48 protein-coding genes, 1 tRNA gene and 2 pseudogenes are annotated in these 57,671 nt (G+C 56.1%); 31 read left to right on the top strand and 20 right to left on the bottom strand.

The window, feature by feature from the left end; translation table 11 throughout:
- Window positions 1-81: 81 nt before the first annotated feature.
- A complete protein-coding gene (locus D8U18_RS13300; protein WP_056852191.1) occupies window positions 82-531 on the bottom strand; it encodes a hypothetical protein in 450 nt (149 codons plus the stop codon).
- 262 nt (window positions 532-793) lie between these two features.
- Between D8U18_RS13300 and D8U18_RS13295 the strand changes: the two genes are divergently transcribed.
- The 6 genes from D8U18_RS13295 (at window position 794) to vapC (ending at window position 4,614) form a co-directional block, all read left to right on the top strand.
- Window positions 794-1,846, top strand: a complete 1,053-nt coding sequence (locus D8U18_RS13295; RefSeq protein WP_131107783.1) for a PDDEXK nuclease domain-containing protein — start codon at window positions 794-796, stop codon at window positions 1,844-1,846.
- Window positions 1,847-1,917: 71 nt separating this feature from the next.
- On the top strand, window positions 1,918-2,901 hold the full coding sequence (locus D8U18_RS13290) for an alpha/beta fold hydrolase (protein WP_131107782.1): 984 nt from the start codon (window positions 1,918-1,920) through the stop codon (window positions 2,899-2,901).
- 19 nt (window positions 2,902-2,920) lie between these two features.
- On the top strand, window positions 2,921-3,337 hold the full coding sequence (locus tag D8U18_RS13285) for a hypothetical protein (protein ID WP_056852188.1): 417 nt from the start codon (window positions 2,921-2,923) through the stop codon (window positions 3,335-3,337).
- A gap of 6 nt (window positions 3,338-3,343) precedes the next feature.
- Window positions 3,344-3,796 carry a hypothetical protein gene (locus tag D8U18_RS13280; RefSeq protein WP_130904476.1) on the top strand — a complete coding sequence of 151 codons (453 nt, stop codon included), beginning with the start codon at window positions 3,344-3,346 and terminating at the stop codon, window positions 3,794-3,796.
- Window positions 3,797-3,976: 180 nt separating this feature from the next.
- Window positions 3,977-4,207: a type II toxin-antitoxin system VapB family antitoxin gene (gene vapB, locus D8U18_RS13275; RefSeq protein WP_130904477.1), complete on the top strand. Its 231-nt coding sequence runs from the start codon at window positions 3,977-3,979 to the stop codon at window positions 4,205-4,207.
- Window positions 4,207-4,614 carry a tRNA(fMet)-specific endonuclease VapC gene (gene vapC / locus D8U18_RS13270; protein WP_056852186.1) on the top strand — a complete coding sequence of 136 codons (408 nt, stop codon included), beginning with the start codon at window positions 4,207-4,209 and terminating at the stop codon, window positions 4,612-4,614. Before vapB ends, vapC begins: the two co-directional genes overlap by 1 nt.
- Window positions 4,615-4,690: 76 nt before the next feature.
- Here vapC and gabP read toward each other — a convergent pair whose 3' ends face one another.
- Window positions 4,691-6,082: a GABA permease gene (gene gabP, locus D8U18_RS13265; protein ID WP_056852185.1), complete on the bottom strand. Its 1,392-nt coding sequence runs from the start codon at window positions 6,080-6,082 to the stop codon at window positions 4,691-4,693.
- Between the two features lie 551 nt (window positions 6,083-6,633).
- On the opposite strand from gabP, the gene D8U18_RS13260 reads away from it, so the two are divergent.
- From D8U18_RS13260 to D8U18_RS13210, 10 genes and pseudogenes are all read left to right on the top strand, one after another.
- On the top strand, window positions 6,634-7,407 hold the full coding sequence (locus D8U18_RS13260) for an ABC transporter ATP-binding protein (RefSeq protein WP_007972784.1): 774 nt from the start codon (window positions 6,634-6,636) through the stop codon (window positions 7,405-7,407).
- Window positions 7,408-7,420: 13 nt separating this feature from the next.
- Window positions 7,421-8,170 carry an ABC transporter substrate-binding protein gene (locus D8U18_RS13255; RefSeq protein WP_056852184.1) on the top strand — a complete coding sequence of 250 codons (750 nt, stop codon included), beginning with the start codon at window positions 7,421-7,423 and terminating at the stop codon, window positions 8,168-8,170.
- A 78-nt stretch (window positions 8,171-8,248) separates the two neighbouring features.
- Window positions 8,249-8,944, top strand: a complete 696-nt coding sequence (locus tag D8U18_RS13250; protein WP_056852183.1) for an ABC transporter permease — start codon at window positions 8,249-8,251, stop codon at window positions 8,942-8,944.
- Window positions 8,941-9,630 carry an ABC transporter permease gene (locus tag D8U18_RS13245; RefSeq protein ID WP_056852182.1) on the top strand — a complete coding sequence of 230 codons (690 nt, stop codon included), beginning with the start codon at window positions 8,941-8,943 and terminating at the stop codon, window positions 9,628-9,630. Before D8U18_RS13250 ends, D8U18_RS13245 begins: the two co-directional genes overlap by 4 nt.
- Window positions 9,611-10,840 (top strand): methyltransferase, encoded by a 1,230-nt coding sequence (locus D8U18_RS13240; protein ID WP_131107781.1) that lies wholly within the window; start codon window positions 9,611-9,613, stop codon window positions 10,838-10,840. Before D8U18_RS13245 ends, D8U18_RS13240 begins: the two co-directional genes overlap by 20 nt.
- A gap of 475 nt (window positions 10,841-11,315) precedes the next feature.
- Window positions 11,316-11,391, top strand: a tRNA-Thr gene (locus tag D8U18_RS13235).
- A gap of 164 nt (window positions 11,392-11,555) precedes the next feature.
- Window positions 11,556-12,889: pseudogene (locus D8U18_RS13230) on the top strand (integrase arm-type DNA-binding domain-containing protein).
- An 891-nt stretch (window positions 12,890-13,780) separates the two neighbouring features.
- Complete coding sequence (locus D8U18_RS13220; protein WP_131107780.1) at window positions 13,781-14,761, top strand: integrase domain-containing protein; 981 nt, start codon at window positions 13,781-13,783, stop codon at window positions 14,759-14,761.
- Window positions 14,758-15,048, top strand: a complete 291-nt coding sequence (locus tag D8U18_RS13215; protein WP_131107779.1) for a hypothetical protein — start codon at window positions 14,758-14,760, stop codon at window positions 15,046-15,048. The genes D8U18_RS13220 and D8U18_RS13215 overlap by 4 nt, the downstream gene beginning before the upstream one ends.
- Before the next feature lie 230 nt (window positions 15,049-15,278).
- Entirely contained in the window at window positions 15,279-22,865 is a 7,587-nt protein-coding gene (locus D8U18_RS13210; protein ID WP_177435019.1) for a CHC2 zinc finger domain-containing protein, read from the top strand.
- 324 nt (window positions 22,866-23,189) lie between these two features.
- Here D8U18_RS13210 and D8U18_RS13205 read toward each other — a convergent pair whose 3' ends face one another.
- The 4 genes from D8U18_RS13205 to D8U18_RS13190 form a co-directional block, all read right to left on the bottom strand.
- Window positions 23,190-23,900, bottom strand: a complete 711-nt coding sequence (locus D8U18_RS13205) for an SDR family oxidoreductase (RefSeq protein ID WP_130904481.1) — start codon at window positions 23,898-23,900, stop codon at window positions 23,190-23,192.
- A 42-nt stretch (window positions 23,901-23,942) separates the two neighbouring features.
- Entirely contained in the window at window positions 23,943-24,599 is a 657-nt protein-coding gene (locus D8U18_RS13200) for a DsbA family oxidoreductase (RefSeq protein ID WP_131107777.1), read from the bottom strand.
- Entirely contained in the window at window positions 24,596-24,814 is a 219-nt protein-coding gene (locus D8U18_RS13195; protein WP_056852134.1) for a 4-oxalocrotonate tautomerase family protein, read from the bottom strand. Before D8U18_RS13195 ends, D8U18_RS13200 begins: the two co-directional genes overlap by 4 nt.
- 128 nt (window positions 24,815-24,942) lie before the next feature.
- Window positions 24,943-25,140 carry a hypothetical protein gene (locus D8U18_RS13190; protein ID WP_131107776.1) on the bottom strand — a complete coding sequence of 66 codons (198 nt, stop codon included), beginning with the start codon at window positions 25,138-25,140 and terminating at the stop codon, window positions 24,943-24,945.
- 46 nt (window positions 25,141-25,186) lie between these two features.
- Between D8U18_RS13190 and D8U18_RS13185 the strand changes: the two genes are divergently transcribed.
- From D8U18_RS13185 to D8U18_RS13175, 3 genes are read left to right on the top strand one after another with little or no spacing between them, the layout of a single operon-like run.
- Window positions 25,187-26,527, top strand: coding sequence for a CHASE2 domain-containing protein (locus D8U18_RS13185; protein WP_131107775.1), 1,341 nt, complete (start codon window positions 25,187-25,189; stop codon window positions 26,525-26,527).
- A gap of 39 nt (window positions 26,528-26,566) precedes the next feature.
- A complete protein-coding gene (locus D8U18_RS13180; RefSeq protein ID WP_131107774.1) occupies window positions 26,567-26,932 on the top strand; it encodes a hypothetical protein in 366 nt (121 codons plus the stop codon).
- A gap of 15 nt (window positions 26,933-26,947) precedes the next feature.
- The gene (locus D8U18_RS13175) at window positions 26,948-28,525 is read left to right on the top strand and encodes a M48 family metallopeptidase (protein WP_131107773.1); all 1,578 of its coding nucleotides are present in this window, start codon (window positions 26,948-26,950) and stop codon (window positions 28,523-28,525) included.
- Between the two features lie 183 nt (window positions 28,526-28,708).
- Here D8U18_RS13175 and D8U18_RS13170 read toward each other — a convergent pair whose 3' ends face one another.
- The 5 genes from D8U18_RS13170 to D8U18_RS13150 all read right to left on the bottom strand — a co-directional run bounded on the left by D8U18_RS13170 (window position 28,709) and on the right by D8U18_RS13150 (window position 36,081).
- Entirely contained in the window at window positions 28,709-29,995 is a 1,287-nt protein-coding gene (locus tag D8U18_RS13170) for an OprD family porin (protein WP_131107772.1), read from the bottom strand.
- Between the two features lie 459 nt (window positions 29,996-30,454).
- A complete protein-coding gene (locus D8U18_RS13165) occupies window positions 30,455-30,667 on the bottom strand; it encodes a hypothetical protein (RefSeq protein ID WP_056852132.1) in 213 nt (70 codons plus the stop codon).
- Between the two features lie 245 nt (window positions 30,668-30,912).
- A complete protein-coding gene (aguA, locus tag D8U18_RS13160) occupies window positions 30,913-32,019 on the bottom strand; it encodes an agmatine deiminase (RefSeq protein ID WP_131107771.1) in 1,107 nt (368 codons plus the stop codon).
- A gap of 5 nt (window positions 32,020-32,024) precedes the next feature.
- Window positions 32,025-32,903, bottom strand: coding sequence for an N-carbamoylputrescine amidase (gene aguB / locus D8U18_RS13155; protein ID WP_056852130.1), 879 nt, complete (start codon window positions 32,901-32,903; stop codon window positions 32,025-32,027).
- Window positions 32,904-33,168: 265 nt separating this feature from the next.
- On the bottom strand, window positions 33,169-36,081 hold the full coding sequence (locus D8U18_RS13150; RefSeq protein ID WP_131107770.1) for an aminotransferase: 2,913 nt from the start codon (window positions 36,079-36,081) through the stop codon (window positions 33,169-33,171).
- Between the two features lie 130 nt (window positions 36,082-36,211).
- Between D8U18_RS13150 and rfbC the strand changes: the two genes are divergently transcribed.
- Genes rfbC through D8U18_RS13130 form a run of 4 tightly spaced genes read left to right on the top strand, consistent with a single transcriptional unit; the run spans window position 36,212 to window position 40,487 of the window.
- Complete coding sequence (rfbC, locus tag D8U18_RS13145; protein WP_130904487.1) at window positions 36,212-36,757, top strand: dTDP-4-dehydrorhamnose 3,5-epimerase; 546 nt, start codon at window positions 36,212-36,214, stop codon at window positions 36,755-36,757.
- A gap of 36 nt (window positions 36,758-36,793) precedes the next feature.
- Window positions 36,794-38,602, top strand: a complete 1,809-nt coding sequence (locus D8U18_RS13140; protein WP_131107769.1) for an ATP-binding protein — start codon at window positions 36,794-36,796, stop codon at window positions 38,600-38,602.
- Complete coding sequence (locus tag D8U18_RS13135) at window positions 38,599-39,993, top strand: sigma-54 dependent transcriptional regulator (RefSeq protein WP_056852127.1); 1,395 nt, start codon at window positions 38,599-38,601, stop codon at window positions 39,991-39,993. Before D8U18_RS13140 ends, D8U18_RS13135 begins: the two co-directional genes overlap by 4 nt.
- A gap of 38 nt (window positions 39,994-40,031) precedes the next feature.
- On the top strand, window positions 40,032-40,487 hold the full coding sequence (locus D8U18_RS13130; protein WP_056852126.1) for a thioesterase domain-containing protein: 456 nt from the start codon (window positions 40,032-40,034) through the stop codon (window positions 40,485-40,487).
- 7 nt (window positions 40,488-40,494) lie between these two features.
- Here the strand turns inward: D8U18_RS13130 and D8U18_RS13125 are convergent, their stop codons facing one another.
- The 4 genes from D8U18_RS13125 to nudE all read right to left on the bottom strand — a co-directional run bounded on the left by D8U18_RS13125 (window position 40,495) and on the right by nudE (window position 43,007).
- Complete coding sequence (locus D8U18_RS13125) at window positions 40,495-40,911, bottom strand: hypothetical protein (RefSeq protein WP_056852125.1); 417 nt, start codon at window positions 40,909-40,911, stop codon at window positions 40,495-40,497.
- Between the two features lie 80 nt (window positions 40,912-40,991).
- Entirely contained in the window at window positions 40,992-41,414 is a 423-nt protein-coding gene (locus D8U18_RS13120; RefSeq protein WP_056852124.1) for a hypothetical protein, read from the bottom strand.
- 196 nt (window positions 41,415-41,610) lie between these two features.
- Window positions 41,611-42,444, bottom strand: coding sequence for a 3'(2'),5'-bisphosphate nucleotidase CysQ (cysQ, locus tag D8U18_RS13115; protein ID WP_131107768.1), 834 nt, complete (start codon window positions 42,442-42,444; stop codon window positions 41,611-41,613).
- Window positions 42,441-43,007 (bottom strand): ADP compounds hydrolase NudE, encoded by a 567-nt coding sequence (gene nudE / locus D8U18_RS13110; protein WP_034148495.1) that lies wholly within the window; start codon window positions 43,005-43,007, stop codon window positions 42,441-42,443. Before nudE ends, cysQ begins: the two co-directional genes overlap by 4 nt.
- A gap of 89 nt (window positions 43,008-43,096) precedes the next feature.
- Between nudE and yrfG the strand changes: the two genes are divergently transcribed.
- Window positions 43,097-43,759, top strand: coding sequence for a GMP/IMP nucleotidase (gene yrfG / locus D8U18_RS13105; RefSeq protein ID WP_056852122.1), 663 nt, complete (start codon window positions 43,097-43,099; stop codon window positions 43,757-43,759).
- Between the two features lie 146 nt (window positions 43,760-43,905).
- Here the strand turns inward: yrfG and lysM are convergent, their stop codons facing one another.
- The gene (lysM, locus tag D8U18_RS13100; protein WP_056852121.1) at window positions 43,906-44,355 is read right to left on the bottom strand and encodes a peptidoglycan-binding protein LysM; all 450 of its coding nucleotides are present in this window, start codon (window positions 44,353-44,355) and stop codon (window positions 43,906-43,908) included.
- Between the two features lie 130 nt (window positions 44,356-44,485).
- Here lysM and D8U18_RS13095 point away from each other — a divergent pair, with 130 nt between their 5' ends.
- The 4 genes from D8U18_RS13095 to D8U18_RS13080 all read left to right on the top strand — a co-directional run bounded on the left by D8U18_RS13095 (window position 44,486) and on the right by D8U18_RS13080 (window position 49,501).
- Entirely contained in the window at window positions 44,486-45,373 is an 888-nt protein-coding gene (locus tag D8U18_RS13095) for a LysR family transcriptional regulator (protein WP_056852120.1), read from the top strand.
- A gap of 92 nt (window positions 45,374-45,465) precedes the next feature.
- A complete protein-coding gene (fdhD, locus tag D8U18_RS13090) occupies window positions 45,466-46,305 on the top strand; it encodes a formate dehydrogenase accessory sulfurtransferase FdhD (RefSeq protein ID WP_130904491.1) in 840 nt (279 codons plus the stop codon).
- Entirely contained in the window at window positions 46,302-48,650 is a 2,349-nt protein-coding gene (locus tag D8U18_RS13085; RefSeq protein ID WP_130907188.1) for an FdhF/YdeP family oxidoreductase, read from the top strand. Before fdhD ends, D8U18_RS13085 begins: the two co-directional genes overlap by 4 nt.
- A 359-nt stretch (window positions 48,651-49,009) precedes the next feature.
- Window positions 49,010-49,501: a glycine zipper domain-containing protein gene (locus D8U18_RS13080; RefSeq protein ID WP_056852117.1), complete on the top strand. Its 492-nt coding sequence runs from the start codon at window positions 49,010-49,012 to the stop codon at window positions 49,499-49,501.
- A 62-nt stretch (window positions 49,502-49,563) separates the two neighbouring features.
- On the opposite strand, the gene D8U18_RS13075 is transcribed toward D8U18_RS13080, so the two are convergent.
- The 3 genes from D8U18_RS13075 to D8U18_RS13065 form a co-directional block, all read right to left on the bottom strand.
- Complete coding sequence (locus tag D8U18_RS13075) at window positions 49,564-49,983, bottom strand: thioesterase family protein (protein WP_056852116.1); 420 nt, start codon at window positions 49,981-49,983, stop codon at window positions 49,564-49,566.
- A gap of 144 nt (window positions 49,984-50,127) precedes the next feature.
- Window positions 50,128-51,354: a 3-hydroxyacyl-CoA dehydrogenase gene (locus tag D8U18_RS13070; RefSeq protein WP_056852115.1), complete on the bottom strand. Its 1,227-nt coding sequence runs from the start codon at window positions 51,352-51,354 to the stop codon at window positions 50,128-50,130.
- 134 nt (window positions 51,355-51,488) lie between these two features.
- The gene (locus D8U18_RS13065) at window positions 51,489-53,417 is read right to left on the bottom strand and encodes a RecQ family ATP-dependent DNA helicase (RefSeq protein WP_131107767.1); all 1,929 of its coding nucleotides are present in this window, start codon (window positions 53,415-53,417) and stop codon (window positions 51,489-51,491) included.
- Between the two features lie 361 nt (window positions 53,418-53,778).
- On the opposite strand from D8U18_RS13065, the gene D8U18_RS13060 reads away from it, so the two are divergent.
- The 3 genes and pseudogenes from D8U18_RS13060 to D8U18_RS29030 all read left to right on the top strand — a co-directional run.
- A complete protein-coding gene (locus D8U18_RS13060) occupies window positions 53,779-54,060 on the top strand; it encodes a hypothetical protein (protein WP_056852113.1) in 282 nt (93 codons plus the stop codon).
- Between the two features lie 102 nt (window positions 54,061-54,162).
- Window positions 54,163-55,290 carry a hypothetical protein gene (locus D8U18_RS13055; protein ID WP_131107766.1) on the top strand — a complete coding sequence of 376 codons (1,128 nt, stop codon included), beginning with the start codon at window positions 54,163-54,165 and terminating at the stop codon, window positions 55,288-55,290.
- A gap of 220 nt (window positions 55,291-55,510) precedes the next feature.
- A pseudogene (locus D8U18_RS29030) lies at window positions 55,511-55,825 on the top strand (Fic family protein); the annotation flags it as partial.
- A 96-nt stretch (window positions 55,826-55,921) separates the two neighbouring features.
- On the opposite strand, the gene D8U18_RS13045 reads toward D8U18_RS29030, so the two are convergent.
- Window positions 55,922-57,463 carry a phosphoenolpyruvate carboxykinase gene (locus D8U18_RS13045; protein ID WP_131107764.1) on the bottom strand — a complete coding sequence of 514 codons (1,542 nt, stop codon included), beginning with the start codon at window positions 57,461-57,463 and terminating at the stop codon, window positions 55,922-55,924.
- Window positions 57,464-57,671: the final 208 nt, after the last annotated feature.

Raw genomic sequence — 57,671 nt, 5'->3', positions numbered from 1 at the left:
ATGAGGCTCAATCCCGGAGCATCGAAAGGCAAGGCGCCCCTCCCCTCCCGCGCCTATCAATTTTTTGTTCGCAATACCGCACTAGCTCTCGCCATTCCAATGGAAGACCAGGTTACGAGCGGCACCGCTGCCGACATCCGCAACATCACGTCGCACCTCGCCGTTGCGTGTGGCGATGACGTTGTACTTCCCGGCTGGCAATTGCACATACACCAGTGGTCCGGCGTCGTGCAGTGTCAGTACGGTTTGCCCCTGGGCCTTCTCTATGACCACATCCACATCGGGAATGTATTTGTTCTCCGCCCCGATCGCGAAGGTCATGTGCAGGTTATAGCCAGTCGTTTGCTGGATAGCCTTTGCCTCATCCTCGCCAATCCCACCGGACAGATAGGTGATGCCATTTTGTTCCTGCCGCTGAACCTGAACGCCGGAGCTGTCGACGGGCTCAAGACTTGCGGCGGGCGCCATTGCAGGAAACAGCAGCATGCCGATGGCGGCGAGGGGCAACATGAATGAATGGAGGATTTTCATGATGACGACTCCCGGGCTCTGAAAAGCCCAATCGTTACCTGAATTTTGATTTCCCGCGCATTGGTGATGTTTTAGATCGATTGGTACTTGTGCTGACTACGAAACGTACTACGTGATTTGCTCAGCAGGCTTGCTCTTCCGTCAGATCGATCCTGCTTGCGGCCCCGGCGATTCCTTCCGATATCTCAGCCGTGCCCTGCATCTTCGACCCAAGCTCTCTTGCCATCCTCTTTTGCCTGATCAATCAGCCGCAGAAGACCTCATGAACGACCTCAGAACCGAAGACACAAAAGACCCGCAACTCGCTTCGCTTGTCGGCAATCTTGGCGAACTGATACGCCAGGCGCGCCAGAAGGTGCTGCGGGCCGTCGACACCATTCAAGTGCAAACCTGTTGGCAGATTGGTCGGCATATTGTCGAATTCGAGCAGGAGGGTGCTCGGCGGGCAGGTTATGGCAAGCGCTTGCTTGCTACATTGGCTCACGCTCTTACCACCGATTATGGAAAAGGTTTTGACGAGCGCAACCTGCGATATATGCGGGATTTTTATCAAACATTCCCAATTTGGAACGCAGTGCGTTCCGAATTGAGCTGGACTCATTACCGGCGACTATTGAGAGTCGACAGCGAAAGCGCCCGACTGTGGTACATGAACGAGTCCGCCACTCAAAACTGGTCAAGTCGAGCATTGGAACGCCAGATAAACACACTTTACTACGAGCGCCTGCTTGCAAGCCGCGATCGCGCCCCCGTGTTGCTGGAGGCAGCCACCCATATTCAGCAAATGAAGGCCAGCCCTCGGGAGTTCATTCGTGACCCGGTGGTGCTGGAGTTTCTTGGCCTGCCCCATGCCGGCAAGCTTCAGGAAAGCGAAATCGAACAGGCACTGATAGAACAACTGCAAGGTTTCCTGTTGGAGCTGGGCAAAGGTTTCGCCTTCATCGCCCGCCAGCAACGCATCAGCACTGACAGCAAGGACTTCTTCATCGACCTGGTGTTCTACAACTACCTGCTCAAATGCTTTGTCATATTCGATATCAAGCGGGGCGAGCTCACACACCAGGATGTCGGCCAGATGGACATGTATGTACGCATGTACGACGACCTCAAACGTGGAGCAGAAGATGGTCCCACCGTCGGCATCATCTTATGTGCGCAGAAAGATGAATCGGTGGTTCGTTATTCGGTTCTGGAAGGTCACGAACAACTTTTTGCCAGCAAGTACCAGTTGATATTGCCGAGCGAGGAAGAACTGCGTGCAGAGCTTGATCGAGAGCGCGCTCGACTTGACGAGCGACTCCATCAGACACCGTGATGGCCCTTATGGATTGTTGATCCGCAGCTTGAAGACTATCGTTGGCATCTCCCCGCAAAGGTCCAGCGCCCATGAATTTGCAGGACATGCCCCCTATGGCCCCCGCTCAAATCGAGCTGCCATTGGTAACTGACGCCGTTGCCGAGCCCTTCGAGCAACCCGCAGAAGACGGATTCATCATCGGCGGTTTCACCTGGCGGCACGCTGCCCCCGATAGCTCTCGCCCGGTGGTCATCATCAATGCGGCCACCTCGGTACGCTGCCGGCACTACTCGCGCTTCGCCGACTACCTGTTCGCCAATGGCCTGGATGTGATCACCTATGATTACCGCGGTATAGGTGAATCACGCCCGCCGTCACTAAAAGGGTTTCAGGCTTCATGGACTGACTGGGGTGCACTGGATTTCGAGGCGATGCTACGGCGCGCAAAGCGCGAGTTTCCGAATCAGCCCATCGATGTGGTGGGCCACAGCTTTGGAGGCTGTGCAGCAGGACTGGGGGCCTCCGGAAATGCGATCCGGCGCCTGGTGACGGTCGGTGCGCAGTTCGCCTACTGGCGCGACTATGCACCGGCCCATCGCTGGCGGATGTTTGGTAAATGGCATGTGCTGATGCCACTGCTGACGATGATCTTCGGCTACTTTCCCGGCAAACGCCTTGGCTGGCTGGAAGACACGCCTGCCGGTGTCGTCCGTGACTGGAGCTTCTCCACTGCGCGTTACGAAAAACGCTTCAGCGGCAGCGTCATCCACGCAACCGCCGGTCGCCTGCCCTTTGCTGGCGTGACCGCGCAAACCCTCGCCATCAGCATCTGCGACGATCCCTACGGCACGATCCCGGCCATCGAGCGCCTGCTCGGTTACTTCACCGGCAGCACAAACACCCACTTGCGCATCGCCCCGCAAGACATCGGCGAAACAGAAGTTGGACATTTCGCCTTTTTTCGCAGCGCATACCAAGCCACACTATGGCCCATCGCATTGTCGTGGCTGCAAAACGGCGAGCTGCCCCCCGACACACCCGGGCGGACGGTGCCACGCAGCAATCCTACTTAACGCATACGGAACAACCTCCATGGCCTCCGCCAACAAGCAGCAAAAACGCGCCTCCCGCGCCAAGGCCAAGGCCAAGCAGAACCGCACCCAACGCGCTGCCGCGCCGGTCGAACTCGACCCGAACGATGACCGTATCGACTTCGAGTCGGTCGACCTGACTGAACTGTTCAAGAAAATGATCGACGCCGAGAAAGTCAGCCAGCAAGCCATGTGTGTAGCTTTCCTCGAAGACCCGTTGCTGGAACTGGTCTACGAACAGGAAGGCGAAGAAGGCGCGATGGACTTCATCCTGGCGGCGCTGATCGAGTATCGCCAATGGTCCACCGAAACCGACGAAGCCGGCGCCTTGGCGTGGATCGAATCGCCGGCCTTCCAGGCCGACTACGTGGCAGCCTCCGATGCTATCGCCGCGCAAACCCAACAGAAACCGAACTGAGCTCCCATGGCCTCCCTGAACAAGCAACAGAAACGCGCCAAGCGCGCAAAAGCCAAAGCCAAGCAAATCCGCATGGTCGGCAGAAAACCCGCGAACCTGGACGATGATCTCGGCCACCTCGCCGAGCCGATCCCGGAATACACCTTGGCGATGTTCAGCAAGATGCGCGATGCGGAAGCCATCAGCCGCAGTGAAATGCTCTCGGTTTTGCTGACCAACCTGGCCTTCATCATCATCGACCATCCAGAACTGCTGGACATGGAAAACGCCGAAGACGAAGGCATGGCCGCGACTCACCTGGCCGCCGACATGCTGATCGATTACCGCATGTGGGCCGACGGCATGGACCGCGAAACCGCCCAGGCCTGGCTGAGCGAGCCGCAATTCATCACCGACTTCGGCGATGCCTTGGACATCTACAGCCGGTCGCTGGAAGCATCGGAAGAAAAAGCCGAATAACTACCGGGTTTCGGCAAAAAAAACGGCCGCTTGTCTCCACTGACAGCGGCCGTTTTTTGTGAAGCGGCCAGTCAGAATGATCAGAGACCTCACTCACCACCCGCTTTGTATATCCCGTTGACATATCCACAAAAAAATCTACTCTTTGGAGTACACCCCACAATGGCGGAGGAGGCAAAAATGGAACAGACCACCCTTTTCATGAGCAATCGCAGCCAGGCCGTTCGCCTTCCCAAAGCCGTAGCCATGCCAAGCGACGTAAAACGCGTCAACGTAATCGCCATCGGCCGATCCCGCCTCATTACCCCCGCCGAAGAAACATGGGATAGCTGGTTCGACGGGGATAGCGTGAGTGCTGACTTCATGCCTGATCGCGACCAACCCACCGATCAGGAGCGCGAGTCGTTCTGATGATCAAATACATGCTCGACACCAACATCTGCATATTCACCATCAAGAACAAACCGCAAATCGTCAGAGAGGCCTTCAACCGCCATGACGGGCAGCTATGCATCAGTGCTGTCACCCTCATGGAGTTGATCTACGGCGCCGAAAAGTCAGCAGCACCAGAAAAAAACCTTACCGTCATCGAGGGTTTGGCAGCCCGCCTTGAGGTCCTGCCTTTCGACAATGAAGCGGCCGCGCATACCGGAATGATTCGATCCGAGCTGGCGAAGGCTGGAACACCCATCGGCCCATACGACCAAATGATCGCCGGCCACGCGCGCTCACGTGGGTTCATCGTAGTCACGAACAACCTGCGGGAATTTGAACGGGTTCCTGGGTTACGCGTAGAGGACTGGGTGCATCCCCGTTGAATTTAATGAAGACATAAAAAAAACGGCCGCTTGTCATCACTGACAGCGGCCGTTTTTTTGCGTCATGCGCTACGAATCAGCTGAGTACCACCGCACCCGCCTTCTGCAGCTTGCGACGGCGAGCCACCAGCAAACCGGAAGCCACTACCAGAACACTGAGCAGGCCTGTTGCGAGGATTTCCACACGGTGGGCGTCCTGGAAAAGCATGATGGTCAGAGCCGCAACGATGAAGACGATCACCGCGTAGGTCAGGCCCGGGAACAGCCACATGCTGAAGACGATTTTTTCACCGCGAGCCATGCGCTGCTTGCGCATACGCAGTTGCGAGATCGCGATCACCAGGTACACCAGCAGTGCAATGGCACCGGAGCTGGCCAGCAGGAATTCGAACACCGCAGCCGGTGCCACGTAGTTGGCGAACGTGGCCAGGAATGCCGCGCCCGTGGACAACATCACCGCCCAGTAAGGCGTGCCGCTTTTGTTGGTGCGGGTGGAAACGGCTGGTGCATCGCCGCGCTTGCCCAGGGAAAACAACATGCGCGAAGAGGTGTAGAGCGCCGAGTTCAGGCAACTGGTCACAGCAACCAGTACCACGATGTCGACGATCATCTTGGCGTTCGGGATGCCCATGCGCTCAAGCACGGTCTGGTAGGAGCCCAGGCTTGCCAGTACAGGGTCGTTCCATGGCACCAGGGCCACAACGATGAAAATCGATACCAGATAGAACAAGCCGATCCGCCAGATCACCGAATTGGTGGCCTTGGAGATTTGCTTGCCAGGGTTTTTCGACTCCGCGGCCGCGATGGTCACGATTTCGGTGCCCATGAAGGAGAACATGGTGGTCAGGATCGCGCCCAACACCGCACCCATGCCGTTTGGCAGGAAGCCCTGGGTATCGAACAGGTGCGAAACGCCGCTGACCTGGCTGTTCGGCAAGAAGCCGAAGATTGCCGCTACGCCGAGAATGATGAAGCCGATGATCGCCAGGACTTTGATCAGGGCGAACCAGAACTCGAACTCACCATAGTTCTTCACACTGAACAGGTTGGTCACGGTCAGCAGCATCGTGATCACAAGAGCGAAGGCCCAGATGTCCACACCCGGGAACCAGGCATGCAAAATGGTTGCAGCGGCGTTGGCCTCCAGCGGGATCACCAGAACCCAGAACCACCAGTACAACCAGCCGATGGTGAAACCGGCCCAGTGACCGATCGCCCGATCGGCATATGTCGAGAAGGAGCCGGTGTCCGGCGAGGCAACAGCCATTTCACCGAGCATGCGCATCACCAACACTACCAGCATGCCAGCGGCGGCATAGGCCAACAGCACGGCAGGGCCTGCAGCAGCGATAGCGTGGCCCGAGCCCACGAACAGGCCGGCGCCGATAACCCCGGCGATCGACAGCATGGTCACGTGACGCGGTTTAAGCCCCTGTTCGAGGCCGTTAGAGCTTTGGGTACTGCTCATTGAAACTACCTTTGTAAGGAAAAGCGAATGCGTGCAGCTCCCGAAGATTCTCTCTTGTAAAAAGAAACAAACGGGGCGTTCCGGAATCTGCACGCAATAATTGCGCCAAAATATTTCAAAACCTTCTAATCCGGCGATCTCATCCTGACCGGACAGTCTTCGCAAGTCATTGAGATTAATGGCAATTTGCCAGAACGTTACCCTGCGACCCACTTTCAGGAACGCATCAAGGCAACAGAAACACACTTCAAAAACGCTCAGCGCACAATAAAAGTGCGTTTGGCCGGTTAGCGCTTCCCACCCCCTGCCAAAGCTGGCAACATCGCGCCCTTTTTGTGAAAGCCGCTGGGTTTTTGAATTGAAACTCAGGTTCAAACGGCTGTTCGGTTGTTGATGGGGCGACAGTCTGCTGTGCCGATGCGACAACCTGCCACATGCCACCCGTTTACTGCCCCAGCGCTGTTGGCTGCCTTGGAAACGCTATGCTAGCTTGGCCGCCTCGCCAGGAAGGCCACCAACAGCAGGAGCGAAACACATAATGAGGAACGCACATGGCTGAGGCCACGCCCGCGCTTGAAATCCGCAACTTGCACAAACGCTACGGCTCGCTTGAGGTGCTTAAAGGTATCTCGCTGACCGCTCGCGACGGCGATGTGATCTCGATCCTCGGCTCCTCCGGCTCCGGCAAGTCCACGTTCCTGCGCTGCATCAACCTGCTGGAAAACCCGCATCAGGGCCAGATCCTGGTGGCCGGCGAAGAGCTCAAGCTCAAAGCCGCGAAAAACGGCGAACTGGTGGCCGCCGACGGCAAGCAGATCAATCGTCTGCGCAGCGAGATTGGTTTTGTGTTTCAGAACTTTAATCTGTGGCCGCACATGAGCGTGCTCGACAACATCATCGAAGCCCCGCGCCGCGTGCTCGGCCAGAGCAAGGCCGAAGCCATCGAAGTGGCCGAAGCCCTGCTGGCCAAGGTCGGCATCGCCGACAAGCGCCATGCCTACCCGGCGCAATTGTCCGGTGGCCAGCAACAACGCGCGGCCATCGCCCGCACCCTGGCCATGCAACCCAAAGTCATCCTGTTCGACGAGCCGACCTCCGCGCTTGACCCGGAAATGGTCCAGGAAGTACTTAATGTCATCCGCGCACTGGCCGAAGAAGGCCGCACCATGCTGCTCGTGACCCACGAAATGGGCTTCGCCCGTCAGGTCTCCAGCGAAGTGGTGTTCCTCCACCAGGGCCTGGTAGAAGAGCAAGGATCGCCACAGCAGGTGTTTGAAAACCCGCTTTCGGCGCGCTGCAAACAATTCATGTCCAGCAACCGCTAACGGAGCTACCCACATGCAGAACTTCAAAAAGGTCTTCCTGGCTGCCGCCGTCACCCTCGCGTTCAGCGCCGGTGCCATGGCCGAAACCCTGAAGATGGGCATCGAAGCGGCTTACCCGCCGTTCAACAATAAAGATGCCAGTGGCAATGTCGTCGGCTTCGACAAAGAGATCGGCGACGCCCTGTGCGCCAAGATGAAAGTCGAGTGCACCGTTGTCACCTCCGACTGGGACGGCATCATTCCGGCCCTGAACGCCAAGAAGTTCGACTTCCTGATCTCCTCGATGTCGATCACCGACGAGCGCAAGCAAGCGGTGGACTTCACCGACCCGTACTACTCCAACAAACTGCAATTCATCGCGCCGAAAAACGTCGATTTCAAAACCGACAAGGCTGCGCTGAAGGGCAAAATCATCGGCGCACAACGCGCAACCCTCGCCGGCACCTTCCTCGAAGACAATTATGGTGACGACATCACCATCAAGCTCTACGACACTCAGGAAAACGCCTACCTCGACCTGACTTCCGGTCGTCTGGACGGCATCCTCGCCGACAAATACGTCAACTACGAGTGGCTGAAAAGCGACGCCGGCAAATCCTATGAATTCAAGGGTGACCCGGTAGAAGAAAGCGACAAGATCGGTATTGCCGTACGTAAAGGCGACCCGATCCGCGAGAAGCTCAACGTCGCGCTGAAAGAAATCGTTGCTGACGGTACCTACAAGAAGATCAACGACAAGTACTTCCCGTTCAGCATCTATTGATACTGACCTGCCGGACCGACGCCGCCTTCTGACGGCGCCGGTTCTTGGCATTGCCTGCCGCGATTTGAAAAGAAATCCATGATTATCGACCTCTACGGATTCGGCCCGGCGCTCGCCGCTGGCGCGCTGATGACTGTGAAACTGGCACTCTCGGCCCTGTGCCTTGGGCTGGTGCTCGGTCTGCTCGGTGCCTTGGCCAAGACTTCCCCGTACAAGCCTCTGCAATGGCTTGGCGGCACTTACTCGACCCTGGTTCGCGGCATCCCGGAATTGCTCTGGGTGTTGCTGATCTACTTCGGCACGGTCAATTTGATGCGTGCCCTGGGTGAGTTCTTCGGCAACCCCGACCTTGAACTCAACGCCTTCGCCGCCGGCGTGATTGCGCTGGGCCTGTGCTTCGGTGCCTACGCCACCGAGGTATTTCGCGGCGCGATCCTCGCCATCCCCAAAGGCCATCGTGAAGCCGGCGTGGCATTGGGCCTGTCGAAGTGGCGCATTTTCACCAAGTTGATCATGCCGCAGATGTGGCGCATCGCCCTGCCCGGCCTGGGCAACCTGTTCATGATCCTGATGAAAGACACCGCGCTGGTTTCGGTGATCGGCCTGGAAGAAATCATGCGTCACGCGCAAATCGGCGTGACCGTCTCCAAACAACCGTTCACCTTCTATATGGTCGCCGCGTTCATGTACCTGGGCCTGACCGTTCTGGCCATGACCGGCATGTACTTCCTGGAAAAACGCGCCGCTCGCGGCTTCGCGAGGAGCACCCAATGAACTGGGAAGTGATCATCAAGTGGCTGCCGAAACTGGCTCAAGGCGCTACCCTGACCCTGGAACTGGTGGCCATCGCAGTGATCGCCGGCCTGCTGCTGGCGATTCCGCTGGGCATCGCCCGCTCTTCACGTTTGTGGTGGGTGCGGGCGTTTCCCTACGGTTACATCTTCTTTTTCCGGGGTACGCCGCTACTGGTTCAATTGTTCCTGGTCTACTACGGTCTGGCGCAGTTCGATGTGATCCGAAACAGCTCGATGTGGCCGTACCTGCGCGATCCGTTCTGGTGCGCCACCGCGACCATGACCCTGCACACCGCTGCCTACATTGCCGAGATCCTGCGGGGCGCCATTCAGGCGATTCCACCGGGCGAGATTGAAGCCGCGCGAGCGCTGGGCATGTCCAAGACCAAGGCGCTGATCTACATCATCCTGCCGCGCGCGGCGCGTATCGGCCTGCCGGCCTACAGCAACGAAGTGATTCTGATGCTCAAGGCCAGCGCCCTGGCCAGCACCGTGACCTTGCTCGAACTGACCGGCATGGCGCGAACCATCATCGCCCGGACCTACCTGCCGGTGGAGATCTTCTTCGCCGCCGGCATGTTCTACTTGTTGATGGCTTATGTGCTGGTACGCGGCTTCAAGCTGCTGGAGCGCTGGTTGCGCGTCGATGCCTGCCAGGGACGTTGACTCACAAGTATTGACGGGCGAGGCCTTGCTCGCCCGTTTTATGCGCCTGGATGCGTTTCTGATAGAACATCAGGCCCTGTGGAAGCCTCGACCGTTCACACATCTTCAGCTGCCGTGGGAAACGTCCCACCCGGAACTGGCAGCCTGGCTACGCGGGCGGTCATTGGAAGATGCGGAACACGCTCACAACCAACCAGCCCTTCTGAACGCGCCGGAACCCTTTGCATCATTGGCGGCGATGTCTGCTGCACTCAGTGCCGTGGGTGAACTGCCCGCCCATACTCTCGCCACAGCGGGTCATCGATTGAATGTCGACGTACCGGGACGCAAGTGGCAACAAATCGAAGCCTTCGCCAGCCGCCTGCAATTCGCCGATGCTCCCGGGCATTGGCTGGATTGGTGCTCGGGCAAAGGGCATCTTGGACGCCGATTGTTGCAAGCAGGCCAACAGCTGACCTGCCTGGAACATGACCCCGCGCTGATTGCCAGCGGCCAGGCCCTCAGTCAACGGCATCAATTGCATGCGTTGCATGTTGAACAAGACGTGCTCGACACCACCGCGGCCTCGTTACTGGGCTCTGAGCACACACCCGTTGCCCTGCACGCTTGCGGTGATCTGCATGTGCGTTTGATTCGGCTGGCCAGTGCCTCTGGCTGCAGGCAGCTCGCAATCGCTCCTTGCTGTTACAACCGGACAAGCCTGGTTGATTACGCCCCCATGTCCTCTGCCGCCCAACGCTGCGGCCTGCAACTGTCGCTCGATGATCTCGCGCTGCCCATGAGCGAAACCGTCACCGCTGGCGCTCGCGTTCGTCGTCAACGCGACCTGTCCATGGCCCGACGCCTGGGGTTCGATCTGCTGCAACGGGAACTGCGGGGCATCGACGAGTATCTGCCAACCCCCTCCCTGCCCACCGCCTGGCTGGACAAATCCTTCGCCGATTACTGCCATCATTTGGCCGAACTCAAAGAGTTATCCACAATCGTCCCGCAAGACTGGTCGGCACGTGAAGCCGCTGGCTGGCAACGACTGGCGCACGTGCGCAATCTGGAGCTACTGCGCGGGCTGTTCCGACGCCCATTGGAAATGTGGCTGGTTCTGGATCGAGCGCTGTTCCTTGTTGAACAGGGATACTCGGTTCGCCTCGGAACCTTCTGCGAAAGCCCGCTCACACCACGAAATTTAATGTTACTCGCAGAACACCCTTAAAGCACGACAGCCTGTGGATAACTCTGTTGATGAAATTATCGTGGATCCAATATTTACAACTGTTTCAGGGGTGAAACCAATCTGTTCAGTTTTCGTACAGCCCAATAAAAAACCCGAAAAACAGGCATTTGCGAACAGATGAGAACGAATCCACAAATCCTCATCAAATCCCGTGCATCTGAAAATCCGTTGTGCATAAGCATTCAATCAAAAGGACATAACTGCCAGAATTGGGTCGGCATGGGCAGAATATGCAGAAGCTGACTAGCCTTCGAGAAATGCGAATCAGCCGGCATGGACAGGGGAATTTGAGCGGCACCAGCGGCTGTCTACCAACTCCGCCAGATAGGGCGTTTCTCAAGGCCCGATGACGACTCGGGCGTGTCAGAAATCAGCAACAGAGGTTTGCGCAAAAATAGTCAGAATTCAGGGGTTTACAGAACCTGCCCAATCGCTATAATCGTCGCCCTGACACGCCGGTATAGCTCAGATGGTAGAGCAACTGACTTGTAATCAGTAGGTCCCGGGTTCGATTCCTGGTGCCGGCACCATATCCAGCTCCATCGCGTTCCACCGAATGCCTTGGAAGCCCCTAAAACCCGCCCTTTGGCGGGTTTTTTCGTTCCAGGACCCTCCGTCGGGATCCAGCAAAATACCCCATCCCCGGGGGTATTTTTAGGGTACAGCGTCTTGCCTGCATGGAGAACGTACCCTTATGCCACGCCTAGCCGTTCCTCTCAGCGACCTCAAATGCCGTACGGCGAAACCTCGCGAACGCGCCTACAAGCTATTCGACGGTGGCGGCATGTACCTCTTCGTGAAACCCAACGGCGTGAAAACGTGGCGATTGCGCTACTTCAAACCCAGCGGCAAGGAAGGCACGCTGATCATCGGCAACTACCCCATCATCTCGCTGGCCGTCGCGAGGACCAAGCGCGATGAAGCCAAGGCCCTGTTGATCGACAACATCGACCCGATGGAAGAGAAGAAGAAAGCGAAGCTAGCGGCTCAACGAGCTTCCCTGCTTTTTGAAACCGTCGCCCTGGAGTGGCACGCCGAAATGTCGCGGCGCTGGACGGAGGGACACGCCAAGACCGTCATGAGCCGGTTGCGCACCCACGTCTTCCCCCTGATCGGCCAACGCCCCATCGCTGAGCTTGATACCCATGATCTGCTTGAGATCACTCTGCGTATCAAAGAGCGCGGCACCATGGACGTTGCTCTGCGCGTGCAGAATTATCTCTCCACCATCATGCGGGGCGCGAAGCGGGCAAGGCAGATCAGCCAGAATCCTGCGCTCGATCTGGCAGGGTCGATTCATGCCCCGCGTACAGTGCACCGCACCGCCCTGCCCTCTCACTCAACCGCCTCCCCGAACTGCTCAGCCGGATCGACAACTACAACGGCCGTGAGGTAACCAAGCTGGCTGTACTGCTGACGCTGCACGTGTTCGTGCGCTCCAGCGAACTGCGCTTTGCGCGCTGGGATGAGTTCGACCTGCAAAGGGCGATGTGGGAAATCCCCGACACCCGCAAGCCAATCGACGGCGTGCGCAATTCCACTCGTGGCACCAAGATGAGCGGAGACATACAGATGGTGCCGCTCTCTCCGCAAGTCATCGCGATCCTAGAACGATTACGCGGCTTGAGTAGATTCTCCGAGCTGGTGCTGCCCGGTGACCACAAGTACTGGAAGCCAATGTCAGAGAACACGGTTAACCAGGTGCTGCGCAACGTTGGCTACGACACATCCAAGGAAGTATGCGGGCATGGATTCAGGACCATGGCCTGTAGCGCCTTGCTGGAGTCAGGGCTGTGGACAGACGCGACTATTGAGCGGCAAATGAGCCACAAGGAACGCAATCGCGTGCGTGCCGCCTATATCCACAAGGCCGAATTTCTGGAGCAGCGTCGGCTGATCATAGCGTGGTGGAGCAATTACATCGATGCCAACAGATCGGGGCATGTCACTCCACATGAGTTCGCCCATCCAGCTGGCGACAACATCACTCCCTTGCCAAGTGGGCGTGGCGCATTCAATCGTCGGTGAACCCTCCAGATCACCGTTGGCCGCTCTTTAATTCGGGTCCATCCAAACAGGGCTGCAAAGCCGCCCTGTTTGGATGGACCTCGCTTTGCAAAGCTAAAAGCCAACTCGGTTCCTTTAGATGCCACTGATTTCCACCGGTGGATAATTTCATACACAGCCCCAGAGGCCACGAGTAATGGGGCGTTGACCAAAATTATCCACAGGCGTAGAACTGATCTTGCAAGCGCTGTCGATGACAGCAGCCCAGGTGACCCGAGCCTTCAAGGTCACGCCGCTCCCGCGGTGGTTCTCCCCAAGGGCGATTCGCATCCGGCAGCTCGCCCGGTCACTACCCATGTGATGGATGCTCTTACACATATAGCGCTCGTGCGCCGATACCCCGTACCTCGCTGCCCTGCAGCAATCTATCCGCTTGGCCGACTACTGCGCCAACCTGTGCCCGTGTCTTTCTGTGGAAAGAGACGGGCACTTCTAACACTGCCGCAGCCCTGATCGCACAGGGCTTTGCGGCATTCCCCCTCGTGACAATCGGCGTGACAAACGCCGATGTCACCAGCAACAGCGCTGTAGATGATGGTGCCGCAGACCAAGGAATGGACTGCACCTGACTGACAGTCAGGCATGCCCCGGTCATCGCATTGCTGCTTGCACCTGGCTCAGGATCTCGCGGCACTGGTCTCGTCAGCCAATGCAGCCTCCACCCGCCCACCGGTAACGGTGCTCAGGAGGCCAGATCATGAGATGCCCTTGCTCCCGGACGTAAGGAGCCGCCAGTCCCGCGTTAGAGGACATCCCCACAGGTCGCAGGGGCCTTGATCCCTGATAACACTCAGCATTCTTGGCGGGATGACGTGGGGCGAGGATTGGAGATCGGATGATGAGGTGACTGACATGGCCTTGGTGGGTAGACGCGATGGCCGCAATTTCGGTTACGGCAGGCAACTGAGTTATGCAGGGCCGCAGGCGTTGAAAGACATGTTCGGCGGAGGCCATTACGGCACGGTCAAAGCTCACAGTGATCGGTGGCAGGCATTTGTGAAGTGGTGCCGCTCCGACCAGGGGCCCGGCATCAATGATGCGCGGCAGATTGATCGGAAGCTGTTGGCCGACTATGCGGCGTATCTGCGCGACATTGTTAAGCGCGGTGATCTCGCCGTCAGCACCGCGCAGAACCGGCTATCCAGCGTTAACAGGACTATGGCTGCGCTTCGCGGTGATCAGTATGTGAAGGTACTCAGTCCGAGCAAAGCGTTAGCAATGCAGCGCTGCAACGTTCGCAAAACAGCGCCCCAGGGGCAAGACAGCGGGCAGTTGAGACAGATCGTCGATGCCTTGTGCAAACATGGGCAGTTACGTGTAGCCGCGATTGCTCAGTTGGCGCGGTCCACGGGCATCAGATTTCGTGAGGCGGTCTTGGCGGACTTGCCAAGATTGTGTCGTGAGGCGGATAGCCTTGGGAAGATCAACATACAGGATGGCACCAAGGGTGGCCGGGCTGGTGCTTCGGCACCTCGTTGGATTGCGGTGGATGAGCATATTCGAGCCGCCTTGGCGTTTGCGGTGCAGGTATCGCCGGTGGGCAGCCGCAACATGGTTGCGACCAGTGAAAGCTACAAGGAGTTTGTTCAGAGAATCGTCGGGCCCGCTAGAGACGTTCTGCATGCCCACAATCTCAAAGGATTTCATGAGCTGAGAGCGGCGTTTGCGTGTGAGCGTTACCAGCAGATCACCCAGCATCGGGCACCTGTTAACGGTGGGCAGTGCTGTGCCATAGATCGTCGTCTTGATCGTGAAGCTCGCATGCAGATCAGTCGAGAGCTGGGGCATGGCCGAGTTGATGTGGTCGCTTCCTATATTGGGGGGCGGGTATGACCAAGACGTTTGATATGGAGGTGTTCTTGTTTGGCGTTCTGACAGGCTCGCATTCGACCCGAGAGCGGCATTTGCGGCAGGCGAAGGATATCCAAAAGGCAATTACTGAGCGCTGGGCACGAGGTAATCCATGGACCTGGCAAAAAAAACATCTCAATTGGATTTTGAAACACCATTTGAGCAAGCGCGCTGAATCCACCCGTTATTACTATTTTTTAACCATATGCCTGATAGCTGACCGTTTAGGAAAGGACTGGAACTTCGAACACAAGATAGCGAATACGTAACACGAATAGGGACTCTTCGTTAATACTATAGCCAAACTTAACAATGTAAAGCGCCTAGCAATCACAACATCAGCGAAATTTATTAACTTTTAATCCATCCTCGATAGATCAGATGTATCGAGGACGGTCACCTTTTTTAAACGGAAACGCTACACGACAGGGCACGTTAGTGACAGCGTCGCTAAAAAATGATAGGGTTTTGCCATCACATGCATAGATGCGAAACTAACATGAACAACAAAACTTCAGGGAATGACTTCCATCAACTCATCCAACTGTTAGCAGATAATATAGAGATTGATGAGCTCGCGGAACGCTTGGGACTGCCAGTAAAGAAAGTAGGTGATAAAGCGATATCCCTGTGTATTGAGCACAATGAAAAAAACCCTTCCATGCAGTTGTACAAAATAAGCTCATACGACAGATCTCATTATCACTGTTTTTCTTGCCACGCTCATGGTGACATCTTCAAGTTTGTACAAAAAGTCCGAAATATAGACTTCACAACGGCCGTTAGATGGCTGGCGGAGACCTACGGCTATACCATTCCCAAACAACCTTCCAGAACGCAACACAAAACAAGCACATCACTTCCCAAGCAAAAAGAACAAGAAAAAGTCCATATTGACTCAGAAACATTAGAAGCCGCGTTAAAAATATACAGAAACAACTCAAGTAAAGAACTTGAACCTTGGCTAAAATCCAGGAAATTCACATTAGCAACAAGCATAGCCGCGGAAATATCTCTAGCATCACCAAGAACTTTATCTCGAGAGATAGAGAGTCACAAGGGTAATTATGGTGTATTCCGAGCAATGCTCGAACAGTTCGAGTCAAGCGGACTAATAAGAAGAGAGAATTCAGACCTCACTAATGTGCAGGGCCAAAACCTAAACCTAGGCGATTCATATAGAGATTTCTTCTACGATCAGCGTGTAATATTCCCTATGCGGGACGAAAACAAAAAGCTTGTTGGGTTCGCTGGACGCAAGACAAAAGAAGGCTCGAAATCACCAAAATACCTCTACTCCCCTAAATTACCCAAGTCCTCTATCCTATATAGATATCACGAGGCCTTTTCCAAAATAAAATCACTTATTGAGGAAACCAAACAACCTAACCTCTATGTCTGTGAGGGATTGCTGGACTGCCTCAGACTAGAAAAGCTAGGGTACGCAGCGGTAGCAATATTAGGTTCAAGTCTCTCCGAACATCAAGCCCAACTTTTAATAAATCTAGCCAATACCCTTCCTGAGATATCCCCTCTCCGTTTAAAAATCTTTTTAGACCGTGATCAAGCTGGTTTAAAAGGTTCAGCACTATCTATTGAAAAAATATTAAGTAAGGATACCAATCTCCGAATTGAAGTTTCATTTATATGGACTCTTGATGATGACATACCTACCGATTCAGCGGGTGCAAAAGACCCTGATGAGTTGCTGAGTAATTTTGAGTCATTAAAAGAAGCCGATGCTTTTCTCGAACACTCTACACACCCCGCCGCACTCGCACTCGTATCAGAAAGACTAAAAATTTCACCTTCCACCATCCTAGATGATGCTGCTTGGACCTCCGTACCAGATGGAGCAAAATTTCGAGTAGGGCAGTACCTATCAAGTATATCCCAGGGCTTTCCTAAAAGGCTTCTCGTTACGAGCAGTTCGGAATCTGTTGATAATTTCTCTTGGACAAAGGAACTGGCAAATTACAGCGAACCTAAAAAGCTAAGGAAGAAAAGTAACTACAGCATATCATCAGGCCAAGACCAAGCCTTAAAATTGAACCTAGCAAGGGAGCTAGCTCAGTCCGGGGCTAACAAAGGGGAAGTCCTATCAGACATCGCTGCTTGGCGCAGACTTTCATTAGCGGCCACAGCATTTAACGAAGGGTTTTCATCGCGTTTAAAGCAGAATCAATTTCAACCAATAGAGCCATTTGACGCAGTACATGTTTCACGTGGATTCGGCAAAAATGAGCCAAGGCTTAAGTCAATGCCGTGCCCAGAAGACTTGGTAATTCAACAATATATAATCAATGAGCTTTTATCCGAACAACTAGACGAAAGCTCAGAGCTAGGATTTAGTAGATTTATTCCGGCGGTACGTTTCTATCGAGATTCAGATAGAAAAAAAACTACTGGAGAACCTAATGGATCATCCTTTGACGAAACACTTAGTTTCGCCTATCAAATTGACATGGATGTTCTAGAGGGTAGGCATCCACCATCTTCGGGTGGAATTTTTCGACCATTCTTTGACTGCTGGAAAGAATTCATTGCGTCACTCCTTTCACAAGGTGAAGGGATGAGTCAAGTACACATGATCCGACTTGATTTGAAGCGCTATTATGACAATATAAAGCGCTCTGTCATGAAGGGGATGCTTCAAGACTGTATAAATTCCGCCTTTGAGAAGTTAGATAACTCAGAAAACTTTGCTCCACTCTTTCAGCCGGCCGGCTTTACGGATGAGCGTAATCGAGCTGTAGTCGATTTTCTAGTAGACCAAAGCTTCGGGTTTCACTATTACCATCCAGATACAGGCGAGCCAAAGAAATCCGATCGTGAGCGCGGGATTCCCCAGGGTCCGGTCTTATCGGCATGGTTAGGCAACAGCTTACTTTTTAAGCTGGACTCTAAGATAAGGAGCAAGCTTGTAGAGTACAACCGTGACGGTCAAACCCGTGCAGGCTATGCACGTTATGTTGATGACGTAGTAATTATCAGCGACAGCCTTGATGTGTTGAATGTACTCAGGGCTATTGTTGAAGACGTAACAAGTTCACTCGGCCTTGAAATGGTTCCAAAAGAAAGCTTCGCACCAATGAGTGCCCAAGATTTCTTAGATGAGCTAACTTCTGGCCGCGCCTTGGCAGTCTCAGGGCCACGTGAAGAAACGGAAATATTCGAAGTTGAAGATTTTGAATTTGGCTGGGGCGCCTGGCAAGACAAGCAAATAACTCGTCAAAACGCACTCGAGCTTCTGAGAGACCCACGTTTATATCAAGCTTCACCTGAAATAATAAAAAACCAAATATTTACAGCCCTCAGAGCCAGTGACCTTAGGCCTTCAGAGCTTGCAAAAGCGGCACGCTGGATCTGGTACATTTCAGCTGTAATTTGTCAGGGTACAAGCGATGCAGACATTATCGGGACCTATTGGGGAATTTGGAATAGTGTTTGTCAAAATTTACCATTTGAGTTAAATAAAGATCTACCTTGGGATGATCCGTCATTTTATGCGCTAGAAGGGCTCCAAAATTTATTGGAGAGAGCAAACAAAATCGATTACGGCTCCGACCCAATCGAATCTAATGCTCGGCAACAAGGTATTATTGGTTTAGCCCGAGCGGCTTCTGACTCGAATTTCTTTAAGTCATTCTATCTGCCAAAATCTAGTCCATGCCCTGATGGCTGGGGATCAGGCACACAAAAGCTCAAGCGTATGTTTGTGCAGAGAGTCATTTGTATTCAATGGATGGCTAGTCAACTATCAAGTCAGATCGTAAAAGCTTCCGAAACTGATTCACTTGCACTGGAGATAATAGAGAAACAGAGCGCCCGATTTAGAATATCGCTTAAGAGGGCTATAGTAACAGACATAGAGGCCAACGGTAGAAACACAACAGGCCTAACCGTATCTGGCGACGCCTTGGGCGAATGGAATTTGCTGCATGATGCTTTCTTATGGTTACACAATGCTATCGTTTGCTTAACCGTAAACTCAGACTCGAATACAAATGATCCTCTTGCGGGCTTTGCACAAGAGTTGAATAGTATTTTACAAAAATCCCGTGAGCCATCTAGTGTGTTCGCCCTAGATGATGACAATTATCTTCCAATTCTTAAATGCCTACTCCCCTCTGGAAATAGTTATGAATGCGAAATTCATGATCAAGACCCATCCGGAGAGGCTATTCTGCTGGCTTTGCAAACATTCGCTGCAATTACTCCTAGGGAGGCATTGCCGCACTTATTAGTTAACCGTAATCACTTATTACAAAATGGCGAAGCAAAAATACCATTTCCTCCGCTTCCAGGAATTCCGGCAAGCGGACTACTTCTCTATTCTAGTCGGTCATACGACTCTAACTGGGTAAAAATATCAAAAATATGGTGGGTCACACTTCCTTCATCAACTGAAAACTCAGAAGATTCTAGAAATCCTACCTTTAAAATTTCAACCGCGGATTCTCCTTCCCAAGAGTTCGTGCCAGATTGGAAAACTGTAGTAGCAGTTGGAAAGCTGGAGATTTTTGAAGCTGAGCTACCAGAGGATCATAAATTTTGGAGCCCCGCCCTTCCGCCACGCATAGAGATAGATGCCTCAAAATTAAAATGGATAGCCAATGCATTCGAAGCGATTGCCAGAATAAATAAAGTCTCTCCCCAAAGTCATAAGGAATATGTTCCTGCTTGGCCATACTTATTAACAAGTAACAGACCTGATCAAAATGACGAAAATACTTTAATCATTTCTTTGCTTACACCAAGTTACCCGACAGTAGCTCTCGATGGGCTCGCATTTGTTCGAGACGGTTCACGGGGATTGAGAACTATCGAGGTCCCTGAACAATACGGTCAATTTTGGCGTACTGGCGTATTTTTATCTGAACTCTCTGGGTTTCGTCGTGACATTGATACATTTGCTGAGCTCGGTCCGAAAGATGCGGACACCACAAGCAGGCAAGAACTACTTGAGCCGGCAACTCACTTACTCCGAAACGTATTGCGAAAACTACGAGGAGCCTATTTCAAAAATCAAGTACTGAGTGCGCTTAATGACGGAGATCACCTTCCTGCAACTGTGACAAGATCTCTGGAGCTTCTGCGTGGTTTTCCTTTTGGGGGGGAACTACGAGAAGAAATTTCATATGTTATATCCAGCGAAGCTGAAACTGCAGCAATGCATATTCGCTTGTCCGGAAAAACATATCCGTTTACACAAGGGCTATTCTCTCAGTATATAGAAAAAATCGCATTGAAGGTTCTGCACACAATACCTACGCCGTGGGGTGCGGAATTGGCGGACAGTGCTGACGCCAAATTATTGAAAACCGATAGAATCATTCCCACGGCTTACTTCGAACTCTCTCAGCGTTTCTCTAAACTAAAGAACACACAAGCCTCAGTCCCCCTGCAAGCATGCAGTTTATCTGCTCTTATTGTGGGTTGTAAAGTTGCTGCGATTTCTTCTTGGGCCCGAGAACTCGCATTTGCAATTCATGCGTTAGGAGAAGAAGACTGGCCTTTCCCCGCTGAAGGAGAGCTTACAGAGACATGGGAAATTGCAGAGAAAGGTTTTTTGATTGACCAAGAAGAGGACTCTATTCTTGCTCTAAATGCATATTTTATCAAGCAGACTAAAGCCAACGCTCCGGAGACAGCGTTTACAAAAATATCACCTTTGGGTTGGCTAGCATTAGCATTATGTAGAATAGGTTTATCTGGTGAACATAAGAAGCTACCGCTAGCGGGCGAGTGGGACACCATAACGAAAAACAAACTTAAGCGACTGGTGCTTCTCCTCAGCAAGACACCTACAGAAAGTGAGAAAGACCAGCCAACCCTTGATGGAAATTGGCCCTTTGAGTTTAACCATGATGAGATTTTTTCCTCATGGCACGAACCATGGGTAGTTGACTCCATTAATTGCCTCTACACTGTAGAGGCTAACTTGAAACTTAAAACTAGAGATGCTACAGGCCCGTGGAAGCTTAACTCATCCGAGAACAGCTTCAAGTCAATATCGGGGGAGGAATGGTCTATTTCACGCTGGCAGATCGCGCTATCCGGTGGCGTACGGCCTGAGCGTGTACAGCAAGGTTCTAAATTCTTCAGCACTTGGCAGGAAACCTATAATTGCGATGGCAATCTTATATTGGTCAGCGCTCGCAATGAAAAACTTAGTCGGCTTTTAAGTTTAAACAGTCATCTGGCCAGCCCTCTTAGCGAAGTCGACGAAGAAGTTCAACTTTCAAGTAATGAAACCTCCTCTACTCTCGATGTGAACTCTAGTCTCTACGACATCGAATCAAACTCCATCGATGAGAAAACAAATACTCAAGAACGACTTGATCCTATATCCGTTGAAGACACACCAGAATCGACCGAGCCCATCGATAAGACTGCTTCAATTGATACAAAAGACCTACATAACTCGACTCGAAAAGACTGGCGCTCTCTTCAAGAGAGAGTATGGGACCCGCGTCAACAGCGTTCACCCGGTCATGTTCGAATCGCAATAATGCAGTGGGACGTAAACGATACTTATCGCCATCCTATAGTAGACTCCAACGACTGGAGCAATGAACTTCCGCCCAAAAATACGGGATCATCTGCGAGTCGTAATGAGCTTCGCCGGAGAAAGTTCATATCTGAAGCATTATCCGCCTGTAAGAGCTTTCGCGTAGACTTACTGGTTATTCCGGAATACTCAGTTCGCCCCGATACAATCAAATGGCTTCGAGAGCAAATAAAAAGAAAGCCAGATATGCCTGCTGTACTAGCAGGTACATATAAACTGTATGGCAACACAATGGATACAGGGTTTGCGGAGGTACACGACGGTATTTTAGGACTTGCAGACCACTTGAAAACGTTCTCCACCTCACCACCGTCCAAGCCTATGACGTACATGTCGGGGGAGCACAGTTCAATCTTGACTCTGATTGCTCCGTTAAAGCTGAGCGACGGAGAGCGTATAGCTTGCACATTTTCACGCAGAAAAAAATACTCATCACTTGCTGCATCTGAAGTTTTTTCACCATTACTAGAGCCTTTATCACCTCTATTTTCACCAGATTTTCTGCTTTCAGAACTTAGGAGCCGTGACACCGATGGCGCCCGAACAGCTTTTGACAACGTGATTAAACCAGAAGAAATTCTGGACTACTCCCAACAATTAAGACACCTTCTACACAGCACTGAATTTATCTGCTCTGAACTTTTTCTACCAATGAGCCCAGTCAACTATAGGGCGTTAGCTGCCGAATTAAGAAAACAAGCAATCAAGTTTGGCCGCACTATATCCAGCGAAAAAGCCGAAGCCATTCTGATTGAAGATTTAGTATCTATGTCGAAATACCTCGGCCTATCTGGAGACGGCAATAGTAGGAGATCTATAATCTTGGTACCCGCTATGACGTCCAGATCAGCAGACTATTGGATATTTGGGCAGGCCACTTTGCTATCCGGTGGTGCGACAACAGTTTTTTGCAATGCCGTTTGCAAGAAGCAAGCAGTCGGTGGAAGTTGCTTCATCGGTAGAGAAAGCTGGACGAATTCGAAAAAGTCAATTTTTCACGACCTGATAACTCCGTACGCTGGGTGGTCTAAAGGCATTTACTACAATAATCCTAATGATGCCTTGGGACAGACAGAACAAGCCATCGTTATAGCTGACGTCGACCCGTCTTTCATGCAAGAAGGAAAGCCCAGGCCTCAAGCTTTAGCAGTACCACTCCAGTTAGTAGCATACCTTCCAATAGCTGAGCTTACTGAAAAGAACAGGGATAATTTCTACTTAGACCTAAAAAAATCTATTGCATTGATAAATGCCGCGGAAATGTCGGGCAGAAATATATCGCCTGAAGCACCCGGCATAAATGAGACTCGACAGATATTCTCCAATATTTTTGAAGGCGAGGATCTTAGGCCGCTTAAAGAGCGGTATGAACATTGGCGAGATCACTGGAGGGCAAACCCAACCGCTGGCATCCCTCCTGTGATAACAGACTGGTTAACAGTCGATCTGTTTGATGAGATTGGCTCAATGCCAAATATTTTCATTCCACCGTATCCGTCCAGAGAGGATTAATACAACTAGTATTTTAGTAAATTCGGAAGTCGGTTGAGGTCTTCGTAGTATGGAGACCTCATCACACGCTTTACAGTGTGATTAATTTCAATGGAGAAATCGGTCATCGTCTTCAAAGCCCTGATTCGATTCCATATAACGCCATAAACAGCTGATTTATTTATAGCGACCCTTTGAGGTACGCCACAAAATCCACCAAATTCCAGCCCCGCGAATCCCCTGCCCTCACAGCAAGAAACCGTTCGTCTGGTGCCGCACCATACAAAACAAAGCCCTCGTAGCAATACGAGGGCTTTGTTGTTTCTGGCGCTTACCAGTCAGAGCTTAGTGACCCGCGCTCTGTCCGCCATCGACGTGGAGGATTTCGCCAGTGACGAACTTGGCGTTGTCCAGGTACACGACGGCTTGGGAAATGTCATCGATTTCACCCATGTGCCCGACCGGGTGCAGTGCGCCCAGGGCGGCGTGGGTTTCTTCGCCGTGCATTGGGGTCTTGATGATGCCAGGGCTGACCGCGTTTACCCGGATACCGCGTTTTGCGTACTCGATGGCCAGGGATTTGGTCGCGGCGTTCAAGCCACCTTTGGTCAACGATGCCAGTACCGATGGCACGCCGTCGATGGCGTGGTCCACCAGGCTGGTGGTGATGTTGACGATGTGGCCGCTACCCTGTTTCTCCATCTCGTTGATGGCCAGCTGGGTGATGTAGAAGAAACCGTTGAGGTTCACCGACAGCACGTTGGCGTAGTCCTCGGCGGTGTACGCGGTGAATGGCTTGGCGACGAAGATGCCCGCGTTGTTGACCAGGGTGTCGACGCGGCCGAAACGGGCGACTGCTTCACTGATTACGCGCTGGGCGGTTTGCGGTTCGCCGATGTCGCCGGCCACGGTGAGAATGTCAGGATCGGTCGAAGGTTTGATCGAACGCGAGGTGGCGACGACTTGATAACCGAGTTCACGGAAAGCCTTGACCATGCCATCGCCCAGACCTTGGGATGCGCCAGTGATTACGACAACTTTTTTCGAATTGCTCATGATAAATACCTCTAACTAAAGTGGGGTTTGAAATTTGATGAATCAGGCTTCGGCAGATGCCTTGGCCATTTGTCTCAACATCTGTTCGTAGTACTCGACCGATTGCGAACCGGACACCAGGTGCCGACCGTTCAACACCATGGCAGGAACCGAATTGATGCCGTGCTGTTGGTAAAACGTCTCCAGTTCACGCACCTGGGCAGCAAATTCGCCGGATGCCAACACTTGGCGTGCGCGCTCCTCGTCCAACCCGGCTTCACCTGCCAGGCGCACCAGCGTCGACTGGTCACTCGGGTTCGCGCCTTCGCTGAAGTAGGCACGCAACAGGATCTTCTTCAGTGCCACCTGGCGTCCTTCTTCCAGCGCCCAGAGCAGCAGGCGGTGAGCGTCGAAGGTGTTGTAGAAGTGCGTACGTTTTTCCAGGTCGAACTTGAAGCCGATGGCATTGCCGCGCTCGATCTGCATCGCTTTGCCATTGGCGACGTCCTGAGCGGTACGTCCGTACTTGCGCATCAAGTGCTCGACGGCTTTTTCGCCTTCGGGTGGCATGTTCGGGTTGAGCTCGAAAGGCTTATAAGTCAGCTCGACCGACACCTCACCCGCTACGTTCTCGATCGCCTGCTCCAGCGCCGTCGCACCCAGAGCGCACCATGGGCACACCACATCGGAGACGAAATCGATGGTGACCGACGGCGTCATGACTGCCCCTCTTCCGCCAGCTGCTTGCGGTACTGAGTGGTGGTGATCCCGGCGTAGCCCCAGTTATCGGTATCGACTTCCTCGATCACGATATGGGTCAGGTCAGGGCGTTTGTTGAGCACGCGCTCCAGTGTTTCAGTGATCTCGGCAATCACCTGAGCTTTCTGCTCAGTGGTAACGCCATCGCGGGTGATGCGTACGCTTACGAAAGGCATGAGGGAAACTCCAGTGACCTTCCCGTCGGGATGATGGGAGAGGCGTTGGAGCTCAATGTATGGCGTTAGCTGGAGGGGATAAAGATGGGGATGGGAACATCATTAGTTACGCAGTGTAATAATCTTACTCAATTTGAAAAATAGTAAAGAGAACCTTCGCTTCGAGTTGTTTTTTGAGCAGAAGAGCGCTTGCTCATGTCGCCGCGGGCGATAGGTTCCCAAAATCGATTTTCAACGACAAAAGCAAGCGAAAAATCCTGACCCGGTAGGCGCTTTATAAAATCTCGAGCTGCCACGCAAAAAGATGGCACCTTGACATCAAGCATTACATTCCCTTAAATCGTTGACTCATTTGACTATATCGAGCCAGGAATGCCGGCCAGATCACCGCTGTTCTCTCGCTGGGAGTATGTGCTCGGCGCTCTCTTCGTGGTCCTTGCTGTGCTCGATCCTTTCGGGCTATCGAGCTCGAGCAATAACGCCTCTGCACAGTGGTTGAATCGGGTATTCGCCAATAGTTACCCAAACACCGGGCAACAGCAGATCGCCGTCATCCTGATCGACGATGCGTACCTGATGCGCAACACCACACACTGGCCGATGCCTTACGACGAGCAAAGCAAGTTGTTCAAACGCTTGCTGGCCTACAAGCCTAAAGCGGTATTCGTCGACTTCATGTACAGCCTCGATCATTCCCAAGGCGACCCTGCTCTGGGTAGTCAGCTACTGGCCAATGTTTTCGAACGCTACCGCCATCAGGGAATTCCATTGTTGTTGGCTAATACCGGTCAGGTGCGTGGCGAGGAGGGCCAGGCCAATACTCTGGCCAATCTGGTTGAAGTCAGCAGCCCTGCACTGGTGGCGTGGAACGGGTTTGGTGACAAGTACCCACTGGCGGTCCAGAAACCACTGGGACCGATGGAAACGCCGGCCCTTTTGATGTATCGCCAATATTGCCAATCGCACACCTGCGCTGATTTGCCGAGCGATACGCAAGCGGCACTCCAGAGCCCGCCCATCGCCATTCAGTGGGGGATCCACCTGGCACCGGAACAGACGCGCATCGCAGATATTGCGCATTGCTCCGCGCCCGAAGGCTTTTTGAATGATGTCGGGAAAGAGCTTGTTCAGGCGATTTTCTGGAAGCTTTCCGGCGCCGAAAAATCCCGCTGCCTCTACAGCTTCACACTATCGGCCAGCGACCTTGAAGTGAGTACGCCCGAAGATCGAGCGCTATTGACCAAATTGCTGCGTGATCGTCTGGTGTTGGTCGGCGCGAATATTACCTCTACGGGCGATCTGGTTCATTCGCCCGTGCACGGTCAGATACCCGGCGTTTACCTACACGCCATGGCGCTGGATAACCTCGTGACATTGGGTATGGACTATGACCGCGAACCAGCCAGCCTGCTGGACTTCGACGTCAATTGGCTGGACTTGGTGGAGATTGGTTTGGTGGCGCTGATTGCGTTGTTCAAAGCACAACATGATCGCCAGAATCCAACGTCAGGCATCATCGGGCTGGACGTTGAAAGAGGCGTTTTTTTCAAGTCGTCCTGGGCAACCTTTTTGCTGATGACAGCCTTGCTAGGGCTATTGAGCCTGGGGCTTCACCATTACCACTACACCCCCGTCAACGTGCTCGCCGTTCTGATGCTGTCATTGGCGATATTCAACGAAAAAATCCAGGCTTATTTCGCCCGCAAGCACTAATCACCCAATCGTATTCTGCCCAAAAAAAAGGAATCAAGGATGACCCGCCCAGCCGCTCTATTACTCACCGCATTGTTCAGCCAGGCCGTCTGGTCTGCAACGCCGACCGTCGAGGCGTTTCTCGCCGACCCTATAGCTCTACTCGATGAACAAGGCAAACTCGAACGTGAGGTGCCACTCAAGGACGCCCCAAAAACTGCACTGGCGGTACTGCAATATAACGAGGCCCTGGAGCTGGTTCAGGTCGAGTTGGCGGGCAGGAAAGTTTGGCTCGATACCATGGACCTGCGCCTTAACCCCAGCAAACTGGTGAAACTGCCTTGCCAGAAAATGCCGGGCAGCAAGACTGCCGATAGCCAAAACAACTCCACCATCGGTTTTGGTGCAGGTTGCAATCAACAATAAAGGAGGTGGCAGTAGATGAAACGTTCACTACTGGCGCTACCCCTGCTGGCCACTGCGTTACTCAGTGGTTGCAACACCCTGCACGGTGCCAATGATGCATTGATGAATCTGGTCGGTCCCTCGACGCAATCGAGAGTGGCAGGCAAGTACGTCGACAATGCGCAAGTTCGCCAACACTACAAACTCGACCCGGTGCAACAGAGCAAACAGCGTTTGAGCTACGACGGCCGGACTATCCCGGCATCCGAATTACGCCAGCACAACCTGGTGGATATCCCGACGTTGCAAGCCTACTTGCAGGGCATCGTGACCCGACTGTCCAAGGGCTGGCCCGGGGAGATGCCAACGTTGCAGGTGAAGATCACCGACAGCTACAGCTTCGGCCCATCGGCTGATCCGTTCGGTGACGTGTTCGTGCCTCTGGGCATGCTGGATAACGTTGAGAGCGAAGACGAAATCGCGGCCATGCTGGGGCATGAAATGAGCCACGTTCTGCTGCGCCACCATGACCGAATGGCGGCATTTCAGCAGCAGAAAGAATTGATGACAAATGTGGCGACCACCGTAGTCTTCGCCGCCATGGCGTCCAACACGGGTGTGGATCGCAGTACCGGGACCATGAAGTTGATCAACAAGGATCCGATCGGCACGCAAAAAACCATCGGTAACACCGTGATCTTTACCGCGTTGGCTAACAGCTTCTCGGACAACATCTGGAGCACGGCATGGGGCCGCACCCAGGAAGATCAGGCTGATTTGCTCGGCACTGACCTCATGATTCGCGCCGGTTACGCTCCCCGCGCCGCCAGCTACAGCCTGCAGCGCCTGAATGATTTCCAGGGCAAGCAAAAGCCTCTGCTCAGCAGTTTTCTCAGTGCCCGCAAGGACGCTATGCAGCAGTCGCTCGAGCAATTCAATCTTGCCAATTTCACCAAAGAAGTGGATGTGCTGCTCAATCAAGGTCTGGCCACGGGCATCACGGCGACGAGCGAATATTTCAATCGCTCGCACATGTCACCGACAGATCGTGACGAGGAGCTGCGTCAATATCTTCGACGGGAATATAATCAGGAACGTAGAGCGCGGGTCGATGCGCAAGGATGGCCGAAAATTCGTGACGCGGCGCCTGTAGCCGCCGCGATGCAAGCTTACAAAGACGCCTATGCGTCAACTGATGCTTTGGAGCAGGGCAAGGTGCGCGAAGCCGACGTTCTCAGTCAGCGTGCGCTGTCGTCTGTTGTGAAGGACCAGCCCGGCATTCGACGTGCCGCGTTTGCCGTGCATCTGGCACAAGGCAAGAGCGCCGAGGCGCTGAAAGATCTGGAATCGATCAAGGATTGGTCGCTGGCTGGCCCCTCCATCTATGACCTCAAGATCGGCTATCACCTCAAGCGCGGCGAAGCCCAAGCGGCATTGGCGTTGATCGATAAGGCTGAACGCAACCTGGGGTCGGAAGAATTGTTCATCACTGAAAAACTGCTGGCCAACCAGCAACTCAAGGATGCCGCCCAAGTCCAGACGGTGCTGCAAAAGTGCGAAAAGTATCCAGCCCGCAAGGAAAACTGTAAAAAACTCGCCCCCATCAAAGCCTGATGACATCTCTCACAAAAAACCCCGAACCCGTCGCAGTGCTGTTCAGTTAAGAGATAGAGCGAGCAATCAGTAACCTGTGGCGAGGGAGCAAGCTCCCTCGCCACAGGTACAGTGTTCGTCCTTAACTGAACAGCATTACGAACCAGTCGGGTTTTTTATCAAGCTTGAATACTCAACCCATCATCAGAAAATATTGATCGGGTAATCCACAAACACACGCACTTCGTTACCGCTGACGTTGTACTCGCTCGACTTCTGCGACACGCGCAGGATCGAACTGCGCAGTTTCACGCTGAGGTCTTTCGCCGGGCCGCTTTGTACGACGTATTTGAACTGGTTGAAGATTTCACGCTCGGTGCCGCCTTCGCTGGTGGAGGTGGTGATGTTGTCACCGCGCACGTAGGCAAAGTTGTAGCTCAAGCCAGGAATACCGAAAGCGCGGAAGTCCAGACCGTAGCCCAACTGCCAGCTGCGTTCGTCTTCGGCGTTGAAGTCGGACCAGTAGGAGTTCGCCAGGTAGATGGTGTTGCCACCGTCGCCGATGCGGTTCTGTTCTTTTTGGTAGCCGCCGTAGGCATAGCCCAGGTTGCTGTCTCCGGTGCTGCGCTGGTGCGCCAGCGTGAACGAGTGTGGACCGGTGGCGAAGGTGGCTGCCAGGCTCCAGATCTTGTTGTCATCGCCGGTGACGCCGTTGTCGCGAACGTAGGAATCGTCCAGCTTGGTACGGTAGCCGTTGAAGTCCAGGGTCAGGGACTGATCCTTGGCGAGCGGGAACACGTAGTTGGCGTTCACGTACTGCTTCTTCAGCACGTCTTCGACGTCCGATGCGTACAGGGACGCCTTGAATTGTTCGGTGAACTGGTAGCTGCCGCCCAACACGTTGATCGACTTCAAGCCGCCGCTGTCACGACCTTCAGCGCTCTTGCGCGATTCAGCGGTGAAGCGACCGGCATTCAGCTCCAGGCCCTTGATCTCCTTGGAGGTGATCAAAGTACCGGTGTAGCTTTCCGGCAGCAGACGCACATTGTCGTAGCTCAATACCGGCAGGGCCGGCATCTGGTCGCCATAGGTCAGTGTGGTGCTGGACAGACGGAATTTGACGGCCGCGCCGCCCTTGGACAGATCGTCCGCTGCGTTGCCGCTGGCGCCTTGTTTGAAGAAATCGATGCCCTGAGCTCCGCTTTTGCCCTTGCCACCGTCCAGACGCAGCGCGTACAGACCAAAGGCATCCACGCCCACACCGACAGTGCCCTGAGTGAAACCGGAAGAGAAGGTACCGATGGCCGCTTGGCCCCACTCGGCTTTGTCGGCTCGTCCATCCTTGTAATCACGGTTCATGTAGGCGTTGCGCAGCAGCACCTTGAGGCTGCTGTCTTCGACAAATCCCTTGGATTCGGCCTGGTCGTTAGCCATGGCCTGTGTAGCGCTCAAAATCCCCAGAGCGATCAAACTGATTCGCTTGTTCAACATTTTGTTTTCCTTATTACGGGTTGAAACGCGCTGTGTCGAACGGCTGAAACGGCACTATCGCGCTCTTTTTTCGTTCCGCAAACAAAAAGGCCCGCACACGAATTCTCGCGGCGGGCCTTTTTCTTATTTTTTTAGGCATGGCGGTTGGCCACAGGCGTTGGGCAGAATCGTAGCTGCGGTCTTCACCATGTGTCAATTTCATGAATCGTCTGGAATTAGGCGAAAAACATCTAAGAAAGCCCTTTACGCGGCAGAAACATTCAATTGCACTGTATTTCCCCAGTCAAACTTGACGCTCCACAATCGACGATTCAGCGGGCGCCACAGCGGGATATAGGGTGATAACCGGTAACTAAAATCTCTAAAACGACAAGAGCAATGGTGATCGCTAAACTTCGCGCAAAAAAAACGCTGCCATCCTGGCAGCGCTTTTTTTTGATCAATCCGTTGTTTTTCTTTTTATCCTTCCATCACATCCCACAACGCATCCAGTTCCGCCTCGCTGAACAAACCAGCGGGGTAGCGCTCGATCATCGTCCGGCGCGGATCAGTTTCACTGATCGGACGCGTTCCATTGGACTTGAACCAATGCGCCAGAATCTGGAGCGATTCGCTGTTTACCGCCAGGGGATGCATTGCCCGCTCGCTCACTACATTCACTTCGGCGTTCATTTCAGCGCTCTCTCCCGGTTTGTGAGCGGCTAACTTATCCAAGGTTTATGACAGAACAACTGAGTTCTCCCCTCCCTGTTTTGCCCCATGTGCAATACAAGAGCTATGCCAATGTGGCTGGATGGTCGACCAGCGGATACAAAAAAGCCCGCAGTCCTTGGTGGCTGCGGGCTTTGGGCGATGCAAAGTACGAAAACGTTTGCCTGAGCCGATTTAGCAATGAACTCAAGCTGTTACAACTGCACTCACTCTTTGTGCGGCGCTGGCTGTTGTTGGGTAAGGCAGTGGATATTGCCGCCTCCCAGTAACAGTTCGCGGCCAGGCACCATCACCACTTCGTGCTGGGGGAACAGGTTCTGCAAAATCTCTTTTGCCGGACCATCAAGCGGGTCGTCGAAACTCGGTGCGATGATGCCGCCGTTGACGATCAAAAAATTCACGTAGGAACCGGCCAGACGTACCGACGGATTGCGCTCCTGGGTGCCATCCACCGGATCGACACCGGCACATTCTTCCTCGGTCGCGTACAGCGGACCCGGAATCGGCATTTTGTGCACTGTGAATGGGCGTCCCTTCGCGTCGGTGCTGCTTTGCAGCACTTTCATCGCCGCCTGGCAGCGCGGGTAGTTCGGGTCCTGCGGGTCGTCAGTCCAGGCCAGCAGCACTTCGCCCGGACGCACGTAGCAGCAGAAGTTATCCACATGGCCGTCGGTTTCATCGTTGAACAGACCGTCAGGCAGCCAGATGATTTTATCCACAGCCAGATTCGCGCTGAGCACCGCTTCGATTTCCGCGCGGTTCATGTGCGGATTGCGATTGCGGTTGAGCAGGCATTCTTCGGTGGTGATCAACGTGCCTTCGCCGTCAACGTGGATCGAACCACCTTCGAGCACAAAGCCTTCGGTGCGATAGCGCGGGTTGCGCTCGATCTCGAGGATCTTGCCGCCCACCTGCGAGTCGCGATTCCATGGCGAATACAGGCCACCGTCAAAACCGCCCCAGGCGTTGAAATCCCAGTTCACGCCACGGACTTCGCCGTTGTTGTTGATGACGAATGTCGGGCCGGTATCGCGGACCCAGGCGTCGTCGCTGGACATCTCGACAACGCGGATATTCGGCACGTCCAGGCGGGCGCGGGCGTTTTCATACTGGCCGGCGGAAACCGCCACGGTCACGGGTTCGAAACGGGCAATGGCCTTGGCTACCGCGACGTGCGCGGCTTGCGCCGGTTTGCCGCCCAGGCGCCAGTTGTCCGGGCGCTCGGGCCAGACCATCCAGGTCTGGGTTTGCGGTGCCCACTCGGCCGGCATGTAGAAGCCGTCTGCGCGAGGGGTGCTGTTCAAAGTGGTCATGGCAGTCAGGACTCCAGGGATCCGTCGAGGGTTTTGATAGCACCATACAGGTTCGGACGGCGGTCGCGGAAGGAACCCCAGGCGCTGCGAGTGTGTTCGAGTTTGTCGAGGTCGAAACTGTGGACCAGTACGCCCTCCTCGGTCTCGTTGAGTTCTTGCACCTTCTCGCCGAATTGGTCGGCGATGAATGAAGAGCCGTAGAACGTAATGTCGTAGCCGTCCTGTTCCTCGTTGCCAATGCGGTTGCTGGCAATCAGCGGCATCAGGTTGGCACCGGCATGGCCCTGTTGCACACGCTGCCAGTGATCACGGGACGAAATGGTCTTGTCGTGCGGTTCGCTACCGATGGCGGTCGGGTAGAACAGGATTTCCGCACCTTGCAAGGCCATGCTGCGCGCAGCTTCAGGGAACCACTGATCCCAGCAGATGCCCACGCCGATTTTCGCGTAGCGGGTGTTCCACACCTTGAAGCCGGTATCACCCGGGTTGAAGTAATACTTCTCGTGATACCCGGGACCGTCCGGAATGTGGCTTTTACGATAAATCCCGAGGTTGCTGCCGTCGGCATCGATGATTGCAATGCTGTTGAAACGCGCGCGACCGGCCAATTCGTAGAAGCTGATCGGCAGCACCACTTGCAGTTCCCTGGCGACTTTCTGGAAATGCTTGATCGCGACGTTGTCTTCCACCGTCGTGGCCAGTTGCAGGTAATCCGGATTGGGCTTCTGGCAGAAGTACGGCGCCTCGAACAGTTCCTGGATCAGGATGATCTGTGCACCTTTGGCGGCGGCTTCGCGGACCAGCCGTTCAGCCACTTCGATGTTGCCTTCAAGGTCCCAGGAACAGGCCATCTGAGTGGCGGCGACGGTAACGATACGGCTCATGGATCATCTCCGGGCAAGTGCGTGACGTTCGGGCATGGTTGATCCACGCCCTGGCAATGGCGACTTTATATCCGATAAAAATCGGCTTTTAAAGCGATAAATATGCCTTGCGTCTAAAAATACCCACTTAAACCCGATAACAATCGAACTAAAACCCCAAAAATTGTAGGAGCGAGCCTGCTCGCGATAGCGGTTTTTCAGCCACGAATTCTGTGACTGTCACAACCTCATCGCGAGCAGGCTCGCTCCTACAGGGGGCCGGTGTTTACAGGTCTTCCGACAACACCTTCGAGAGCATGTCGACAAAGAAATCCACGCTCTGGCGCGAAGTCACCATCGGCGGCTTGATCTTCAGGACGTTGAGGAAATCACCGGTCGGCTGCATGAAAATCCCCAGCTCACGCAAACGATCGCACAGCGCCGTGGTTTCTTCGGTGGCCGGCTCCAGGGTCTCGCAATTGCGGATCAACTCGACCCCCAGATAAAACCCGGACCCATGCACGGCACCCACCAACGGATGAATATCGATCAGCGCTTCAAGGCGTTCCTTGAAGTACCCGCCAACGACCTGGGCGTTTTCCCAGAGTTTTTCTTCCTCCATGACATCCAGCACCGCCATGCCGACCTGGCAACTGACCGGACTGCCGCCCGCCGATGAGAAGAAATAGCCCTCGGCCTCCAGCGCTTCGGCGATTTCCCGGCGAGTGATCACCGCGCCCAAGGGCTGGCCGTTGCCCATGCCCTTGGCCATGGTGATGATGTCCGGCACCACGCCCTGCTCTTCGAACCCCCAGAAGAAATGGCCCATGCGTCCATAGCCGACCTGCACTTCGTCGGCGATGCACACACCGCCCTGGGCGCGAACCATTGCGTAAACCTGCTTCAAGTAACCCGGCGGTAGCGAGATACCGCCGGCATTGCCATACACCGGCTCGCAAATGAAACCGGCCAGTTGGCGCTTCTGTTCGGCGATTTTCGCCAGGTTGTGTTCGACGCTGCGCACGTAGTCCGGCGCGCTGTCCGGCCCACGGAATTCGCCGCGGTAGGTATTCGGGGCGGTCACCGGATGCACCCAGTCCGGACGGCTGCTCAAGGCCTTGGGATTGTCGGCAATCGACGTCGACACCGCGTCAGCACCCACCGTCCAGCCGTGATAGGCCTCAAGCACGCTGAGCATGTCGCGACCGCCGCTGTAAGCCCATGCCAGACGGATCGCCAGATCATTGGCCTCGCTGCCGCTGTTCACCAGGAACACGCGGTCCATGGAATCCGGCGCCAGATTCAGCAATCGCTCGGAAAACTCCGCGACCGCGGCATAGTTGAACCGCGAGTTGGTGTTGAGCAGCGACCACTGACGGCTGGCGACCGCGGCCATGCGTGGATGACCGTGGCCGAGCACCGCGACGTTGTTGAGCATGTCGAGGTAGGAACGGCCCTGCATGTCGATCAGGTGATTGCGCCAGCCGCGCTCGATTCGCGGCGGGTCGACGTAATAGTGTTTTTGTGTACGGGCGAAACTGGCGTCGCGGCGGGCCAGCAGGGTTTGCGAATCGAGCTCTTTTTCCGCATCACAGGCCAGGCCCAGCAATGCTGCCGGTGACGGACACAATGCCTGCCACGCTGCCGCACGCGACGGCGTGCAAAACAGCGGCGCACTGAACGAAGACCCTCGGCACAACTGCACGATCAGCGGTCCGCTGACCGAGCCCAACACCTGGCCTTTGACCAATGCCGCACCTGCATGCAATGACGGCGTGACACCCCAGAGCCGCACGCTCAGTTGCGGACCGTCGAGTTGCAGCACATCCGGCAACGGCTGGTGAACCACGCCGGCAAAGGGTGCCTCGATCGTCGTGCCCGCAGGCACCCGCAACTCGACGTGCAACGGGCAAGTGTCCGGTTCGGCGGCGCAATCCGGACGGGTGCGGGACAACCGGTATTGCCCGTACCGACTGGCCGCCAGACCGTGGACGGCGGCAGCTTCGTCGAGCAATCGCTGATCGGTGCCTGCTTGTTCCCAGTTCCCCGCTTCGAAGTGCGGGCTGAGAACGCCCAGGTCAATCAAGGCAAATTCACGCCCGACCAGGCTTGGCAGCAACGGCGCAAAACCTTCACTGCCAATGTCCGGCAGGTTCTGGCTAACCGCCGTCAGGATGGCCGCTTCCATCAGCGCCAGCGGCACCGAAGTCGCCACGCGGAAAATCTCCCACTCGTGGCTCAAATTATCGCGGCTGTAGGTGTTGCCCGGATCGATGCTGACCTGCTGTTCACCGCTGAGTACCAATACCGCGGCACGGGCGACGATCAGCGGCCACAACGCCAGCAACTCCTCGTGGGTCAGCGGATTCACCGCATGATAGGCCTGCACCGCCGGCAGTATGCAGAACGGATCGCCTTCGCCGTGATGCAACAGCGCCGCGCAAGTTACCGACAAGTCAGTGATGCGCCAGGTGCGCACCAGATCGCCGAAATCGATCACGCCTTGCAACTGCCAATGACGCTGGGCATCACGCTGCCACACCACGTTGTCATCGGTGATGTCCATGTGAATGGCTTGCACCGGCAGCTTGTCTTCCAGGGGTTGCAGACGGCGTTCTGCCTGTTCCGCGGCTTCGGCGATCAGCCGGCGCTGGTTGTCGTCCTGGATGACCGGCAACAAATGCGCGATCAGGGCCTGCGCGTGGCGCGCATCCCATTGCAGCGAGCGCACCAGCCCCGGATGGTCGAAATCCGCCAGCGCCAGGTCCATCTCGCCGCACAAGCGACCGAAACCGGCCACCACCGTGGAGTTGAAGTATTCGAGGTGGGTCAGCGACTGGCCTTCGATGTAGTCCAGCAGGCGCACATGTACCGCCTGGCCCGCGACATTCAACGAGAGTAGATCCGCACCGTTTTTGGCCGCGATCACTCGTGGCACATGCACGTCGGGGTGCTGCGCCAAATGTTTGAGCCCGGCATGCTGGGCCTGTAACTCCAGTGCCGAGTAGTCTCCGCGACAGATTTTCAGAACAAACCGGCCCTGCTCGCTATCGACGCGGTAGTTGAGGTCCTGCTGGCTGCCAAGGGCCTGCAATCTGCCGCTCAGTCCGTAATGCTCCTGCAACAGCTCTAGCGCTTGCTCCGCAGACACTTGCGGGCTGGGCAAACTGGCGCGATGAATCAACGTGGCGAGCGGCATACAACGACCCCTGAAATGTTTTTAGGCGCCTATATCGCCACTGCCGAAGACGATACGCAACCCCCACCCCTCGCTTCGATCGGCCCCTTGCGCAAGAATGTCGGGCATTAGCCCATTTCTGGAGAAAGCCATGAAAGCCGTCACCACCGACCTGCCCGGTGTGCTGATCCTTGAACCCACCGTCATGGGCGATGAGCGCGGCTTTTTTTTCGAGAGCTTCAACACCCGCGCTTTTCAACAAGCAACGGGGCTGGCCCCAACGTTCGTCCAGGACAATCATTCCCGCTCGAAGAAAGGCGTACTTCGAGGCCTGCATTACCAGTTGCAAAACACTCAGGGCAAATTGGTGCGCGTGGTCATTGGCGAAATGCTCGACGTGGCTGTGGACATCCGCCGCAGCTCGCCCCACTTCGGCAAGTGGATTGCGGTGCGCCTGTCCGCCGAAAACCGTCGCCAACTGTGGATTCCCGAAGGTTTTGCTCACGGCCTGGTGGCGTTGAGCGAGGTTGCCGAGTGCCTCTACAAAACCACTGACTATTACAACCCGGCCGCCGAACACAGCATCCGCTGGAACGACCCGGACCTGGCCATCGATTGGCAACTGGACTGCGCACCACAACTGTCGCCCAGGGATCAGAATGCAACACTCTTCAAGGACGCCGACGTCTTTGCCTAGGCATAATGCGTCGATATCCACAGGCGCTCGATGCTCATGACTCCGACCCTCCCCCGCAGACCCCGCTGGCGCAGCCTGGCGCTGCTGGCATTGTGCCTGGCGCCGTTGCTGTGGCCGCTCGAGCATCTGGCCGAGCGCTACTACCGCAGCGAACTGGCCGGGCAAAATCGCCAGACCCTCGACCTGTACGTCGCCAACCTGCTGGGCACTTTGCACCGCTACGAAGTATTGCCACAGATTCTCGGCGATCTGCCGGCCCTGCGCGCCGTACTCGGCGCTCCCGACGATAGCGTCACCCAGGGCAATGCCAATCGTCTGCTGAAAAACATCAGCACGCAGACCGGCGCCGAAGTCATGTACCTGATGGACACCACGGGCAAGACGCTGGCCGCCTCCAATTGGGACAAGCACGACAGTTTCGTCGGGCGCAATTTCTCCTTCCGCCCGTACTTCAGCGAAGCGATGGCAGGGCGCCTGGGACGTTTCTTCGGGCTGGGCACCACCTCGGCCAAACGCGGCTATTTCTTCGCCGCAGCGGTGCGCAATGGCGAGAAAATCACCGGTGTGCTGGTGGTCAAGGTCGACCTCGACCACACCGAAAGCCTGTGGGGCAAAACCCCGGAACAACTGCTGCTGACCGATCACAACGGCGTGGTCATCCTCACCTCGCGGCCGGAATGGCGTTTTCGCGCGACCCGACCGCTGAGCGAAGAAGAGCGCAAGGCAATCAGCGCGATCCAGCCCTATCCAACCCGTGATCCGCGACCGTTGAAACTCAATCCAAATGCCTGGCTGACCCAGTCCCAAGCGATTGCAGAAACCGGCTGGAACGTCAGCATCCTCGCCCCTCGCACCCTGATCGACCGCCCGGTGCGCACCGTCGTGGCCATCGGCGGCGCCACGCTGTTGGTGTTGATGCTGCTGCTCGGCCTGATGATGCAGCGTCGCCGTCACTACCTGGAACGTATCGCGTTCGAAGCCAAGGCCCGGCGCGAACTGGAAGGTCGGGTGGCCGAGCGAACCAGCGATCTGGAAGGCCTCAACCGTCGCCTGAAACAGGAAGTGCTGGAACGCGAGCAGGCTCAGCAAGACCTGGTGCGCGCCCAGGATGACCTGGTGCAGGCCGGCAAACTCTCGGCGCTGGGCACCATGTCAGCGAGTATCAGCCACGAGCTCAATCAACCGCTGGCCGCCATTCGCAGCTACGCGGAAAACGCCGAAGTGTTGCTCGACCATCAACGCACCGAAGATGCCCGCGGCAACCTCAAGTTGATCAGCGAACTGACCGGGCGCATGGCGTCGATTATCGCTCACTTGCGGGCCTTCGCCCGTCGCGACCGCCACGCGCCGGAAAGCGTGGCCTTGCAACCGGCGCTGGACGATGCCCTGGCCTTGCTGGCCAAGCGTCGACGCAGCATGGAAGTCGAGTTGATCCGTGACTTGCCTGCCGCGACATTGTGGGTCGAAGCCGGTGAAACCCGTCTGCGCCAAGTGCTCGGCAACCTGCTGGCCAACGCACTCGACGCCCTCACGGAAAAAGGTCCGCCACGCAAACTCTGGCTGAGTGCCCAGACCACCGTCGATGGCGTCCACCTGTACATTCGCGACAACGGCCCCGGCTTTTGCATGGAAGCCCTTGGTCGCGCCAGCGAGCCCTTCTACACCACCAAGACCCGTACTCAGGGGCTTGGCCTGGGCCTGGCCATTTGCGAGACGCTGATGCGCGCCTTCGGTGGTGAACTGTCGTTCGCCAACCACAAGGAGGGCGGCGCGCTGATTACCCTGAAGCTACGCGCAGGCGCACCCGGTGTGAGCCTGCAACCGTCCGAGGACCGAAGTGCATGACCATCGACAATCGCATTCAGGTCGTGTTGATCGACGACGATCCCCACCTGCGCCAGGCCCTGAGCCAGACCCTCGATCTGGCCGGCCTGAAAATCCTGCCGCTGGCCGAAGCCAAGGGCCTGGCCGGGCAACTGGAACGTGACTGGCCGGGTGTGGTGGTCAGCGACATTCGCATGCCGGGCATGGACGGTCTCGAACTGCTGACCGAACTGCACGCCCAGGACCCGGAGCTGCCGGTACTGTTGATTACCGGTCACGGCGACGTGCCGCTGGCGGTGCAAGCCATGCGCGCCGGGGCTTATGACTTCCTGGAAAAACCCTTCGCCAGCGACGCCCTGCTCGACAGCGTGCGCCGCGCCCTGGCCCTGCGCCGGTTGGTGCTGGATAACCGCAGCCTGCGTCTGGCACTGAGCGATCGCAATGAGCTGAGCACTCGCCTGGTCGGGCATTCGCCGTCGATGCTGCGCCTGCGCGAGCAGATCGGCGCATTGGCGGCGACCAAGGCTGACGTGCTGATCCTCGGCGAAACCGGAGCCGGCAAGGAAGTCGTCGCGCGGGCGCTGCACGACCTGTCGAGCCGGCGTAACGGTCCGTTCGTGGCGATCAATGCCGGGGCGCTGGCCGAATCGGTGGTCGAAAGTGAACTGTTCGGCCATGAACCGGGCGCTTTCACCGGCGCGCAAAAGCGTCGCATCGGCAAGTTCGAATTCGCCAACGGCGGCACGCTGTTCCTCGATGAAATCGAAAGCATGAGCCTGGATGTGCAGGTAAAACTGCTGCGTCTGCTGCAAGAGCGGGTGGTCGAACGCCTGGGCGGCAATCAACTGATCCCGCTGGACATCCGCATCATCGCCGCCACCAAGGAAGACCTGCGGCAATCAGCCGATCAGGGCCGTTTCCGCGCCGACCTGTATTACCGCCTGAACGTCGCGCCGCTGCGCATTCCACCGCTGCGCGAGCGCGGTGAAGATGCGCTGGTGCTGTTCCAGCATTTTGCCGATGAAGCCAGCGCTCGCCATGGCTTGCCGCCCCATGAACTGCAGCCGGGGCAACGCGCACTGCTGTTGCGCCACACCTGGCCCGGCAATGTGCGCGAACTGCAAAACGCTGCCGAACGCTTCGCCCTCGGCCTGGAACTGGCACTGGACAACAATGAGCCGCAGGGCGCCGTCGGGACCGTGGTTGAAATGGTCAGCGGAGGCTTGAGCGAGCAAGTGGAAAACTTCGAGAAAACCCTGATTGCCGCGGAACTGGCGCGCTCGCACAGCTCGGTGCGCAGCGTTGCCGAAGCCCTTGGCATTCCGCGCAAGACCTTGCACGACAAACTGCGCAAACACGGTCTGAGCTTCGCCGACAGCGGTGCCACCAGCCACACCGACGACCTCGATTGAGCCTCGTCAAACCATCAACTGCCAATAAGAGGCCCTGAATGAGCCGCGAAAGTCGTCAACTGGAATCCGTCCTCCACCACGACATCCCCCTCACCCGGGACATGGGCCTCAAGGTGCTCGACTGGCACGATCAGCAACTGCGCCTGCACTTGCCACTGGACGCCAACGTCAACCACAAGAGCACCATGTTCGGCGGCAGCTTGTATTGCGGCGCCGTGCTGGCCGGTTGGGGCTGGCTGCATTTGCGCCTCAAGGAAGAAGGCATCACCGACGGGCACATCGTGATTCAGGAAGGGCAGATCAGTTATCCGCTACCGGTGACGGGGGATGCCAATGTCATTTGCCAGGCGCCGGATCCGGTGATCTGGAAAAAATTCCTGACCACGTTCCAGCGATACAGCCGAGCGCGATTGACGCTGCATACGCGGGTGGTGAATTCGGGGAGCGATGAGGTTGCGGTGCGGTTTACCGGGCAGTACGTACTGCACCGGTAAATTCGCGTTAGTCGGATTTGGGTGTTTTGGTGAACGTCAGAACGACGTCATCAGCTCCCTGTTCTCTACGCTGAAAAGCCGCAATGGACTTATTCCGGCAAAGCACTTTCTCGAAACCGACGATATCAATCTCAAGGGCATAGTCCCCCTTGAGCTCGCAGGTGATCCGATTGCCGTAAACCGCGTCCGGACGCGTATCGTGATATGTATTGATGAAGCCCAAAATATTCTCACTTCCCTCGACCGGCGTAATATTCGCGTGGGCAACAGATTCCACCCTATCCGGGTCACCGTGTTTCAACCTGCCAAAAGGCGTGATCAGCTCAAGTCCTTCTGGAGGCGCCTTGATTGTAAGTGTTCCTGCATAAGTCGGTCCCGACATCAGAAACACGGACGCGACAATGAACAGACTCTTTATATTCATTTTCAGGTTTCCTTGCCTGCGAACAAACATGATTAGCATTCGGGAGGCTCACCGGCCTCCCGCGTTGCATGATGTACTCATCAATTTTTATTGAACGTAAGGATTACATCGCTAGCCCCTTCACTTCTTAACTGCGTGAAGGACTTTTTTGAATCCTTACAGTCATCTACTTCAAAACCAACGATATTCACCGTAACGGTGTAAGGGGCCTTTATTTCACAGGTGATGTTGTTGCCATACAAAAACTCATCACCCTCGTGGTGACTGATAGTGAGGTAACCAATGATCGCCGGTGTGCCTGTCGCCGTTTCTGGAGAAATTACTTGATAGGAGTCCGTAGCGCCAACCAGAACCAAATCATTGTCTCCGTACTTGATCGTGCCGTTGCTACTGGTTATCAAATCAAGTCCTTGGGGCGGAGCCTTGATAGTCAGCGTTCCGGCAGAAACTGTGTTTATTACTGTCAGCAAAGAGCCGAGTAAAATCGCACTGGCAATTTTCATAGCTAACAAATCCTTCCTGAGTAAATTTAGCCGAGAAGAAACTCAGAGCCTCAAGCAAATAATAAAACTGCTTACTCAGGCAATGGACTGCATCCGGATTTGATACTAGCAGTAAAGATTCAACTCGAAACCTGTAAAATCTGACAGTGTATAAAACAACAGGCGTTACAGATTCAAAAAACTCGACCCGCCAAATTCAGTGTTTATTACAAGTTAAATATGTTAATTGCTCTCTCCAGGCGGCTTTCGCCGGAAGTGCGACAAAGAACTCATTCAACAGCGATTCCCGCGCCGGATAACAGAACCGCGCGCCGCTCAAATCCAGCACCTCACCGCCCGCGCCTTCGAGCACACCTTGCGCCGCCGCGGTATCCCATTGCGAAGTCGGTGCCAGACGCGGGTAAAAATCCGCTGCGCCTTCAGCCAACAGACAAAACTTCAGCGAGCTGCCGATGTTGGCCAGTTGCAATTCGCCAAGGCTGGCGCTCAACCCCGCCAACAAACGCTCCTGTTCCGGGCTGGTATGGCGGCGACTGGCAACCACGGTGAACGGCTGACCGGGAGCCAAGGCATCGCGCACCTGGATCGCCACCGGCGTAGCGCCTTTATCACCCCGCCACGCGCCGAGCCCGGCACCGCCGACATAGAAGCGTCCATTGGTCGGCATCGACACCACGCCGAACACCACTTGGCCGTTTTCAATCAGGGCAATGTTCACGGTGAACTCTTCGCTGCCGGCAATGAACTCCTTGGTGCCGTCCAGCGGATCGACCAGCCACCAACGCTGCCATCCCGCACGCACGCTTTGCGGGATATTGGCATCCTCCTCTGACAGCACCGCAATGCTCGGGTCCAACGCCGTCAGCCCAGCCAGAATCAGATGATGAGCCGCCAGGTCTGCCGCCGTGACAGGCGAGTCATCGGATTTGGCCGTCACCGCTGTGCCAGTTCGCCAAAATGGCAGGATCGCTTCACCGGCCTTCAGGGCCAGTTCAATCACGGGGGCCATCAATGGGTGAGGGAACGTCATGGCAAAAACACTCCACGCTGAGTCAAAAGATCACGGGCCAGATACAGCGCCGCCAAGGCACGGCCTTCGGTAAATTGCGGGTTTTGCGCCAGCGCCGACAACTCGCGCAGGTTGACTTTGCCCAGGCCCATCGGCTCCGGTTCGTCACCTTCCAGACGCTCTTCGTAGAGATCGGTGGCCAGCACCACCTGGATTTTCTGGCTCATGTAGCCGGGCGACAGCGACAACTCGGTCAGATGCTCCAATTGCCGCGCGCCAAAACCTGCCTCTTCCTTGAGCTCGCGTTCAGCTGCTGCGAGTACGTCTTCGCCCGGCTCGATCAGGCCTTTGGGCAGCGATAATTCGTACGCATCCGTGCCACCGCAATACTCCTCGACCAGCACCGCGTGATCGGCATCGAGCATCGCCACGATCATCACCGCGCCATACCCTGCGCCCTTACCAACCAATCGCTCATAGGTGCGCTCAACGCCATTGGAAAAGCGCAGTTTCAGCTCCTCAACGCAGAACAAACGGCTGGTGGCGACAATCTCGCGGGCGAGGATGGTGGGTTTCTGGCGCATGAGCGGCTCCTTGGCGTGAACGGGTTACTATACCCGGCCTATCCTGATTGTTTACCTCGGATATCTTTTTACCGCTGGAGAAGTTTTTTATGTCCCTGCTGCCCTGGCGCGACATCGACACCGTTCTGCTGGATATGGATGGCACGCTGCTGGACCTGCATTTCGATAACCACTTCTGGCTGGAGCATTTGCCCCAGCGTTATGCAGACCTGCACGGCGTGAGCCGGGCCATGGCCGAGATGGAGTTGCAACCGTTGTTCGAGCGCCACGCCGGTCAGTTGCAGTGGTACTGCCTGGATTTCTGGAGCGCCGAACTGAAACTGTCGGTGCGCGACCTGAAACTGGAAACCGCTCATCTGATCGCCCTGCGCCCGGACGCGGACACGTTCCTGGCGGCGATCAAACAGGCCGGCAAACGCGTGGTGCTGATCACCAACGCACACCGCGATTCGCTGTCCTTGAAACTGGAAAAAATCGAACTGGCGCCCTACTTCGAGCGGTTGATCAGCTCACACGATTACGGTTTCCCCAAGGAAAACCCGCAGTTCTGGGAGGCGTTGCAGGCCGACATCGACTTCGACCCGGCGCGCAGTCTGTTCATCGATGACACCCTGTCGATCCTGCGCAGTGCGCGAAACTTTGGCGTGGCGCATTTGCTGGCCGTAAAAGAACCGGACAGCCGACAAGGGCCGAGGGATACGGCGGAGTTTGCGGCAGTTGAGGATTATCGGGATTTGATTGCCGGGCTTTGAGACCTTGTGGCGAGGGAGCTTGCTCCCGCTCGGCTGCGCAGCAGGCGCACTTCAGCTGACATGATCTATCAGAAAGAACACATCAGCCGGATTGGGAGTGCTTCGCACGCCAGCGGGAGCAAGCTCCCTTGCCACGGGTTTTGTTTTTACTCGGGAATCCGCAACGACTGCCCCGGATAGATCTTGTTCACATCCTTGAGCATCGGTTTGTTCGCCTCGAAGATTTTGTTGTACAGGTTGGCATTGCCATACACACGCAGGGAAATGGCGCTCAAGGTGTCGCCCTTCTCGACCACGACGAACTTGGCGGCCACGACCACAGGTCCAGTAACAGTGATCTGGTCGTCAACAGCGCTGACACCGGCAACGTTGCCCAACGCCAGGAGGATCTTTTCTTTCTCTTCCTGGCTGTTTGCTTCGCCAGTGGCGATGACTTTATCGCCTTCGACCTTGACCTGGATCTTTGAAGTGTCGATCCCTGTCAGCGCGCTCTGCACGTGTTTGGTCAACGCTTCACTGTTGGCTTCAGCCTTGTCGGGCGTCAGTGCATCGAGGATTTTTTCACCAGCTTCTTTCAGAAAACTGAACAGGCTCATCGTGTGCTCTCCTTGGGAATTGATTGTTCCAGACGCAAAAGCCTAGACCACCGCCGTCACTTGCGAATCCAACCCGACCAATGACCCCGCTTGCGATAGAATCCGTAGCTTCCCGACCCCTGGAGCGAAGATGGACATCAAGCAGCTGAAATTCCTGATCGCTCTCGACGAAACCCGGCACTTCGGCCAGGCCGCCGCGCGTTGTCACATCACCCAGCCGACGCTGTCCATGCGCCTGCGCAGCCTTGAAGAAGAGCTTGAGCTGCCACTGGTCAATCGCGGGCAACGCTTCGAGGGCTTCACCGCGCCGGGCGAACGCGTGCTGGCCTGGGCGCGGACCGTGTTGGCCGCCTATGACGGCTTGTACGCCGAGGCAGCGGCCTGTCGCGGCAATCTGGTGGGGACTTTGCGTTTGGGAGTGGTGCCGCTGTCGAGCTTCGATCCGCTGCCGTTGATGCAACGCCTGCACGCCGAACACCCGAACCTGCGCTTTGAACTGTCGGCACTCAGCTCCGAACAGATCCTCGAACAATTGGCGAACAATCGTCTGGATCTGGGAGTTTCCTATCTGGAACGCCTGGACGGCGAACACTTCGACTCGCTGGCCTTCAGCGAAACCCGCATGGGTCTGCTCTACGATCAGCGATTCTTCAGCTTTGGCGAGGCGCCGCTGAGTTGGGAGTCGCTGATCGAATTGCCGCTGGGCATGCTCACCAGCGGCATGCACTTTCGCCAGTCCATCGATCACAACTTCCACAGCCGTGGCCTCACCCCGCAGCCCCTGTTACAGACCGACGCCGTGCATCAACTGTTACAAGCTGTGCATGGCGGCCTGTGTTGTGCGGTGATGCCGCTGGAGGGTGGTCTCGAAGGCCTGACCGAGCACTTGCGCCTGCAACCGATTGCAAATGCCCAGACGCTCGGCCGGCTGGGGTTGATCATGCGTCGCAGTGCTCCACGCTCGGCTTTGGCAGAAGCTTGCTTTGCGATCTATCAGCAATCGTTGACCCAAGCTTGATCGACGGCATCTATCGGCACATAAGTAATAGCGATTAGACGCGACAGTTTGCCGCGCCTAGTCTTAAAGCTGACCAAACCGTCGGTGATGCCATGAAAGCCAAGCGCCCTGCCTGCGCGGCGCCTGCCCTCGAAACGCCCGCGCCCGCCGCCAGCCAGACCTATAGCTACAGCAATCTTGAATATTCGGAATCGGACAGCACAGCGCTGGCCGAAGAAGTCGCGTTGGCGATTGCCTATAACGGCATCAGCCAGGCCGTGATGCTGGTGACGCCGACTGACCTCGAAGACTTTATTGTCGGCTTCAGCCTGGGCAGCGGCATCATCGAGGACGCCAATGATATTTATGATTTGCAGCTCAGCGGTTCAGGGTCAGCTCAATACGCGCAAGTGACCATCGCCAACCGTGCGTTCTGGAACCTCAAGCAGCAGCGTCGGCAACTGGCCGGCACCAGCGGTTGCGGCCTGTGCGGCGTAGAAGCGGTGGAGCAGGCCCTGCCGGATCTCAAAGTGTTGTCCGGCGCCCCGCTACCGCCCGCCGAATGGCTCGACGGCCTGCGCCAGCGCATCGGCGCGTTCCAGCCTTTGGGCCAGCATTGCGGTGCAGTGCATGCCGCAGTGTTCATGAATGACCGCGGCGAATTGTTGCTCGGTCGGGAAGACATTGGCCGGCACAACGCCCTCGACAAGCTGATCGGCGGACTGGTTCGCCAGAACATTTCGATTGAAGGCGGGCTGGCGATTGTCACCAGCCGTTGCAGTCTCGAATTGATTCAGAAAGTCTTGCGCGCCGGCATCCAGACCCTGGTCAGCCTGTCGTCGCCCACGGGCCTTGCCGTGCAGTGGGCCCGACGACACAACCTCAACCTCATCCATTTGCCACAGAAAAATGCGCCACGGGTCTACAGCCCTGCTTTGGAGAATCAAGCGTGAGTCAACACCGTCAAGCCGACCAGACACCCGTTCCTCGCTACAAACCCTACAAAGGTCCGGCCGGTGGTTGGGGCGCACTGATCAGCGTCGCCCAGGCCTGGTTGACCAGCGACAACGCGCTGAAAAACCTGCGCATGATGCTCAAGACCAACAAGAACGGCGGCTTCGACTGCCCCGGTTGTGCCTGGGGCGATTCCAATGAAGCCGGTATGGTGGCGTTCTGTGAAAACGGCGCCAAAGCGGTGAACTGGGAAGCGACCAAACGCCGGGTCGATGGCAAGTTCTTCGCCAGACACAGCGTCACTTCATTGCTGGAGCAGAGCGACTACTGGCTCGAATATCAAGGCCGTCTGACCGAGCCGCTGCGTTACAACGCACAAACCGATCGCTACCAGCCCATCAGCTGGGACGAAGCCTTTGCACTGATCGCCAAACACTTGAAGGGCCTGTCGAGCCCGGATCAGGCCGAGTTCTACACCTCGGGGCGGGCCAGCAACGAGGCGGCTTTTCTTTATCAATTGTTTGTGCGCGCCTACGGCACCAACAATTTTCCCGACTGCTCGAACATGTGCCACGAGGCCAGTGGTGTTGCGTTGTCGCAAAGTGTCGGTGTCGGCAAAGGCACCGTAACCTTCGATGACTTCGAACACGCCGATGCGATTTTCGTCTGGGGACAGAACCCTGGCACCAACCACCCGCGGATGCTCGAACCGCTGCGTGAGGCGGTGAAGCGTGGCGCACAAGTGGTGTGCATCAACCCGCTCAAGGAGCGCGGCCTGGAACGTTTCCAGCATCCGCAACACCCGATCGAAATGCTCACCAATAGTGACAAGCCAACCAACACCGCGTACTTCCGCCCGGCACTGGGCGGAGACATGGCGATCATGCGCGGCATGGCCAAGTTTCTGCTGCAGTGGGAACGCGATGCGCAAAAGACTGGCGCGCCGGCGGTGTTCGACCACGACTTCCTCAACGAGCACAGCGTCAACGTGCTGGACTACCTGGCTGTCATCGACGACACCCCGTGGGAGCAGATCGTCGCGCAATCCGGCCTGCCGCTGGTGGAAATCGAGCAAGCCGCGCGCATGTACGCCAAGGGCAAGAACGTCATCATGTGCTGGGCGATGGGCATCACCCAGCATCGCCACTCGGTGGCAACTATCCAGGAAATCGCCAACCTGATGCTGCTGCGCGGCAACATCGGTCGGCCGGGCGCAGGCCTGTGCCCGGTGCGCGGCCACAGTAACGTGCAGGGCGACCGGACCATGGGCATCAACGAACGTCCGCCGGTGGCGTTTCTCGATGCGCTGGAACGGCGCTTCCAGTTCAAGGTGCCCCGTGAAAATGGCCACAACGTGGTCGAGGCCATCCACGCCATGGCCGAAGGCCGGGCGAAAGTGTTCATTGCCCTGGGCGGCAACTTCGCCCAAGCCACCCCCGACAGCACTCGAACCTTCCAGGCCCTGAGCAATTGTGACCTGACCGTTCAGATCAGCACCAAGCTCAACCGCAGCCATTTGGCTCACGGTAAAGACGCGTTGATTCTGCCGTGCCTGGGCCGTACCGACATCGACCGGCAAACCGAAGGCCCGCAAGCGGTGACCGTCGAAGACTCGTTCAGCATGGTCCATGCCTCCAATGGTCAACTGGAGCCGCTGTCGAACCAGATGCGCTCTGAGCCGGCGATCCTCGCCGGCATCGCCGCCGCAACCCTGGGCAATCATCCGGTGGACTGGAACTGGCTGGTCGGCGACTACCGCCGCATCCGCGACCTGATCGCCGAGACCATCCCCAACTTCAAAGACTTCAACGAAAAGATCAAGAACCCGGGCGGCTTCTACCTCGGCAACAGTGCCGGTGCGCGCAAGTGGAACACCGTATCGGGCCGGGCCAATTTCAAACCGAACCTGTTGCCCAAGGACCTGGTACACGAACGCACTCGCGCCACCGGCAAGCTGCCGGACCTGATCATGCAATCGATGCGATCGCACGATCAGTACAACACCACGATCTATGGCCTCAACGATCGTTATCGCGGAGTGAAGGGTCAGCGCGATGTGTTGTTCGTCAACGAAGCCGACATCATTCGCCTGGGCTTCAAACCGGGGCAAAAGGCTGACATCGTTTCGCTCTGGGATGACGGCGTTGAACGCCGGGTGAAAGGCTTCACGCTGCTGGCATTCGACATCCCGGCCGGGCAGGCGGCGGCGTACTACCCGGAAGTGAATCCGTTGGTGCCGCTGGAAAGCACCGGGGACGGTAGTCATACGCCGACGTCGAAATTTGTGGCGATCCGCCTGGAAGCGGCGAGTGAGAGCGGGTTGATCATGGCCAGGTCGGCGTAACGCGACGTCTGATCTGCCCCCATCGCCAGCAGGCTCGCTCCCACATTCGATCTTCAGTGAACACATCATTGGTGTTCGACGGAAATCCACTGTAGGAGCGAGCCTGCTCGCGATGGCGCCGGACCGTTCAATCCATGTTTCAATACTGTCGAAAAATTTCCAAACGCCCACAAAAAAGGCCGTTTTCTAACGAAAACAGCCTTTGCGAAGTAGTAAAAGACCGGCGAAAAACAGTTAAGTTCCGCCCAAAAAACAGCAACTTATAGAAATGTGCTGAAGTCGTGTTACTCGTCGGATTTCGATTGTCACACCTCTGACACAGCCTCAGGATCGCGTCGTCATCCCCTTGAGGTTCCTCCATGAAGTTCTCCTCGATTCTCTTGTTGTCCCTTGGCCTGGTCAGTGGCATTGCCTCTGCCGGCGGCACCACCGAAGCAGGTGTGGGCGGCGCATTGGGCGGGGTTCTAGGCTCAGTCGTCGGCCAATCGATTGGCGGCAATACAGGTTCCACTATCGGCGCGGCCCTGGGCGGCGCGGGTGGTAGCGCAGTTGGCGCAGACAAACGCAGCCGTGGCGAAGCCGCCATTGGTGGTGCGTTGGGCGCGGCTGGCGGTAACGTGGTCGGCCGCAGTGTGGGCGGCACCACCGGCAGCCTGATCGGCTCCGCAGCAGGCGGCGGCGCCGGCGGCGCGCTGGGTAACTACATGGGCAACAAGAGCGATGACGATGACGATGATGATCGCCGTTATCGTGGCCATGATGATCGTCGTTACTACCGTGACGGTCACCCGGGCCGTGGCCATGCCTATGGTCATCGCAAGCACCACAAACACTACCGCCATCGCGACTGACCGAAGAGGTCTCGCTGGTAACGAAATCGCAGCCCGAGGGCTGCGATTTTTTTTTGCCGGCGTTACACCACCAGACGCTCCAGTGCCTCGCGCAAACCGGCCGGAATCGCCACCGGCTGATTCGAAGCGCGGTCGACAAACACATGCACGAAGCGACCCGCTGCGCAGGCTTCGTCCTCTCCTTGCTTGAACACCGCCAACTCGTACTGGACCGAGCTGTTACCCAGTTTTGCGACCCGCAACCCGATCTCGATCCGCTCCGGAAAAGCGATGGAAGCAAAGTAATCGCAGGCTGAGCTCACCACGAACCCCACCACTTCGCCGTCATGGATATCCAGACCACCGACTTCGATCAGGTAAGTGTTCACCGCCGTATCGAAGAAGCTGTAGTAGGTGACGTTATTGACGTGACCGTAGGCATCGTTGTCATGCCAGCGGGTGGTGATGGGCTGGAAGTGTCGGTACTCGGTGCGTTGCGGCATCTGCGTTGCTTCCTGGGGCTTGAACTTCGATTTTAAAGTGAAACCGCGTCGTGATCATCGCTGGCAAGCCAGCTCCCACAGACCACCACTAACCTTGTGGGCGCTGGCTTGACAGCGAAGGCGCCCTCCCAGGCGTCCCATCGATCACCTATCGGCAAACCCTTTACCCGCCGCCGCCAGTTCGCCTATCAACCGCGCCGGGCTCCAGTGATCCCCCTGGCGGGTCTCAAGCGCCAGCAAACGCTGATGAATATCCGCCAACCCCTGCTGGTCCGCCCAAGCCATTGGCCCACCCTTGTCGGCCGGGAAGCCGTAGCCGTTGAGGTACACCAGATCGATATCGTGGGCGGACTCTGCGATGCCTTCCTGAAGAATCTTCGCGCCTTCATTGACCAGGGCCAGCAGGCAGCGTTCGAGGATTTCTTCCTGGCTTATTTCGCGACGATGAAAGCCCAAGCCTTCGCTGACTTCCAGCACCAGCGCATCGACCTGCGGATCGTGTTCGGCCTGACGGCTGCCCGGCTCATAGTGATAAAACCCGTTGCCGCTCTTTTGACCGAAACGGCCCAGTTCACACAGGCGGTTATCCACCTGAACCTCTGGCGCATCCTGCCCCACACCCGACAGTTTCCGGGCGCGCCATTGCAGGTCGACACCGACGACGTCGAACATGCGGAACGGCCCCATGGCAAAACCGAAACCTTGCAGCGCCGCATCCACCTGATAGGGATAAGCCCCCTCCAGCAGCATTTTGCGCGCTTCGAGTACATAGGTATTGAGCATGCGGTTGCCGATGAAGCCGTCGCAATTGCCCGCCACCACACTGACCTTGCCCATGCGCTTGCCCAGCGCCAGCGCTGCCTCAAGTACCGCGGGAGCGGTCTGGGCACCGCGGACGATTTCGAGCAGTTTCATGATGTGCGCGGGGCTGAAAAAATGCAGGCCCAGGACTTGCTGAGGGCGACCGGTGACAGCAGCGATTGCGTCGATGTCCAGCGCCGAGGTGTTGCTCGCCAGAATGGCTTCAGGTTTGAGCAGGCTATCGAGTTCACGGAAAATCGACTGCTTGAGTTCCAGGTTTTCGTAAACGGCTTCGATCACCAGGTCAACGTCACGGATGGCCGCATAATCAGCCGCGCTGGTGACCCGGGCAATGCGGGCATCGGCCTCGGCCTGATTGATTCGCTCCTGCCGCACGCTGTGGGCGTAGGTGTCCGCGACGGCAACCAGTGCCTGCTCAAGCATCTGCGGATTGTTGTCGACCCACTGCACCGCTACGCCGGCGTTGGCCAGGCACATGACAATGCCACGGCCCATGGTGCCCGCGCCGATCACGGCTGCGCGCTGAATGTCGAACGGTGTCTGGCTCATATCTTGTTCTCTTGTTGGCGATCCAAAGACAGCCCTCACCATAGTCAGCCACCACGCTTTTTTGAAATTTATTCCTGTGATGAGCGACATTCAGCGGATGGATGCGCCCCAAGACATTCGCCAATCCCTGCAGGTTAAAGGTGTGACTGGGACCAGTTGCGCACCTCGGCATACGGATACTCCTCCAGCACCGCAAACCCCGGAATCGTGCGGGCCTTGAGCTTGGTAAACAGCGGCACACTGATCCCGCACAAGAACCGCGTCACTCGCTCAGCCGACGGCATGCTGCCCGTGTGCTGCTCATGCCTGTGGATAAACTCGCCACACAGCGCCTCGAAGGGTTTATCCACAAGTGCCGGCAGCTCCGGCGGTGCCGGTAGCCGGGCGACCTGACCCTGACACACCGAACAATGCCCGCACTGTTGCGGGGCATTGCTGTCGCCGAAATACTCAGCCAATCGAAATCCCAGGCAACGGTCGGTGGCGAACAGATCCAGCATCGCGTGTATCCGCGTGATTTCGGTGTGTTCATGCTGAGTGAAACCGGCGTGAAGTTCAGCGCTGAGTGCCTGGGGGTCGAAATCTGTTTTCAGCAGGGTATAGACCTCGGTCATCAACTTGCTTTCAAGCTCGACCCAGCCCTTCTCCTGGAAGTAATCCAGCGCCTTGACCACCCGGTTGCGCTCGGCCTGATGTTGCTCGTACAGCGCGTCGAAATTCACCGTGGCCCAGCTGCGCGCTCGCTTTGAGGTCTGGATGATCGCCGCGACGAAATCCCTGCGCTCGCCTTCGAAACGAGCCAGCAACGCTTCGGGTTCCTCCAGGTATTTGAAACGGTACTCAGCGTAATAGGCGTAACGCGGGGCGATGATTCCACGAAGCTCCAGTTGTACCAGCAAGGTCTTGAGCGGGAGCTGGCGAATATTGCTGTTGTCCGCCAAGGGACCCCACATAAACTCCCACTCCCCTTGCGGCGCGCACGCTTGCAACTCGTCTAGCACATGGCGGATACCGTCGAGCTCAGGGGTATCGCCGTAAACGAAGTTTTCCAGCACGTTGAGGCTGTCGCGGTTGGCCAGCACCAAACAATCGGACGGCTGACCGTCACGCCCGGCGCGGCCAATTTCCTGGCTGTAGTTTTCGATGGATTTGGGCAGGTCGAAATGCACGACGTTGCGGATATCGCTCTTGTCGATGCCCATGCCGAAAGCGATGGTGGCGACGATGCAATTGGACTGCCCGCCCATGAAACGCTTCTGGATGCCATCGCGCTGCTCGTGGGGCAAACCGGCGTGATAAGCCTCGGCCTGAATGCCATGGCGTTGCAGATGTTCGGCAATATGCTCGGCGGTTTTTTGCAAGGTGACGTAGACGATACTCGGCTGTCCGGGGCGTTCGCTCATCCATTCAACGAGGCGCCGTCGCTTGTCCTGACCGCGCACCGGTTCTACCCAGAGATTGAGGTTCGGGCGATAGAAACCGGTGGTCACCACATCTTCGGCAGCGATGGCGAATTTCGCCTGCATGTCGACGATGACCTTGGGCGTCGCGGTCGCCGTCAGCAGCAGCACTTGCGGGATGTTGAATTGCCGCTGGTAGTCGGGAAGCTTGAGGTAATCCGGGCGGAAGTTGTGGCCCCACTCCGAGATGCAGTGCGCCTCATCCACCACCAGCAACGAAATCGGCACTTGCTGCAGGAAATTGCGGAAACGCTCGTTCTTCAGGCGTTCCACCGACACCATCAGGATCTTCAATTCGCCGGACCTGGCGCGGGCCATCACCTCGCTGGCGTCATCGCGACTCTGCGCCGAATCGATACTGCCCGCCGCAATGCCGTGGCGTTGCAGAAACGCTAATTGATCCTGCATCAACGCCAGCAACGGCGAAACCACCAACGTCAGGTGCGGCAGCAGTACGGCCGATAATTGATAGCACAGGGATTTGCCGGAACCGGTGGGAAAAATCGCCGCCGCCGAGCGCCCCGCCATGATGGCGTTGAGCGTTTTTTCCTGACCGGGTCGAAACTGTGGATAACCGAAAACCTGTTCCAGGGTGTTGTGCATAAGCTGTCACTCCGTTGACCGCTGCGATGAGCAAAGCCTAGCCGGCGATCGCAGCGAGTCGAGAAAAGGTCGGGGCAAAAAACGATACGGGATGATACAGCGGATGGCTTGCATGGATTGCACGGCTTGCGGGAAGAGGTCAGCCCAATCACCACAGAAGCCGAAACAACCTACAGCGTCTGAGGCACCATCAACCAAGACGTAGTCCATTTCCTTATTAGCCAATAAAAACCCTACAAAACCTGTCGACCTCAGCCGTCTTGTCGCACCACACCACGCCCTTCTATAGTCACCGGCGCGGCTGAAACCAGTGACTCGGCCTGCCGGGAACACTTGCCGCTTTCGCACAGGACGCAACTCAATGACGCTCCCCGATCCTCCGACCGACCGCTATCGTCCCCTCAAAACCAGTTACAGCGAATCGCCCGTCCTCGTCATCGACACCACGGCCAGCACCGGCGACATCCTCGACGCCGCGCATCAACGCCTGCGGGCAGCCAGCGATTTGCTCGAAACGCTTTATTGCTTGTGCTTCAAACAGGCCGACGTTAAAGACATCCCTCACATCGTGAATGCGCTTTATCTATTAACGCAGGATGGCTGCCAACTACTGGAAGTTGCAAAACAAAGAATAAGACATTAAAGCCAAAAACAAATACTACAACCCCGGTAACAACTAACCACTTCATAATCCAATTTACTCAAACTAGTCTGCAGGCTCTTAAAACAAAACAAGAGCACCACAATGACTACATTAACTATTTTCTTTTGCGGTACCGGTTCGACCAAATTCGACAACCAAAACCCAACTTACTGGAATGGCGAACTGGTTTCGGCACTCGCCTCCCATCATGCTGGCAGAGAATTTGCCGAATGGATCGTGGTCGACGGCCCCGGTACCAGCAACCTGCAAGCTGATGAGCTGTTCACTCAATCCAAGGACTATGGCTTGAGCGGCACCTTGTTCGGCAAGGGCTGGGAGGAGAACGTCAAGCACGCCATCAACATCATCAAAGGCCAATGTGACTGGCAACGTGAAAAGCTGACCGAGACCGAATACAACCGCCTGAAGGCAGCCGGCATTCCAATCGAAGACGTGATCGTCGAAGGTTCCTGGCTGTGGCGTAAATATAACTACGGCGACCGCAGTGTGACCCAGCAGAAGTTGCAAGAACAAATCATCAAAACGTTTCGCAAGGACGGTGTTATTCCGACCAAGGTCAACTTGGTAGGCTGGAGTCGCGGCGGCATTAGTTGCCACATGCTGGCCAATGCCATGTTTAACGACAGCGAATTGAAGAACATCCCGGTCAATATTTTTGCGATTGATCCGGTACCGGGCATCGGTAACTTTCAGGAAAGCAAAGTAAAACTGAGTGCCAACGTAAAAGAATATGTCGGCTTCTACGCCCGAGACGAGCGCTCCAAAGGCTTCAGCTGTGTCATCCCGCAAACGGCCACCGGCACCCGAACCCACATCTACCCGATGCCCGGCCGCCATGGCACGCTGGTTGGCAACGCCGCAGCAGACGGGGTCAGCGGCCCTAAAGTGCTGACCGAACCCGGCCTGATCGTCCGTCACTTTGCCGAAGTGTGCCTGAAGCGCTGGGGCGTAACGCTGGACAAAACCCTCAACCTGAGCGCGGCCGACCTGCAGAACCACCACAACACCATGGTCAGCGCCGCCGCGAAATACAAAGCGATGGAGAAGTGCTCGTACACCTACTTCACTGAATTGGACCAGGGCGAGCGTTACGTTTCACTGGGCAGTTATGGGGTCAGGTTCTCGGCAGTGAAAGGCACGATCTATGCGCCAGCGGCCGGGCTGAGCAATGACCTTCTGGATGTGGCTTCGTACCAGCATATTCGTTGAGATGACGGGCGCGCGATGGTGGAAAGCGCGAGAACACTCTTCGCGAAAATTCCCATGGAAAGGGCCTAGCCGAGGTTCGGCCCGATCCTACAAGCGGGGACTCCTTATCGTTCCCACGCTCTGCGTGGGAATGCCTCAAGGGACGCTCCGCGTTCCAGCTCTCGAAAGGGACGCAGAGCGTCCCGGGCTGCATTCCCACGCAGAGCGTGGGAACGATCAAAAGATTTTTCGCGTCATGGAAAATGCCGCGTGGTTCGAAGGCGCCAGTAAAGCAGAGCTCATCGTCAAGGTTGCTGAAACGTATGGTGATTTAAATGTGATTCATCCTTTTCGCGAAGGTAACGGTCGGGCTCAACGGATCCTGTTTGAGCAAATCATCATCAATGCAGGGTTTGCTGTTGATTGGTGGCTGATCAAAGACAGCGCATGGATTCCCGCGAACATTGATGCGGTCACCTGCGATTACAGTGGCCTCCAAACTATTTTCGAGCGTTGCATTGGGGATCAGCTGAACATGCCACCACTACTGAATTGACCATTTCTATATTGGCAGTTGTGCGTCTGACGGTTAAACAGCACCCACAAAAAAGCCGCCCCGAGGGGCGGCTTTTTCATTGCATCAAACCAACACTTACAACTTAGGCCCAGCGGCCTTGATTGCATCGCTCACTTCGAACTTCTTGAAGTTCTCGATGAACAGGCCGGCCAATGCTTTGGCGGCTTCGTCGTAGGCGGCTTTGTCGGCCCAGGTGTTGCGTGGGTTCAGCAGGCCAGCCTCAACGCCCGGTACGGCCAGTGGCACGTCGAGGTTGATGGTGTCCAGGTGCTCGGTTTCGGTACCGATCAGCGCGCCGCTCTGGATCGCTGCGATCACCGCTCGGGTGGTCGGGATGTTGAAGCGCTTGCCGACGCCGTAGCCACCGCCGGTCCAGCCGGTGTTGACCAGGTAAACCTTGGAGCCGAAGCCGCGGATGCGCTTGATCAGCAGTTCGGCGTATTCGCCGGCTGGACGCGGGAAGAACGGTGCGCCGAAGCAGGTCGAGAAGGTCGACTTGATGCCGCTGCCCGAACCCATTTCAGTCGAGCCCACCAGTGCGGTGTAGCCGGACAGGAAGTGGTAGGCCGCTTGTTCTTCGTTGAGGATCGACACTGGCGGCAGCACGCCGGTCAGGTCGCAGGTCAGGAAGATCACAGCGTTCGGCTCGCCACCGAGGTTCTTCTCGGAACGCTTGGCAACGTGCTCCAGCGGGTACGCGGCACGGCTGTTCTGGGTCAGGCTGACATCGGCATAGTCGGCGTGCTTGGCATCGTCGATGACGACGTTTTCCAGGACCGCGCCGTGCTTGATGGCTTTCCAGATAACCGGCTCGTTCTTCTCGGACAAGTCGATGCACTTGGCATAGCAACCGCCTTCGATGTTGAACACTACGCCCTCGCCCCAACCGTGTTCGTCGTCACCGATCAGGTAACGGCTTTCGTCGGCGGACAGGGTGGTTTTACCAGTGCCGGACAGACCGAAGAACAGGGTCACGTCGCCTTCTTCGCCGATGTTGGCGGCGCAGTGCATTGGCAGCACGTCAGCGGCCGGCAGCAGGAAGTTCTGCACCGAGAACATGGCTTTCTTCATTTCACCGGCGTAACGCATGCCGGCGATCAGCACTTTTTTCTGTGCGAAGTTGATGATCACGCAACCGTCGGAGTTGGTGCCGTCACGCTCAGGCACGCACTCGAAGTTGGCCACGTTGAGCACTTGCCATTCTTCACGGCCAGCCGGGTTGTACTGGGCCGGGTTGATGAACAGGCAACGACCGAACAGGTTCTGCCAGGCAGTCTGGGTGGTCATTTTAACGGCCAGGTAGTGCTCGGAAGCGGCACCTACGTGGACGTGGGAAACGAAATGCTCTTGCGCGTTGTTGAACGCCTCGACACGGTTCCACAGGGCGTCGAATTTGTCGGCCGGGAACTTGCGGTTGATCGGGCCCCAGGCGATGGCGCCCGTGGTGCTCGGCTCATCAACGATGAAACGATCGACTGGCGAACGGCCGGTACGGTGACCGGTACGAACAACCAGTGCGCCGGTATCGGCAAGCTCGCCTTCACCGCGGTTGAGGGCTTCTTTAACCAGATCATCAACACTCAGATCGGTGTACACGGCGTTATTGGCTTGCGTCATGAGGTTCCCCGTCGGCCAGTGGCCGAGTGCTCCAAACGTTTTTGTAGTAGAAAGTCGTGCACTACTACCGCGAAAAAAGTGGCCCGGATTATGCCAGAAAAGCCCAAAAAAAGTAGGCCCCTCCTGTCGTAACGGCGTAAATCCGGCACCGAGCAGTGAATTTACCTGCGCTGAACCGTTTTAGTGACGGGTATCTGACGGGGTCTCG

Source organism: Pseudomonas sp. Sample_10 (assembly GCF_004321495.1).
GTDB lineage: Bacteria > Pseudomonadota > Gammaproteobacteria > Pseudomonadales > Pseudomonadaceae > Aquipseudomonas.
The sequence above is the reverse complement of the archived record's forward strand: the minus strand, read 5'-3'. Positions and strand labels throughout refer to the sequence as shown.

Bases quoted from the DNA above. Each gene is read 5' to 3' on its own strand.
- D8U18_RS13055 (WP_131107766.1), top strand. From the start codon at position 54,163: ATGACTACATTAACTATTTTCTTTTGCGGTACCGGTTCGACCAAATTC.
- D8U18_RS13295 (WP_131107783.1), top strand. From the start codon at position 794: ATGAACGACCTCAGAACCGAAGACACAAAAGACCCGCAACTCGCTTCG.
- D8U18_RS13300 (WP_056852191.1), bottom strand. From the start codon at position 531: ATGAAAATCCTCCATTCATTCATGTTGCCCCTCGCCGCCATCGGCATG.
- D8U18_RS13290 (WP_131107782.1), top strand. From the start codon at position 1,918: ATGAATTTGCAGGACATGCCCCCTATGGCCCCCGCTCAAATCGAGCTG.
- D8U18_RS13065 (WP_131107767.1), bottom strand. From the start codon at position 53,417: ATGCACAACACCCTGGAACAGGTTTTCGGTTATCCACAGTTTCGACCC.
- D8U18_RS13095 (WP_056852120.1), top strand. From the start codon at position 44,486: ATGGACATCAAGCAGCTGAAATTCCTGATCGCTCTCGACGAAACCCGG.
- D8U18_RS13185 (WP_131107775.1), top strand. From the start codon at position 25,187: ATGCCGGCCAGATCACCGCTGTTCTCTCGCTGGGAGTATGTGCTCGGC.
- D8U18_RS13180 (WP_131107774.1), top strand. From the start codon at position 26,567: ATGACCCGCCCAGCCGCTCTATTACTCACCGCATTGTTCAGCCAGGCC.
- D8U18_RS13205 (WP_130904481.1), bottom strand. From the start codon at position 23,900: ATGAGCAATTCGAAAAAAGTTGTCGTAATCACTGGCGCATCCCAAGGT.
- D8U18_RS13260 (WP_007972784.1), top strand. From the start codon at position 6,634: ATGGCTGAGGCCACGCCCGCGCTTGAAATCCGCAACTTGCACAAACGC.
- D8U18_RS13080 (WP_056852117.1), top strand. From the start codon at position 49,010: ATGAAGTTCTCCTCGATTCTCTTGTTGTCCCTTGGCCTGGTCAGTGGC.
- D8U18_RS13255 (WP_056852184.1), top strand. From the start codon at position 7,421: ATGCAGAACTTCAAAAAGGTCTTCCTGGCTGCCGCCGTCACCCTCGCG.
- fdhD (WP_130904491.1), top strand. From the start codon at position 45,466: ATGAAAGCCAAGCGCCCTGCCTGCGCGGCGCCTGCCCTCGAAACGCCC.
- aguB (WP_056852130.1), bottom strand. From the start codon at position 32,903: ATGAGCCGTATCGTTACCGTCGCCGCCACTCAGATGGCCTGTTCCTGG.
- cysQ (WP_131107768.1), bottom strand. From the start codon at position 42,444: ATGACGTTCCCTCACCCATTGATGGCCCCCGTGATTGAACTGGCCCTG.
- D8U18_RS13075 (WP_056852116.1), bottom strand. From the start codon at position 49,983: ATGCCGCAACGCACCGAGTACCGACACTTCCAGCCCATCACCACCCGC.
- D8U18_RS13060 (WP_056852113.1), top strand. From the start codon at position 53,779: ATGACGCTCCCCGATCCTCCGACCGACCGCTATCGTCCCCTCAAAACC.
- rfbC (WP_130904487.1), top strand. From the start codon at position 36,212: ATGAAAGCCGTCACCACCGACCTGCCCGGTGTGCTGATCCTTGAACCC.
- aguA (WP_131107771.1), bottom strand. From the start codon at position 32,019: ATGACCACTTTGAACAGCACCCCTCGCGCAGACGGCTTCTACATGCCG.
- D8U18_RS13130 (WP_056852126.1), top strand. From the start codon at position 40,032: ATGAGCCGCGAAAGTCGTCAACTGGAATCCGTCCTCCACCACGACATC.
- D8U18_RS13210 (WP_177435019.1), top strand. From the start codon at position 15,279: ATGAACAACAAAACTTCAGGGAATGACTTCCATCAACTCATCCAACTG.
- D8U18_RS13280 (WP_130904476.1), top strand. From the start codon at position 3,344: ATGGCCTCCCTGAACAAGCAACAGAAACGCGCCAAGCGCGCAAAAGCC.
- D8U18_RS13220 (WP_131107780.1), top strand. From the start codon at position 13,781: ATGGCCTTGGTGGGTAGACGCGATGGCCGCAATTTCGGTTACGGCAGG.
- nudE (WP_034148495.1), bottom strand. From the start codon at position 43,007: ATGCGCCAGAAACCCACCATCCTCGCCCGCGAGATTGTCGCCACCAGC.
- D8U18_RS13070 (WP_056852115.1), bottom strand. From the start codon at position 51,354: ATGAGCCAGACACCGTTCGACATTCAGCGCGCAGCCGTGATCGGCGCG.
- vapB (WP_130904477.1), top strand. From the start codon at position 3,977: ATGGAACAGACCACCCTTTTCATGAGCAATCGCAGCCAGGCCGTTCGC.
- D8U18_RS13240 (WP_131107781.1), top strand. From the start codon at position 9,611: ATGCCTGCCAGGGACGTTGACTCACAAGTATTGACGGGCGAGGCCTTG.
- D8U18_RS13140 (WP_131107769.1), top strand. From the start codon at position 36,794: ATGACTCCGACCCTCCCCCGCAGACCCCGCTGGCGCAGCCTGGCGCTG.
- D8U18_RS13165 (WP_056852132.1), bottom strand. From the start codon at position 30,667: ATGAACGCCGAAGTGAATGTAGTGAGCGAGCGGGCAATGCATCCCCTG.
- lysM (WP_056852121.1), bottom strand. From the start codon at position 44,355: ATGAGCCTGTTCAGTTTTCTGAAAGAAGCTGGTGAAAAAATCCTCGAT.
- yrfG (WP_056852122.1), top strand. From the start codon at position 43,097: ATGTCCCTGCTGCCCTGGCGCGACATCGACACCGTTCTGCTGGATATG.
- D8U18_RS13195 (WP_056852134.1), bottom strand. From the start codon at position 24,814: ATGCCTTTCGTAAGCGTACGCATCACCCGCGATGGCGTTACCACTGAG.
- D8U18_RS13170 (WP_131107772.1), bottom strand. From the start codon at position 29,995: ATGTTGAACAAGCGAATCAGTTTGATCGCTCTGGGGATTTTGAGCGCT.
- D8U18_RS13215 (WP_131107779.1), top strand. From the start codon at position 14,758: ATGACCAAGACGTTTGATATGGAGGTGTTCTTGTTTGGCGTTCTGACA.
- vapC (WP_056852186.1), top strand. From the start codon at position 4,207: ATGATCAAATACATGCTCGACACCAACATCTGCATATTCACCATCAAG.
- D8U18_RS13150 (WP_131107770.1), bottom strand. From the start codon at position 36,081: ATGCCGCTCGCCACGTTGATTCATCGCGCCAGTTTGCCCAGCCCGCAA.
- D8U18_RS13200 (WP_131107777.1), bottom strand. From the start codon at position 24,599: ATGACGCCGTCGGTCACCATCGATTTCGTCTCCGATGTGGTGTGCCCA.
- gabP (WP_056852185.1), bottom strand. From the start codon at position 6,082: ATGAGCAGTACCCAAAGCTCTAACGGCCTCGAACAGGGGCTTAAACCG.
- D8U18_RS13175 (WP_131107773.1), top strand. From the start codon at position 26,948: ATGAAACGTTCACTACTGGCGCTACCCCTGCTGGCCACTGCGTTACTC.
- D8U18_RS13245 (WP_056852182.1), top strand. From the start codon at position 8,941: ATGAACTGGGAAGTGATCATCAAGTGGCTGCCGAAACTGGCTCAAGGC.
- D8U18_RS13190 (WP_131107776.1), bottom strand. From the start codon at position 25,140: ATGCTTGATGTCAAGGTGCCATCTTTTTGCGTGGCAGCTCGAGATTTT.
- D8U18_RS13125 (WP_056852125.1), bottom strand. From the start codon at position 40,911: ATGAATATAAAGAGTCTGTTCATTGTCGCGTCCGTGTTTCTGATGTCG.
- D8U18_RS13285 (WP_056852188.1), top strand. From the start codon at position 2,921: ATGGCCTCCGCCAACAAGCAGCAAAAACGCGCCTCCCGCGCCAAGGCC.
- D8U18_RS13135 (WP_056852127.1), top strand. From the start codon at position 38,599: ATGACCATCGACAATCGCATTCAGGTCGTGTTGATCGACGACGATCCC.
- D8U18_RS13045 (WP_131107764.1), bottom strand. From the start codon at position 57,463: ATGACGCAAGCCAATAACGCCGTGTACACCGATCTGAGTGTTGATGAT.
- D8U18_RS13120 (WP_056852124.1), bottom strand. From the start codon at position 41,414: ATGAAAATTGCCAGTGCGATTTTACTCGGCTCTTTGCTGACAGTAATA.
- D8U18_RS13250 (WP_056852183.1), top strand. From the start codon at position 8,249: ATGATTATCGACCTCTACGGATTCGGCCCGGCGCTCGCCGCTGGCGCG.